44 protein-coding genes and 7 pseudogenes (2 of these 51 running past the window's edge) are annotated in these 57,302 nt (G+C 67.8%); 26 read left to right on the top strand and 25 right to left on the bottom strand.

Annotated features, from left to right (window positions below; genetic code table 11):
* Positions 1-50 (top strand): annotated as a pseudogene (locus ACZ4WS_RS31895) (ISAzo13 family transposase); its annotated part reaches 784 nt to the left of the window's first position; the annotation flags it as partial.
* Here ACZ4WS_RS31895 and ACZ4WS_RS31900 read toward each other — a convergent pair.
* Positions 32-187 (bottom strand): hypothetical protein, encoded by a 156-nt coding sequence (locus ACZ4WS_RS31900; protein ID WP_467986309.1) that lies wholly within the window; start codon positions 185-187, stop codon positions 32-34. The pseudogene ACZ4WS_RS31895 and the gene ACZ4WS_RS31900 sit on opposite strands and share 19 nt — an antisense overlap.
* Positions 188-370: 183 nt before the next feature.
* On the opposite strand from ACZ4WS_RS31900, the gene ACZ4WS_RS31905 reads away from it, so the two are divergent.
* From ACZ4WS_RS31905 to hemC, 3 genes are all read left to right on the top strand, one after another.
* Entirely contained in the window at positions 371-1,165 is a 795-nt protein-coding gene (locus tag ACZ4WS_RS31905) for a DUF899 domain-containing protein (protein WP_467985981.1), read from the top strand.
* Between the two features lie 258 nt (positions 1,166-1,423).
* Positions 1,424-1,699 carry a hypothetical protein gene (locus tag ACZ4WS_RS31910; RefSeq protein ID WP_467985982.1) on the top strand — a complete coding sequence of 92 codons (276 nt, stop codon included), beginning with the start codon at positions 1,424-1,426 and terminating at the stop codon, positions 1,697-1,699.
* Between the two features lie 536 nt (positions 1,700-2,235).
* Positions 2,236-3,171 carry a hydroxymethylbilane synthase gene (gene hemC / locus ACZ4WS_RS31915; protein ID WP_467985984.1) on the top strand — a complete coding sequence of 312 codons (936 nt, stop codon included), beginning with the start codon at positions 2,236-2,238 and terminating at the stop codon, positions 3,169-3,171.
* Between the two features lie 695 nt (positions 3,172-3,866).
* On the opposite strand, the gene ACZ4WS_RS31920 is transcribed toward hemC, so the two are convergent.
* A complete protein-coding gene (locus tag ACZ4WS_RS31920; protein ID WP_467985986.1) occupies positions 3,867-4,463 on the bottom strand; it encodes a lamin tail domain-containing protein in 597 nt (198 codons plus the stop codon).
* 992 nt (positions 4,464-5,455) lie between these two features.
* Here ACZ4WS_RS31920 and ACZ4WS_RS31925 point away from each other — a divergent pair.
* The 4 genes and pseudogenes from ACZ4WS_RS31925 to ACZ4WS_RS31940 form a co-directional block, all read left to right on the top strand.
* Positions 5,456-5,761, top strand: a pseudogene (locus ACZ4WS_RS31925) (zinc ribbon domain-containing protein); the annotation flags it as partial.
* Positions 5,762-5,891: 130 nt separating this feature from the next.
* Positions 5,892-6,587, top strand: coding sequence for a hypothetical protein (locus ACZ4WS_RS31930; protein WP_467985988.1), 696 nt, complete (start codon positions 5,892-5,894; stop codon positions 6,585-6,587).
* A 934-nt stretch (positions 6,588-7,521) separates the two neighbouring features.
* Positions 7,522-8,109 carry an RNA polymerase sigma factor gene (locus tag ACZ4WS_RS31935; RefSeq protein WP_467986295.1) on the top strand — a complete coding sequence of 196 codons (588 nt, stop codon included), beginning with the start codon at positions 7,522-7,524 and terminating at the stop codon, positions 8,107-8,109.
* Positions 8,099-8,854, top strand: coding sequence for a hypothetical protein (locus ACZ4WS_RS31940; protein WP_467985990.1), 756 nt, complete (start codon positions 8,099-8,101; stop codon positions 8,852-8,854). The genes ACZ4WS_RS31935 and ACZ4WS_RS31940 overlap by 11 nt, the downstream gene beginning before the upstream one ends.
* A 52-nt stretch (positions 8,855-8,906) precedes the next feature.
* Here ACZ4WS_RS31940 and ACZ4WS_RS31945 read toward each other — a convergent pair whose 3' ends face one another.
* From ACZ4WS_RS31945 to ACZ4WS_RS31965, 5 genes are all read right to left on the bottom strand, one after another.
* The gene (locus ACZ4WS_RS31945; protein WP_467985991.1) at positions 8,907-9,827 is read right to left on the bottom strand and encodes a serine/threonine-protein kinase; all 921 of its coding nucleotides are present in this window, start codon (positions 9,825-9,827) and stop codon (positions 8,907-8,909) included.
* The gene (locus ACZ4WS_RS31950; protein ID WP_467985993.1) at positions 9,824-11,686 is read right to left on the bottom strand and encodes an ABC transporter ATP-binding protein; all 1,863 of its coding nucleotides are present in this window, start codon (positions 11,684-11,686) and stop codon (positions 9,824-9,826) included. The genes ACZ4WS_RS31945 and ACZ4WS_RS31950 overlap by 4 nt, the downstream gene beginning before the upstream one ends.
* Positions 11,687-12,822: 1,136 nt before the next feature.
* Positions 12,823-13,638 (bottom strand): SAM-dependent methyltransferase, encoded by an 816-nt coding sequence (locus ACZ4WS_RS31955; RefSeq protein ID WP_467985995.1) that lies wholly within the window; start codon positions 13,636-13,638, stop codon positions 12,823-12,825.
* Positions 13,639-14,001: 363 nt separating this feature from the next.
* Entirely contained in the window at positions 14,002-14,283 is a 282-nt protein-coding gene (locus tag ACZ4WS_RS31960) for a hypothetical protein (protein ID WP_467985997.1), read from the bottom strand.
* A gap of 663 nt (positions 14,284-14,946) precedes the next feature.
* Entirely contained in the window at positions 14,947-16,308 is a 1,362-nt protein-coding gene (locus ACZ4WS_RS31965; RefSeq protein WP_467985999.1) for a DUF7933 domain-containing protein, read from the bottom strand.
* 1,528 nt (positions 16,309-17,836) lie between these two features.
* Between ACZ4WS_RS31965 and ACZ4WS_RS31970 the strand changes: the two are divergent.
* Positions 17,837-18,131 (top strand): annotated as a pseudogene (locus tag ACZ4WS_RS31970) (transposase); the annotation flags it as partial.
* A gap of 22 nt (positions 18,132-18,153) precedes the next feature.
* On the opposite strand, the gene ACZ4WS_RS31975 reads toward ACZ4WS_RS31970, so the two are convergent.
* Entirely contained in the window at positions 18,154-18,378 is a 225-nt protein-coding gene (locus ACZ4WS_RS31975) for a hypothetical protein (protein ID WP_467986000.1), read from the bottom strand.
* A 567-nt stretch (positions 18,379-18,945) separates the two neighbouring features.
* On the opposite strand from ACZ4WS_RS31975, the gene ACZ4WS_RS31980 reads away from it, so the two are divergent.
* Positions 18,946-19,614, top strand: coding sequence for a haloacid dehalogenase type II (locus tag ACZ4WS_RS31980; RefSeq protein ID WP_467986002.1), 669 nt, complete (start codon positions 18,946-18,948; stop codon positions 19,612-19,614).
* A 189-nt stretch (positions 19,615-19,803) separates the two neighbouring features.
* On the opposite strand, the pseudogene ACZ4WS_RS31985 reads toward ACZ4WS_RS31980, so the two are convergent.
* Both ACZ4WS_RS31985 and ACZ4WS_RS31990 read right to left on the bottom strand, forming a co-directional pair.
* Positions 19,804-20,048: pseudogene (locus tag ACZ4WS_RS31985) on the bottom strand (hypothetical protein); the annotation flags it as partial.
* A 21-nt stretch (positions 20,049-20,069) separates the two neighbouring features.
* Positions 20,070-20,594 carry a GNAT family N-acetyltransferase gene (locus ACZ4WS_RS31990; RefSeq protein ID WP_467986004.1) on the bottom strand — a complete coding sequence of 175 codons (525 nt, stop codon included), beginning with the start codon at positions 20,592-20,594 and terminating at the stop codon, positions 20,070-20,072.
* A 326-nt stretch (positions 20,595-20,920) separates the two neighbouring features.
* On the opposite strand from ACZ4WS_RS31990, the gene ACZ4WS_RS31995 reads away from it, so the two are divergent.
* Entirely contained in the window at positions 20,921-22,228 is a 1,308-nt protein-coding gene (locus ACZ4WS_RS31995; protein WP_467986005.1) for an MFS transporter, read from the top strand.
* A gap of 7 nt (positions 22,229-22,235) precedes the next feature.
* Here ACZ4WS_RS31995 and ACZ4WS_RS32000 read toward each other — a convergent pair whose 3' ends face one another.
* The 3 genes from ACZ4WS_RS32000 to ligA all read right to left on the bottom strand — a co-directional run bounded on the left by ACZ4WS_RS32000 (position 22,236) and on the right by ligA (position 25,773).
* Positions 22,236-22,646: a DUF6262 family protein gene (locus ACZ4WS_RS32000; protein WP_467986007.1), complete on the bottom strand. Its 411-nt coding sequence runs from the start codon at positions 22,644-22,646 to the stop codon at positions 22,236-22,238.
* On the bottom strand, positions 22,643-23,596 hold the full coding sequence (locus ACZ4WS_RS32005; protein ID WP_467986009.1) for a tyrosine-type recombinase/integrase: 954 nt from the start codon (positions 23,594-23,596) through the stop codon (positions 22,643-22,645). The genes ACZ4WS_RS32000 and ACZ4WS_RS32005 overlap by 4 nt, the downstream gene beginning before the upstream one ends.
* 89 nt (positions 23,597-23,685) lie before the next feature.
* Positions 23,686-25,773: an NAD-dependent DNA ligase LigA gene (gene ligA / locus ACZ4WS_RS32010; RefSeq protein WP_467986011.1), complete on the bottom strand. Its 2,088-nt coding sequence runs from the start codon at positions 25,771-25,773 to the stop codon at positions 23,686-23,688.
* A gap of 159 nt (positions 25,774-25,932) precedes the next feature.
* On the opposite strand from ligA, the gene ACZ4WS_RS32015 reads away from it, so the two are divergent.
* On the top strand, positions 25,933-26,088 hold the full coding sequence (locus tag ACZ4WS_RS32015; RefSeq protein ID WP_467986012.1) for a hypothetical protein: 156 nt from the start codon (positions 25,933-25,935) through the stop codon (positions 26,086-26,088).
* 594 nt (positions 26,089-26,682) lie between these two features.
* Here the strand turns inward: ACZ4WS_RS32015 and ACZ4WS_RS32020 are convergent.
* A complete protein-coding gene (locus ACZ4WS_RS32020) occupies positions 26,683-27,582 on the bottom strand; it encodes a LysR substrate-binding domain-containing protein (protein WP_467986014.1) in 900 nt (299 codons plus the stop codon).
* A 140-nt stretch (positions 27,583-27,722) separates the two neighbouring features.
* Here ACZ4WS_RS32020 and ACZ4WS_RS32025 point away from each other — a divergent pair, with 140 nt between their 5' ends.
* From ACZ4WS_RS32025 to ACZ4WS_RS32040, 4 genes are all read left to right on the top strand, one after another.
* On the top strand, positions 27,723-28,733 hold the full coding sequence (locus tag ACZ4WS_RS32025) for an aldo/keto reductase (protein WP_467986016.1): 1,011 nt from the start codon (positions 27,723-27,725) through the stop codon (positions 28,731-28,733).
* 33 nt (positions 28,734-28,766) lie between these two features.
* The gene (locus ACZ4WS_RS32030) at positions 28,767-29,198 is read left to right on the top strand and encodes an SRPBCC family protein (RefSeq protein WP_467986018.1); all 432 of its coding nucleotides are present in this window, start codon (positions 28,767-28,769) and stop codon (positions 29,196-29,198) included.
* Between the two features lie 373 nt (positions 29,199-29,571).
* Positions 29,572-30,072, top strand: a complete 501-nt coding sequence (locus tag ACZ4WS_RS32035; RefSeq protein ID WP_467986019.1) for a hypothetical protein — start codon at positions 29,572-29,574, stop codon at positions 30,070-30,072.
* A gap of 284 nt (positions 30,073-30,356) precedes the next feature.
* A complete protein-coding gene (locus ACZ4WS_RS32040) occupies positions 30,357-30,791 on the top strand; it encodes a transposase (RefSeq protein ID WP_467986021.1) in 435 nt (144 codons plus the stop codon).
* 15 nt (positions 30,792-30,806) lie between these two features.
* Here ACZ4WS_RS32040 and ACZ4WS_RS32045 read toward each other — a convergent pair whose 3' ends face one another.
* Positions 30,807-31,751, bottom strand: coding sequence for an AraC family transcriptional regulator (locus ACZ4WS_RS32045; protein WP_467986024.1), 945 nt, complete (start codon positions 31,749-31,751; stop codon positions 30,807-30,809).
* Positions 31,752-31,863: 112 nt separating this feature from the next.
* Between ACZ4WS_RS32045 and ACZ4WS_RS32050 the strand changes: the two genes are divergently transcribed.
* On the top strand, positions 31,864-32,718 hold the full coding sequence (locus ACZ4WS_RS32050; RefSeq protein WP_467986026.1) for an NmrA family NAD(P)-binding protein: 855 nt from the start codon (positions 31,864-31,866) through the stop codon (positions 32,716-32,718).
* Positions 32,715-33,164, top strand: a complete 450-nt coding sequence (locus ACZ4WS_RS32055) for a nuclear transport factor 2 family protein (protein WP_467986028.1) — start codon at positions 32,715-32,717, stop codon at positions 33,162-33,164. Before ACZ4WS_RS32050 ends, ACZ4WS_RS32055 begins: the two co-directional genes overlap by 4 nt.
* A gap of 293 nt (positions 33,165-33,457) precedes the next feature.
* Here the strand turns inward: ACZ4WS_RS32055 and ACZ4WS_RS32060 are convergent, their stop codons facing one another.
* Together ACZ4WS_RS32060 and ACZ4WS_RS32065 are read right to left on the bottom strand one after the other, a co-directional pair.
* Positions 33,458-34,099 (bottom strand): class I SAM-dependent methyltransferase, encoded by a 642-nt coding sequence (locus tag ACZ4WS_RS32060; protein WP_467986030.1) that lies wholly within the window; start codon positions 34,097-34,099, stop codon positions 33,458-33,460.
* Positions 34,100-34,193: 94 nt separating this feature from the next.
* Positions 34,194-34,868: pseudogene (locus tag ACZ4WS_RS32065) on the bottom strand (cation efflux transmembrane domain-containing protein).
* A 169-nt stretch (positions 34,869-35,037) separates the two neighbouring features.
* Here ACZ4WS_RS32065 and ACZ4WS_RS32070 point away from each other — a divergent pair.
* On the top strand, positions 35,038-36,303 hold the full coding sequence (locus ACZ4WS_RS32070) for a glycosyltransferase family 4 protein (protein ID WP_467986032.1): 1,266 nt from the start codon (positions 35,038-35,040) through the stop codon (positions 36,301-36,303).
* Positions 36,304-36,359: 56 nt separating this feature from the next.
* Positions 36,360-37,118, top strand: coding sequence for a hypothetical protein (locus tag ACZ4WS_RS32075; RefSeq protein WP_467986034.1), 759 nt, complete (start codon positions 36,360-36,362; stop codon positions 37,116-37,118).
* A gap of 995 nt (positions 37,119-38,113) precedes the next feature.
* Here the strand turns inward: ACZ4WS_RS32075 and ACZ4WS_RS32080 are convergent.
* From ACZ4WS_RS32080 to ACZ4WS_RS32090, 3 genes are all read right to left on the bottom strand, one after another.
* A complete protein-coding gene (locus tag ACZ4WS_RS32080) occupies positions 38,114-38,362 on the bottom strand; it encodes a type A2 lantipeptide (RefSeq protein WP_467986036.1) in 249 nt (82 codons plus the stop codon).
* Positions 38,363-38,849: 487 nt separating this feature from the next.
* Positions 38,850-39,209: a hypothetical protein gene (locus ACZ4WS_RS32085; RefSeq protein ID WP_467986038.1), complete on the bottom strand. Its 360-nt coding sequence runs from the start codon at positions 39,207-39,209 to the stop codon at positions 38,850-38,852.
* Between the two features lie 348 nt (positions 39,210-39,557).
* Entirely contained in the window at positions 39,558-40,928 is a 1,371-nt protein-coding gene (locus ACZ4WS_RS32090; protein ID WP_467986297.1) for a glycoside hydrolase family 125 protein, read from the bottom strand.
* Between the two features lie 149 nt (positions 40,929-41,077).
* On the opposite strand from ACZ4WS_RS32090, the gene ACZ4WS_RS32095 reads away from it, so the two are divergent.
* From ACZ4WS_RS32095 to ACZ4WS_RS32110, 4 genes are all read left to right on the top strand, one after another.
* On the top strand, positions 41,078-42,007 hold the full coding sequence (locus tag ACZ4WS_RS32095) for a carbohydrate ABC transporter permease (RefSeq protein WP_467986039.1): 930 nt from the start codon (positions 41,078-41,080) through the stop codon (positions 42,005-42,007).
* 4 nt (positions 42,008-42,011) lie between these two features.
* A complete protein-coding gene (locus ACZ4WS_RS32100; RefSeq protein WP_467986041.1) occupies positions 42,012-42,917 on the top strand; it encodes a carbohydrate ABC transporter permease in 906 nt (301 codons plus the stop codon).
* A gap of 46 nt (positions 42,918-42,963) precedes the next feature.
* On the top strand, positions 42,964-44,259 hold the full coding sequence (locus ACZ4WS_RS32105; protein WP_467986042.1) for an extracellular solute-binding protein: 1,296 nt from the start codon (positions 42,964-42,966) through the stop codon (positions 44,257-44,259).
* A 167-nt stretch (positions 44,260-44,426) separates the two neighbouring features.
* Entirely contained in the window at positions 44,427-45,458 is a 1,032-nt protein-coding gene (locus tag ACZ4WS_RS32110) for a LacI family DNA-binding transcriptional regulator (RefSeq protein WP_467986044.1), read from the top strand.
* Between the two features lie 4 nt (positions 45,459-45,462).
* On the opposite strand, the gene ACZ4WS_RS32115 is transcribed toward ACZ4WS_RS32110, so the two are convergent.
* Entirely contained in the window at positions 45,463-46,653 is a 1,191-nt protein-coding gene (locus ACZ4WS_RS32115; protein ID WP_467986045.1) for a glycoside hydrolase family 76 protein, read from the bottom strand.
* Between the two features lie 257 nt (positions 46,654-46,910).
* On the opposite strand from ACZ4WS_RS32115, the gene ACZ4WS_RS32120 reads away from it, so the two are divergent.
* Both ACZ4WS_RS32120 and ACZ4WS_RS32125 read left to right on the top strand, forming a co-directional pair.
* Positions 46,911-48,524, top strand: a complete 1,614-nt coding sequence (locus ACZ4WS_RS32120; RefSeq protein ID WP_467986047.1) for a glycoside hydrolase family 27 protein — start codon at positions 46,911-46,913, stop codon at positions 48,522-48,524.
* A 34-nt stretch (positions 48,525-48,558) separates the two neighbouring features.
* Complete coding sequence (locus ACZ4WS_RS32125; RefSeq protein ID WP_467986049.1) at positions 48,559-50,019, top strand: glycoside hydrolase family 76 protein; 1,461 nt, start codon at positions 48,559-48,561, stop codon at positions 50,017-50,019.
* A gap of 200 nt (positions 50,020-50,219) precedes the next feature.
* Here the strand turns inward: ACZ4WS_RS32125 and ACZ4WS_RS32130 are convergent.
* The 4 genes and pseudogenes from ACZ4WS_RS32130 to ACZ4WS_RS32145 form a co-directional block, all read right to left on the bottom strand.
* Positions 50,220-51,086: pseudogene (locus ACZ4WS_RS32130) on the bottom strand (glycoside hydrolase family 16 protein); the annotation flags it as partial.
* A gap of 198 nt (positions 51,087-51,284) precedes the next feature.
* Positions 51,285-52,462, bottom strand: a pseudogene (locus ACZ4WS_RS32135) (S1 family peptidase).
* Positions 52,463-52,561: 99 nt separating this feature from the next.
* A complete protein-coding gene (locus ACZ4WS_RS32140; RefSeq protein ID WP_467986051.1) occupies positions 52,562-55,168 on the bottom strand; it encodes a glutaminase domain-containing protein in 2,607 nt (868 codons plus the stop codon).
* A gap of 260 nt (positions 55,169-55,428) precedes the next feature.
* Positions 55,429-57,302: the 3' portion of an alpha-L-rhamnosidase-related protein gene (locus tag ACZ4WS_RS32145; RefSeq protein WP_467986052.1), read on the bottom strand. 1,024 nt of this gene lie beyond the right edge of the window; only the last 1,874 of its 2,898 coding nucleotides appear in the window; its start codon lies off the right edge, out of view; its stop codon occupies positions 55,429-55,431.

A 57,302-nucleotide genomic window follows, 5' to 3' on the forward strand; every position in this document is an offset into this window, starting at 1 on the left:
TGATCACCGCCGACGCGGGCGGCTCCAACGGCTACCGCACCCGTTGCTGGGGCGGTGCGCTCACCGGGCCGCCGTCCGCGCTCCATCTGGTGCGCACTTTGTTGCGGAAGAGGTAGCGGGCGTTCTCCACGTCGCCGACCTTGATCTTCAGCAGGTCTGCTATCTCATCGTGCGCATAGCAGTACATGGCTCGCCCACACCCGGGCCCGGACCGATGCCGGGCATGGTGCCGCCACCGGCTGAACGAGCCCGCCGCCTAATTGGCTCGAGACAAGCTCGTCGTCGTCACGCCGACGACGGCCAGTCGCGGTGCAAGCCTGCACATAGTCTATAAAAAGGTACAAATTTGAGATTAGCTCTGGAGGTGCACATGTCGATGGGGAACCTGCCCGAGGTGGTGTCGCGCGAGGAGTGGCTCGCCGCGCGAAAGGAGCTGTTGGCCAAGGAGAAGGAGCTCACCCGGGCGCGCGACCGGGTCAACGCCGACCGCCGACGGTTGCCGATGGTTCGGATCGACAAGCCGTACGTGTTCGAAGGGCCGAACGGGAACGTGGGCCTGCTCGACCTGTTCGAGGGGCGGCCGCAGCTGGTGATGCACCACTTCATGTGGGCCTACGACATCGATGCCGACGGTAGCGAGCACCCCCGCGACGCCGGCTGTTCCAGCTGCTCCTCCGCCGCCGACGGCATCGGCAGGCTGAGGCAGCTGCACGTCCGCAACACCACGCTCGTCGCGGTGACACGGGCGCCGTACGCGAAGCTCGCCGCGTTCCGTGAGCGGATGGGCTGGACGTTCCCCTGGTACTCCTCGGCCGGCAGCGACTTCAACTACGACTTCCACGCGACCGTCGACGATCGGCTCGCGCCCGTGCAGATCTTCCACCGCACCGAGGCCGAACTCGCCGAGGCCGGAATGCCGTTCACGGAGAGTATGCGCGGCGACTGGCCGGGCATCAGCACCTTCCTCCGGGTCGGCGACGAGGTCTTCCACACCTACTCCACGTTCGGCCGTGGCATCGAGGAGTTCCACAACGGCTACCACTACCTCGACCTCACCGCGCTCGGCCGCCAGGAGGCATGGGAAGAGCCGAAGGGGCGCGCGGTCCCACTCGGCCTGCACGTCGGCGGCCCCAACATGCGCTTCCCCGACGAATACGACACCTGACGATGCGGCCAGCCACAGCCCACTGACGGGAAGAACATCACTGCCGAGATTCAAAGAGCCCCGTCACGCTCACAGCGTTGCCAGTTCTCATCGATATTTTCGGGCCCCTGTGATCGCTAAGTGCTGCCTAAAACCGTCGACAAACGTTGCCCGCTCCTCGGCTCTGGCTCTCGTTGTATGGAGGGCTAACTGACCGCGATGTCAGCGGCGTGTGGTGGGGTGTCCGAACCGCTCTTCGCTGGCCAATCGAGGGACTCGATGTCCGTGTATCCGTCTCTGACCCATGCCCTGGCTGAGGCTCTGGTTGATGTCCTTTGGTTCATCGAGGGCAGTGAAGACGAGCAGATGGATCCGGACGATGCTGTCAAGGTCCTTGAGAGTGTTGCCCACCTGGTGAGCAAGTTGTCGGGTGCCCAGCGGCGCGAGTTGATGGACCTGCTCGGGACGATGGCTGAAGCCGAGACCGATCTGGCGCGGCGGGAGTTCCTGGAGGGGTTCCCGGAGGGCTTCGGACTCCTTGAGGATCAGACGTGACCTCCACATCATGAGTAGAGCAGGACACGTTTGCGGAGGAGGGCGAAGCCGGCGCGGCCGAACATCTGGAGCTTCCCCCCGCCCCCGCCGCAGCCGCAGCCGCGGCGTCGGCGTCGGCGTCGGCGCATCCTGGCTCCTGCACGGTATGTCCCCGGACGCCCGCCTCCTCAGCGTGGAAGCAGAGCCCGCCATCCAGGCCATCGCCGCCGAACACCACTGCGACGATCCGCGATCACCTTCGCCGCGATGGGCGCGGACCGGAGGTTGGACACCTGCGAAGGCCCACGCCTCGCGCTTGCCCAAGTCGACTGCCGCCCGGGCAAATTCCACCGGCTGCAGGACCTGAGCGGCCTGCTGGAGCCAGGCGGCCTGTACGAAGTCGACGACCTTTCCCACAGGCCACCTGACCGCCCGGCCACCAGCGCCGCGTCGACACCTTCCTCGCGCACCTGCCCGAAGGCTCCAACTCGCCTGCCACGCCGATGAGATGGGCCTTGCTGCTCGGTGCCCGCCCGTGAAGGTCTATCGTGGGCGGCATGTCGGCCCCTGAACTGATCCGCATCGTCTCCCGCGACTCGCCCATGGCGCTCGCCCAGGTGGAGCGCGTGCGCAGCGAACTCGCGGCGCTCCACCCGCACATCCGCACCGAGGTCGTGCCGGTCAAGACGACCGGCGACAAGTGGATGGGAGACCTGGCCCAGGTCGAGGGCAAGGGCGCGTTCACCAAGGAAGTCGACGCTGCCCTCCTCGCCGGCCAGGCGGACCTTGCGGTGCACTGCGTCAAGGACGTCCCCGCCGACCGGCCCCTGCCGGCCGGAACCGTCTTCGCCGCCTTCCTCAAACGCGACGACATCCGCGACGCTCTTGTCCACCCCACCGGGCTTACCCTCGACGAACTACCAGAGGGCACCCGCGTCGGCACCTCCTCCGTACGGCGCATCGCCCAGCTCGCCGCCTCCCACCCCCACCTGAACTGTGTACCGATGCGCGGCAACGCCAACCGCCGCCTGGACAAACTCGCCGCGGGCGACGCCGATGCCCTCCTCCTGGCCGTCTCCGGCCTCCAACGCATCGACCGCACGGACGTGATCACCGAGATCCTCCCGACCGAGGTGATGCTGCCGCCGATCGGCGCCGGGATCCTCGCCCTCCAGTGCCGCGAGAACGACACCGACCTGATCGACACGGCCAGCGGCCTCGGCCATCCCGACACCCACCGCGAAGCCACCGCCGAGCGCATGTTCCTCCACGTCCTCCAAGGCCACTGCAACTCACCCATCGCCGGATACGCCAAAGCCGAACGCAACGGTGAACTGTCCCTGCGCGCCTGCGTGTTCACCCCCGACGGCAAGACCGTCCTCAACGCCCACGAATGGGAGGGCCCTCTCGACCCGGCCACCCTGGGCACCTCGGTCGCTGTCGCGCTGCTCCGTCAGGGTGCACGCACTCTGATCGACTCCATCGCGCACTGACACGACAGGCCGGTCTCGCAAAACGGAGTCGTGGCCGGGCCGTCGTGGTGCTGCGGCCGTGATAAGCGCGGACACCCCGCTCGGATTCACCGGTTGCTGCTGGTGTTGTGGCCGGGTGCGGTGGGAGGGACCAAAATAGGCGCAGGCAAGTTCTCCAGGCTGGCTACGGCTACGCCAGAGCACCCCGTCCACGCCAGCTGCCCAGCACGGCCTGGCGCCCTGCCGACGGCCGTCGCCGATGCCCGGGCGCGAGGGTGTCGGTCGATGGCCAACTCCTTCTGCGTACGGGCAGGGACGCCGTTCGTCACTCGGCGGAGGCCCCGTGGCATCACCCACACCAACCGGCCGTCGGCCGTACGGTCCTGCAGCGGCAGGACTTGGGGCGGTGGACCGGCCGCGGTGATGGCCAGGCCGCCAAGGCGCCCTGCTTGTGGTCAGTGGCTCTCGCCATCACCACGGCCGCCGCAGACCAGCGCACTGAGCGCTGGCTCCCGCATGATGATGCGGAAGTGCTTCGCGGGGGCATACAGCGCCTCTTGGCGCTGTGGGTGCGGCAGGTGAACCAGGTGCGGGCGCCTGTTGTACGCGCTGCGCACGAGCCTCAGCGGGTTCGGCCCTCCCGGCTGGTCAAAAAGAAAAAGGGGGGCGTGCCCCAGGCGGTGACCTGGGGCACGCCCCGTGGACGCGGGCAGTGGCTAGTTCATCGCCTCGGCACGCCTCTGGTGGCCGCCCTCACGCCCTTCGTGACGGCCCTCGCGCCCTTCGTGGCCGCGGCGGTCGTCGCCCCAGGAGGGAGCGTGGCGGTCATTGCCCCAGGAGGGGGCGTGGCGGTCGTTGCCCCAGGAGGCGGTGTCGATGACGCGGGCGTGGTCGTTTCTGAGGGTGGCGGTGTCGGAGTGGTTGTCCCACACGTAGTCGCGGCGGTCCTGGTAGAGGTCGGTGTCGCTGTCGCGACCGATGCCGGTGTGGACGCGGACGGTTGCGTGGCCCTCCAGGCGGTAGTGGTGGAAGGTGTAGGTGTGGCCGTCCTCGGCGGACAGCGTCCAGCCGTCGAGGTTCACGCTGCGGCCGGAGGTGTTGGTGACGTCGACCCACTCCGTGTTCAGGGAGCGGTAGCTGCGGTTGTCGTAGCCCGGGGAGTCGTACTGCACGCTGCTGATCTCCACTTGCGGGCGGTCCAGGCGCACGCCGTTGTCGGCGGCGGCCGACGCGGTGGCCGCACCGACCAGGGCGCCGGCCGCCAGGGCGGCAGCGGCCACGCGACGGGCGGTGACAGACAGGGAAGCGGACAAGATTGCCCCTCGTTTCGTACTGGCGGACCCGTGTTCCGGCACGTGAGTGCCGCGGGTCTGGTGTGCGGGGTCCCGGCCCGGTGGCCGAGTGGCCCGCAATCTGCCGCCCCCGCCTGCAAATGTGGGCGAGACGTGAAGGGTGTTACGAATTGTCCATATTTCTGTAACTGTCGGCTGTAACGTCCATGTATGCAATGAACGCACCACATCGATGCACCGACAACTCCCCCCAACCGCTTCAGCGCTGACCGGGCCTCACCATCCGCCGGCGCGCGCCACCTCACCACCTGCCTCCTGCGCACTCGAAAGTGGGTAACACTCCCACGGCGGCCGCTGGTCAGCAGACTCGACACAACGAGATGGCGGGTCCGAACCGCGCCGGACCCCCGAGCTGTCGCGGATCCGGCCGGCAACCGCCCCCGTGCCCAGGCGAGCCTCGCGCGCCCCATCCCCTCCGACGCGAACGGACTGCCCTCCTCGCCGGAGTCCTTGCCTCCAACACCCACTCCAGCGAAGGAGTGAGGCCCCTGGCCACAGGCCTTCCCACGCAACACGCCCCACCGCGGCGCGACTTCAAGCCCCAGCGCCCGCACGCCGACACCGCCCACGACCTCCCTCACCCTGGAAAACGGCAAGGGGCCGGCACATTGGCCTGCGGACAACCGCAACGGCCTCGAGCCGGCCAACGTGGAGGAGTCGACGCCCCTGAGGAGCGGCCGCCGGAACGCGGTGCCCTCGCCCGGCAGACCAGCCGCTGAAGATTCGTCTGGGCAGTGCGGAACCGACGGAACTCGTCTGCCTGCGGATCGGGCCCGTGCGCAGACCGATCTGTGGCGGCGCCTGCATGCGTGACCTGTCGCCCGCCCACGGCGCCCGCTCTCCTGCGACCCCGGTGCTGCCGGCACGTATCGCGCGCCTGCCGGCTCACAGCGACGGCGCGGGTTGAGGCCGTCAACGTCGGCGGTCACCCGATGAGGCTGCGCAGCACGGGGCTGGAGTACAAGGCACAACGGTACGGGCGCACCTTCATCAAGGTCGGCCGGTTCGAGCCGACCAGCCAGGTGTGCTCAACCTGTGGCATCAAGGACGGGCCCAAACCCCTGCACGTACGCACCGGGACGTGCAGCGCGTGCGGCACCGTCCACGACCGGGACCACAACGCCGCGAAGAACGTCAAAGGGGCCGCCGGACTGGCGGTGACAGCCTGCCGAGCGCGGGTAAGACCAGAACCCCCGGTTCCGGCACAGCGCGAAGAAGCAGGAAGCCACGGAATCCGGCCCGTAGCCCGTGCCGCGTAGCGGCACGGCACCGGACCGGAAGGCCAGAATCTCCCTGCTTCAGCAGGGAGAGCAAGTCAACTCGGTGACCCCAGCCTCTGAATCAACACCTCTCCACGAGCTTCTGCGGGGCAGCACTAGGATCTTCGGCATGGCGAAGCGCAGGGTGCAGCGGCGGGCGCGGAAGATCCTGGGAGAGGAACCCGTGGCCTTGGTCTGGTGTGAGATCCACAAGCCCATCCCCGCACCGCCCAAGGACGTTCACCGTGCCGCGGGCAAAGGACGCCTGAAATCGCGCCACCACTGGTTGTTGTACGCCGGGGCCGTGGTGTTCTTCTTCGTGGTCGTGCCGATGATCTTGATCGACAGACTCGGCCGCAAACTGGACCAACTGCTGCGGTCGGGACGGGGCCAGAGCCATCAGACCGGACGGCCACAGACGACTCCACCCGACGCACAGCGCTCCGGCCGTGGCCGCTCTCGTGAGAGAGAGCGCGGGCAGGATCCGACCAACGGCGTCTTCGACGGGGACTGGAACCTGACCGCGGGCCAGCTGCTGCTGCGCTGGTACGGCCACTCGCCCAGCCCCAAGCGCCTGGTCATGCTGGCCCGCGACCGCATCTGCGTGGCCGCGTCCCCTCGCCGTCGACTGTCGCCGACCAAGGCCGACGACTTCCGGACCGTCACGGAGTTCACCCTCGACCAAGCCCGGATCGAGGGCGAGGCGGGCCAGCCGCGCGGGTACGCCACCTTCCGGCTCTGCTTTGCCGACGGGTCCTGGCTGGAGGTGGGCCGACTGGGCGAGCCGGAAGACGCCGATCACTTTCTGCGCACGGTCAGCGGCTGATCAACCCTTCCGGCCTGCCACGGCCGCTCAGTCCTCTTCTCCCTCGTCACCCTCGAAGACCCCGCCCCCGTCGACGACCGACGGAACCCTGCTCAAGCCCCAATCACGCTGAACACCCCTCCACGAACTTCTGCGGGGCAGCACGAGAGGGGGCGCGCGGCCCGGTAGCACCGACACTGCCGGGCCCCGCCGATCGTGAGGGCTGCGGTGCCTTGTCTCTCGCGGGTATGGCGTTTTCGAGGGGTCGGCACAGTGCGTCGACCGAACGTGCCAGGTCATGCGCCTGCTTGATCTCGCTGGTTCCTCTCCCTTTGCCGGGATCGGCCCGAGATCGGTTACACGGGCTTGCCCCCACTTCAGCCTGAGTCCCGTCGCGCGACTTCAGGGGCACCAACCCGCTGGGGGTGGCGCAGACCAGGGAGAAGGTGCTGTCCCGGGGCCGTCGAGTTGCCTCCGCGCTGTCGGGCGGTGTGCCGGACCAGCAGGAACCGTCCGATGGCCGATGCCGACGCGGTGACTCGCTGCAGTCCCTGTCCGGGATCCTGGCCTGCAACCATTTGCAGGTCGGCGTTGGCTCGCAAGAGAGGCGATTCCGTCAGATCCGTAGCCACCCGACAGCGATTCGGCAAGTGCAGACTGTAGGTGCAGCGGCTGCGATACCACTGACCGCGCTGTCGCGAGCGGTCCCCTGAACCACGCCCCTACGTCGGCCGGCCCGGCGACGTGCTGGGACTACAGCCGACGTGCTGTAACAACATGTGCGTACGCGGCTGAACCTTGTTTCGGTCTTCGGCCGGCGGTCGGTGCGGGGAGCGACACTCCCGTCAGCACCTGGGTCCGGTCGCGCCCTGCACTCCGAACCGAGAAGAATCGGACCATGAACTTCCGCAAAGGCCGGGCAATCTCCTGGCGCGGGCGGACCGTATATACGGGTATGCAGGGGTTCCGGTTCTCAGGGGGTCGCCTTCCGGACGAGGCTCTGCTGTCCGGACTGGCCACCGGTGACCCGGAGCTCGCCGTGACGTTCGTACGGAGGTTCCAGCACACGGTCTTCGGTGTCGCCATCGCCGTCATCGGGGATCCGCAGCTCGCCGAGGACATCACCCAGCAGACGTTCGAGCGTGCATGGCGTCATGCGCAGATGTACGACTCGCGCCGCGGCTCAGTGACGACCTGGCTGACGACCATCGCCCACAACCTCGCCATCGACGCCGTCCGCTCGCGTCGGCCGGAGCCGATGGCGCCCGAAGACCTCGACGCCATCCTGGGCGCCGTCAGCGAGACTCCCGAGCAGCACGCGCTGGCCGACGAGGTGTCGTCCCGGCTGCGGGCCGCCGTGGCCGAGCTGCCGCGCGAACAGGGCCGTGCCCTGGTGATGGCGGGTATCTACGGAATGACGGCCCAGCAGATCGCCGACCGGGAGAAGATCCCGCTGGGCACCGCCAAGACGCGTATCAGGACGGCGATGGGGAAGCTGCGGACCACGCTCGAGTCTCCGAAGCGAGGCAACCATGTCCAGTGACGTGACCTGCGAGAAGCTGCGGGAGGTCGGCGCCGAGCTGGCTCTCGGCGTACTGCCCGGCCGCGAGCGGGCCGCCGCGGTCGCCCATCTGGACCGCTGTGCGGACTGCCGGGAGTACATCGAGCAACTGACCCTCGTGGGCGACGGGCTGATCGGGTTGCTGCCCGGCAGCGAGCCGCCGGTCGGGTTCGAGACCCGGGTGACGCAGGCGCTGACGCAGGCGGCGTCGGCGCGCGAGGGGCGTCTGCAGGCCCGCCGGTCCGGCATCCCTCGCATGGGCCTCGGCGGCCGGGTACGACTGCGGGTCGCCTCCGCCGTGGCCGCGCTCGTACTCGCCGTCGGGTTCGGCGGCTGGGCGGTCGGCACCGTGATCGAGGAGGCCACGGCCGGCGCTTCCCAGTCCGCCGAGAGCGAGGCCGGCCTGTTGGAGGGAGGACTGACCTCGGCGCGGGCCCCCGGAAGGCCGACCGGTGAGATGTACGCCCACCCCGGGTCTCCGGGCTGGATCTACATGAAAGTCAACCTTGCCGCAGCCGGTACTCCGTACAGTGGCAAGGCCTCCTGCATGCTGGAGCACAGCGACGGCACCATGGTTCGCGTCGGCACCTTCACCTTGCATGAGGGCTATGGATTCTGGGGTGGCCCGGCCCCCGTCGACCCCTCGACGCTCTCCGGCGCACGGTTGACGTCGCCCGACGGCACCGTGCTTGCCATAGGTCACTTCAACACGGCCGACATGGCGTAACCCGGCAGGCTCGGAAACAGATGGCGCGTCCTGCGAGCCGCCGTGGTGGATCTCAGGTGTGCGCGACGCGGAGCCCCTGGCCCGGAAGCATCGCGCCGAAGGCTGCGGTCAGCTCGGGGACCGTGGGCCGGGCCGACGGGTCGTCCCGCAGGCAGCCGTCGATGGCCGCGGCGAGAGCCCGTGGCAGACGCCGCCGCGACGCGATCGGCGGGGCGCTTTCCTCCAGCTGCGGATACCAGTCGTCCTGGCCCCCTGCGGCGTTGTCGTCCTCCGCCTCCGCCTCCGCGGTCCTCGGGTTGTAGGGCTCATCAGCGATCTCGCCGCAGTCGAACGGCACGTCACCACTGGCCACCTCGTACAACGTGATGCCGATGCCCCACACGTCGGCCGCGGCCGACAGCCCTCCGCCGCGCGCCTGCTCCGGTGAGAGGTAGCAGAACGTGCCCACCCCGGGAGGAGCGAACCCGGGCGGCCGCGCCACGCTGAGGTCGAGCACCTTCGCGTGGCCGCAGTCGACCACGACGTTGGACGGCTTGAGATCCAGATGCAGCACGCCCTGACCATGCAGGTAGTGGATCGCGGAACACAGCTGCACTCCGAGCAGTGCCACGTCGGTGGCGGCCGGCCGGCGCCCCAACCGATCGATGAGGTGGGACAGCGTCTCCCCGGTCAGCGTCTCCAGGACGACGAGCGGCTCGGGCGACTCGAAGATCTCGTACGCGCGGACCAGGTGCGGGTGGGCGAAGGTCCGCAGCCACCGGCCCTCCCGCAGCAGTCGATCGCGCAGCCGCGTGTCGTCGCGGTGGTCCGGACGCAGCACCTTGATGACGCAGCGGCAGGCCCGTTCCTCGCTCCAGGAGTCGTACAGGTCCAGCCATCCCGTGCGCGCCAGGTGCCCCACGATCTCGTAGCCCGGAACCGGACGGGTGCCTGGTGCCAGGGGCGGGGCCGGTTCTGCCTGAGCATCGGTCATGACAGCACCGTTCCCTGTGACGAGGAGTCCGCCTGCGCGGGACCGGTCACGGCGTGCAGCCGGTGGAGCCGGGCGTACGTCCCTCCGTGTACGAGCAAGTCGTCGTGGGGCCCGGACTCGACGACCCGGCCGCGGTCGAGCACCACGATCCGAGTGGCGTCACGGACGGTGAGCAGGTTGTGCGAGATGACGATGGTCGTCCGCCCGGCCATGAGGCGACGCAGCGGGTCCATGATCCTGCGGCCCGACTGTACGTCGAGGCCGGTGGTCGGTTCGTCCAGGAGCAGTACGGGCGCGTCCCTGATCATCGCGCGCGCGATCGCCAGGCGCTGGCGTTGTCCGCCGGACAGCGTCCGACCGCTCTGGCCGACCATCGTGTCGTAACCCGCCGGAAGCAGCTGGATGAAGTCGTGGGCGTCCGCGGCGCGCGCCGCCGCGACGATCTCCGCCTCCGTCGCCTCGGGTCGGCCGTAGGCGATGTTCTCCCGCACCGTGCCGTGGAAGACGAGCGTCTCCTGCAGCACCACCGCGACGCTCTCCCGCACGTCGGACAGGAACAGGTCCCGCAGATCGCGCCCGTCGAGACGGACTGTGCCCTGATCGGGGTCGTAGAAACGGAGCTGCAGCTTCGCGACCGTGGATTTGCCGGCCCCGCTGGCCCCGACCAGCGCCAGGGTCTCGCCCGGGGCGACGTGGAACGACACACCGGACAGCGCCCAGCGCGCCGTGCCGGGATAGCGGAAGGACACGCCGTCGAACTCGACGTCGCCCCGCGCTCGGCCGGTCCGCCGGGCGCCGGCGGCCTCGACGACCTGGGGGCGCTGGTCCAGCAACTCGATGATCCGTTCCGCGGAGGCCGACGCGGCATAGAAGGTGTTGCCGAGGCGGGAGAGGTCGCGGATCGGGCTGTAGAGCTTGCCGATCAGCGCCAGGAAGACCAGAAGCCCGCCCAGTGTGAGCTGGCCCTGCGCCAGTTTCCAGGTGCCCAGACCCATGACGGCGAGGGCGCCGGACACCTCGATGATCTCGACGAGCGGTCGGTAGACGGCACGGATCCGCGCCGACGCCATCGCGGCGCGGAACTTGCCGACGTTCTCGCGCTCGAAGCGGCGCTCCTCCCAGCTCTGCCGGTTGTACGCCTGGACCAGGGCCACGTTGCTCAACGACTCCTCGGCGACCGCGCTGAGCGAACCGCTGCGGCGTCTGCGCTCCCGTGACGCCTCCTTGATCAGCCGGGAGAAGTGCCGGGCGGCGCGCCAGAACAGCGGCACGATGACGAGCGCGAGGAGCGTCAGGTCCCATTGGAGGTAGAGAAGGAGACCGAGGAAGACACCCAGACGGATCACCTGGTAGAGCGCGTCCGCGACACCGGAGAGCAGGAAAGTTTCGACGGCGTCCACGTCACCCGTGACACGCGACAGCACGTCTCCGAGCCGCCGCCGTTCGAAGAACCCGAGTGACAGTCCCTGGACGTGCTGGAACACGTCGGAGCGCAACGCCAGCAGGAACCGCTCGCTGACCCACGTGGACGTCATGTCGTCGGCGAACCCCAGAATGCCGGAGCCGACGATGAGCCCCAGGTAGGTCGGCGCGATCCAGAGGAAGGGTCTCAGATCTCGTGGGACGAGCACCTCGTCCACCACGATCTTGAAGAGCCACAGTTCGGCAGCGTCGACGAGGGGTCCGATCAGGCTGAAGAGGACGAGAGGGACGAGCCAGCGCCGGCGACCGCGAGTGTAGGGCCAGAAGCGCCGGAACACCTCGCGCGGGGGCAACGGTGGCGCGGCCGCCACCACGGCATCTGAATCCTCGCCCACTGACAGCAGACGCCGCAGAACGTGCCGCGGGATACGCACCATGGCATGGGTCCGTCGTGGCTCGACGACGGAGCGGACCGGGTCCTCCAGTCCCCGGTCCGCTCAGCCTTCAGTTGTCGTGACCAGACTTGTGATCGTCGGAGCTGGAACGACGATGGCGGCGATGATGCCGCCTCATCGAGGTGTCGTCGCGCCTCGAGGTCGAATCGTTCCGGCGGTCACGGTGTTTGGCAGGAAAGAGATCACTGAAGATCGCCATTGCATTCCTCCTGCTGGAACTTGCCTCGTAGTAGATACGCTTCAAGGCGGGAATTGGATGGCGTCTCCTGGAAAAAAGGCAGATTTCTTCTCAAGGCCGCGGGGCTCGGGGGTGGCGACGGCGGACGCGGCTCCGGCGGACGGCGCGGGCGCCGCTGAACAGATAAGGCTCGTTGATGATCAAGCAGAGGCTATGGCATCGCACTCAACCTGACGGTCCGGACGCCGTACCCAGTCGTCCAGAAGCTCGACGTCGCCTGGCGCCGTGGTCGACAGGCGAGCCGCAAAGAGACCGGCAAGCCGTCACGGCCGGCACCAAATATCGGCTGGGCCGGTCCTACTGTGCCCCAAGCGGATCGCGGCGTCGCGGCGCAGCGGGCGGATCGGGGCGGCGAGGGCTCGCAAGAGTTCCACCCAGGCGTCGGGAAGGCGTTGGGGGAGCGGGGCGGCGTTGAATTTGCCCTGGTGGGTAGCGGCTTGCGGGAAAAAGGCCAGGAAGTCCGCACCGACGCGGCGGAGGGGATCGAGCCGGGGCCTGAGCGCGGTGCGGAAACCCGCCGAGCAATGTTCTTCCAGCCGAAGGAGCTTGCCCCGTCCCGGCCACTGCTTGGTGCAGCGGGCAAGGAGGGCGTCGATGCGCTCAGCCTGGTCCCGCCGGCGAGGACGTGCCTGGCCGGCAGCATCAGGGCCGCGCAGGCGCCGGAGTCCGCGGGAAGGGTGTCGAGCGCACGAGCAACGTGGGTGACCTTCTTCTTTCGCGCGGTGAGTTGCCGCAGCCGCTGGTCGATGTCGGTGTCGAGGGCTGCGCCGGAGGAGATTCGCGTGACGGGCTGTTTGAATCCCTCTACGAGATCCCTCTACGAGATCCCTCTACGAGATCCCTCTACGAGATCCCTCTGCGGCGCTGCACCGCTTGACCTTTACGGCTTGCTTCCGACCCCGCACCACATGGGCAGCGCGCCAGGAGTGGCCGCGTTTTCGCGATCGGGCCGCCACTGCGGCAGCTGTACGACTCCGGGTTCCAGCAGTTCCGTGCCGTCGAAGAACCGGGTGACTTCGGTGTGCGAGCGAGGGGTTGCGGCCGCGTGCTCGGCGGCGCGCTCGTTGTACACGCGCATTGACTCGGCGACCTGATCGGCTCCGATGTCCGACGCCGGGTGCGAGAGTACGAGGTGGCTGCCAGGCGCGAGCGCGTCGAGGAGGCGCTGCGTGAGGACGTATGGATTGTCGTCGTTCGGGATGTACTGCAGGACCGCCACGAGCATGAGTGCCACAGGTTTCGACAGGTCCAGTGTGTCCTGCGCCGCGGTGAGAATACGGTCCGCGTCGCGCAGGTCCGCATCCAGGTAGTCCGTCGCCCCGGCCCGGGTGCTGACCAGCAGCGCCCGAGCGTGGGCCAGCACGATCGGGTCGTTGTCGACGTACACCACCCGGGCACCCGGATCGACCCGCTGAGCCACCTCGTGAGTGTTGTCCGCCGCGGGGATGCCGGTCCCGATGTCGAGGAACTGCCGAATTCCCGACCTTCCGGCCAGCTCTCGAACCGCCCGCCCCAAAAAGGCCCTGTTGGCCCTGACGGCGGGGACGATCTCCGGATTGGCCGCGGCCGCCAGCTCGGCGGCCTCCTGGTCGGCAGGGTAGTTGTCCTTGCCGCCCAGCCAGGCGTTGTAGACACGCGCGGGATGTGCCACAGATGAGTTGATCGGCACTATCCCGCCGCCCGGCCGCTCGTTCATCGTGCTCAGCTCCCCGCTCACCATCACCCGCCTGATGCAGGCACACACTAGCCGACGCCGGATGCACAACTCACATGCGAGCTCGGCCAGTTGCCCGTCGAGGGACCCAACTCGCATGGCGGAATCGGATGACGTCGACGCCTGCCAGGTTCGGGCGGGGCATCACTGCGCGGCAGTCCTGGTGGGAACTCCATGCGCCTCGTCCGGGCGGCCCAACAGCTCAACCACACCGAAACTCGGTTCACCCGGCGCGACTTCTCCTGAGCGCCTGCCCAGCTGCCGTGACGCAGCAACGTCAGCTGGGTAGGCAATGAGACGGAAACTGAGACGGGCCGTGCGAACCTGGCATCGCTGCCTCCGGGGCTACAGACCACGATGCGCCTCATAGAGATCGCCATAGGCGCTCCAGCAGTTGATACTGCCGTCGTCGTTCAGACTGCCCATGTACCAGTCGTCGTTGACGGGTTTCACCAGACACAGCCCATGAAACCCCAAGACGATCTCGGGGTAGAGCCGTTCATACTCTGCCGACAAGTCCAGCCACGTCACGACGCGATCGGTGTCGAGAGCTGTGGCCTCACGGTCGCCGGAGACGTTGCGGATCTCTTCCAGAGACCACCCTGTCGGTAGCTGCTTGCCTGCCATCCAATGATGATGACAGCCACCGCACCGGCGGAGTTGTGTCGCACACGCCCTCTCACAGCACCGCTTTAGGAGAGAGGCTGGGCATGCTCAGCCCGGTGGAGTACGAACTTCGCACCCCGCCAGTAGCCTGAAACCAAGCAACTCGACTCCACCCAACTCGGGACAGTCCGGAGCCCCCACCAGACCCGGAGCGCTTCACTTCAGGTTCTACGTTCTCCGGCGCACCGGCAACACCCTGGAGTCGACTGCTGGGGCCGGCACACAGAGTTGATGACGCCGGATGGGCCGTAGCAGCTCGCGGGCCGCGCTGATCCATCAGCGGGAGACCCCTCGGACAGCAACGACAAGGACGTCACTCGGACGTAGTGGCACCTGAGCGGCACACCGGAAACGGCCAAGGGCCAGCCCGGGAGGAAACCCTCCTGAGCCGGCCCTTGGCCATGTGCCCCCGGCAGGATTCGAACCTGCGACACCCGCTTTAGGAGTTCGATCGCTGTGTGGCGCGACCTCTCGGAACGGGCCCTTATGACTGTCTGCCACTGCGGGCAGAGTTGCCGTTGTCTGCCCTCGTTCAGCGGCGTTGGTGTCAACTGGTGATGTCAGCCGGACGATCTGTGCCCGCCGGGACCCGCCCGGTCCCGGCGCGGCGAGTGACCTGGTCGGCTAGCCGTTGACGCAGACGTTGCCCGTCGCCGGGTTGAGCAGTCCGATGACGTTCACGGAGTTGCCGCAAGCATTGACCGGGATGTCCACCGGTACCTGCACCACATTGCCGGAGAGCAGACCACCCGAGCCCGTCGCGGTGCCCACCGCTGCTCCCTTTTTCTTGACGGTCAGGGTCGCGGGGTCCGGGGGATTCAGGCCAACCGTGGTGATCGCTTCGGGGCGGTTGACGTAGGTGCCCGGCTTGCCGGCGGTGACGTTCACCGTGACCGTGCAGGACTTCTCGCCGGCGGCCAGGTCGCCGCCGTTCAGAGCAACGGACGCGCCCCCCGCCGTCGCGGACACCGTGCCGTTGCCGCAGGTCGTCGATGCGTTCGCGTTCGAGGCCACCTTCACTCCGGCGGGCAGGTTGTCGGCGAAGCTGAAGTCGTTCTTCGCCGCCAATTCACTGGTGTTGGTCACCGTCATAGCGAGTGTCGAGGTGCCACCCTGATCGATCGTGGCAGGATTGAACGCCTTGTCCAGCTGCGGAGTCGCATCTAGGATTCGGATGTTGTCGAATGCATGGTCATTACCGAACCAGTCGCCTTGCCCATTGACCATCTTGATGCCCAACTGGCTATCGTTGAACAGCACAGCTCTGTTGCTGGCGAACGCCCCGGCCCTCAACCCGCTTCCTCCGGGGTAGGGCTTGGAGTTGGGATCGGCGCAGGGATTGATGGGGGTGGTGAAGGTAGGGATGTCTGACCCGTTGCCGGTCAGATAGAACTTCAGCAGCGGAGGCACCGCTTGGCCGCAATTCACGGCGGCTACGTCCACTGCGAAGGTGATGTAGCGGTTCGGCTTCGCGATCGGGATCGGCTGCTCGGTCCGGAACTCCACCCGGTCGGCGCCAGGTGGCACCCAGTTGGTGTAGGCCGCGACCACGTGGTTGGTCGGCGGATTCGTTCCGCCTACCTGTCCCAGCGCATTGGCCATGTTCTTCAATACTGCCGGGCAGTTAGGCTGATCAGCACCGTTCTGATTGAGGATGATGCCGTTGCACTGTCCGTGGTCAAGCCACGGGGGGTCGGCTGTGTATGTCTCGTTGAGCGGTGGAGCGCCGACGTAGTTCTCCAGGAAGATCGGAGTCTCGCCTGCGTTTTCGAAGTCTTCGACGAACACCGTAACCGGGTCCTGCGGGGCCCCCGGAGTGCCAGGTGCATGCCGGGCGTTCACACCCGGTGACATAACCAGGGCCTGGGCTTGAGAGGCCAGCGGAGCACTCGCGATCGCAAGTGCTACCAGGGACACCGATGCAGTGCGCGTGCGCCAGGAAAGCTTAACTGCGGAAATTTCCACCATCTCTTTTCCGATCGCCACGGCGTACAAGCAACAGCGGACATGGGCAGAAATGGCGCAGCCCAGACCATTAGCTATGCACCCCTATAGGTAGGTCGCCTTAATTCCAGCACACGCCCTCAAAAAAGACGACCAGCGACCTCGACGACTGTATCTTTCACCGCGTTGGCCGAACTGGGAACGGACACCGTGGGCTTATATCGGAATTTCATCCAGCAATGTGCACGAGTGGCCCCCTGATCTTGCTCGACGCGGGACCCGGACCGGGCTCGACGCGGGACCCGGACCGGGGAGGTGGCTAAAGCCGTCTTTACACCGCCTACAACGTCGCGGCCACGCTGTCTTCGTCCCTGCCGGCCGATTCTCCGACCGACTCGGACGCCCGGTTCTTGCCGTCGGGAGCGCCGCCTTCGCTCTTGCCTACGGCCTGCTCGCCGTAAGCGGCGGCGTCGTTGCTGTACTCGCAATCCCGCTCGTTCTTGCGGGCGTCGGCATTGGCGCTGTGGAGACAGCCCAGGCCGTAGCGGCCTTGGCGCCCACGGACCTGCGCGGCTCTGCCTCGGCCTTCTCGCCACCGTCCAGCCTCTGGGCAACCTCGCAGCTTCCGCCGTCGCCGGTGTTCTCTGGTCAACGATCTCGCCAACGGCCGCGTTCGCCTACCTGGCAACCTGGATGGTCCTCGCCCTGATCGGGCTCCTGGCCTTGTCCCGTCATCGTGGACTGCCTACGCCGCGAGGACTGTTGCCTTGGACTGCCGCCTTGTAAGGGCAGCTGTGCGGGGCGGCGAAGGTACGCAGGTCATGCCGGGTTCGGAGAGTCCCCAGCTCGGCGGCGCTTCTCGACTGCGGCGAACCGTCGTTGACCGCGGTTGACCGCCTGGCGTGGCACGAAACTGGCACGCATCGGCCGGTTGCATCCTTGGAAGCTGTCGGGGTCGTACCAAGGCTGCTCTGTGCGGGACCAGACGCTGGGGCTGGACAGTCTTTGCGATGTACTGGCATCACGGCTGTTGACCCTGCGTTCCGCACGGCGTTGGATCTTCCCTGCCCGTGCGGGTGTCCGGGCAGGGAGAGAGCTACGACGATGGCTGGTGACGCCCGAGACGGGCTCATACGGGTGGTGTACCTCGAGCGCATGTCCGTGCTGATGATGGCTGCGGGCGCGGTGCTGTCCGAAGGGGTGCTGCTGGCGCTGATCGGTACGGCTTACCGGCGCGAGATGCTGATGGTGGGAATGCTCGCGGTAGCTCTCGTGTCCCTGGTGCTGCTTCCGCTCTGTTTCCGTCTCCCGGCCCGGCTACGCCGCAGGTACGAGCATGCCGCGTGGATGGAGAGCGTCGACGAGCTGCTTGAGGGGCAGGATACGGCGCGGCGGCTTTCGCTGCGGCGCTTGCTGGGATTCGTGGGTGCGTTGGCCTGCTGGCTGCTGCTCATCGGCCTGGCGTCCCATCAGGTGATGCCGCCGGTCATGCTGGTCCCGCTGGCCGTGGCCCAGTGGGCCCGGTCCCGGGCGACCGCGAACAACGGCATACATGGCCCCGTTTCAGTCCGTTCGCTCCCGCCGTGGACCGCGTCGGCGCCACCCCGCCAAGCTGCATGCCGACAAGGGCCTATGACTACGACCACCTGCGCAGATGGCTCCGCAGCCGCGGAATCCCCCACCGCATCGCCCGCAAGGGCATCGAGTCCCCCGAGCGGTTTGGCCGTCACCGCTGAGTCGTGGAGCGAACAGTGTCGTGGCTGGCCGGCTGCCGACGCCTGCACCGCCGCTACGAACGTAAACCCGAACACCTCCTGGCCTTCGTCGACATCGCCGCAGCCTTCATCGGCTACCAGCAGCTATGACGCGCGATGCGCACCTACAGATTCACACGCTGCGGGCGGGCGTCTTCCGCCCGAATGCCAGCACCTGGCCGAGTACCCTCCGCATCCGCTCGATCTCCTCGTTCGGCACCTTGAGTTCTGCCTCTATCGCGGCGTCTTCCAGGCCCAGTTTCTCCAGAGAAGCGGGGTCCAACGACACGGTGAGCAACCCGTCCGACAAAGAGACCTCCCGGACACAGCCGTAGGCCGTTCCCTGGTCCTGCGTCACTATGCAATGAGTGTCAAACCGTCATCACGTCGTCGTCGGGGTCAACCTCTGCCGCTATCGCATGAGCGGTGAATCTGTATGCCATGACGGGGTTCTGGCAGATCGTCTGGGCCTGCTGGCATGCAGGTCAACCACCAACAGAAACACCCTCTGACCGAGGCGTCACAGCCCGGAGCGGGGCCTCAACTGCGCCCTGACCGGCGGTCTTTGGTGTAGCGCGTACGACGACCGGTACTTCGACAGCGCCCGTCAGCTGGATGTCGACCACCTATCATCTGCACCCGGGACGGACGAACGTAGATGAAGGTGCTGTTCAGGAGGTCAACGGCATACCGCTGACACCTTCAACTGCGGGTACGTAGGTGTTTTTGAACCTCGGCTGTGAGGCGGCGCAGGTCAGCGAGCTGCGATGAGCCCGCGCTCTCTGCCCGCCAGGAGCTTTGGGCGTATCTGCCCGCGGGTGGGACGGGGAATGACCAGTCAGCCAGGTCGGTTGGCACATGAGCAACGCTGATTCGGCACGCCGTAGCGGCTGCTGAAAGAGCCACCTTCTACAAGGAGAGTCAGTTGAGCGGCCTTGATCCTAAGTTCATCACATTCGACATGTACGGAACTCTGACGGACTTCGCCATCGGACCCGCTGCCAGAGAGGTGATCAAGGACGTAGCCCCGCCTGAGAGGCTGGACACCTTTCTCCACCGGTTCAGCTGCTACCAGCTCGATGAAGCGATGGGCAATTGGCGACCTTATGATGAGGTAATTTCTCGATCTTTCGAGCGAGCTTGCAATAGCACCGGAGTCGAGTTCCGGCCGAGCGATCCCGCCAAGATTTTCGCGGCGATCCCAGAATGGGGGCCCCACCCCGATGTCCCAGAGTCTCTCGCGAAGCTCGCTGCGCATTTCCCTCTCGCAATCATCTCCAACGCCGCAGACGGACACGCTCATCAGAACGTTGCGAAGCTCGGCGCATCGTTCCACGCGGTGTATACAGCGGAGATGTCGCAGGCCTACAAGCCAAGACTGCGCGCATTTGAGTTCATGTACGAACAGTTGGGCTGCCGGCCGGAGGAGACGATGCACGTGTCGTCCAGCCCACGTTACGACCTGCAGTCAGCAACCGACCTTGGCGTGAGAGATACGGTCTATCTCAACAGAGGAAACGAGCCGTCAGCGCCGTTCTATCACGCTTACGAGGTCACGTCCCTCGCCGGGGTGGTAGAAATTCTGGGAATCTGAAATCGCCGTTGACGATGAACCGCTCCAAGGCGAGTTGAAACTCTCAAGGCCAAAGCCGACCTGCCTGCGGCGAGGCCACCGCGTGAGGGGTAACGGCGCGACGACGGCTTTGACGTGAAGGACGACCTGGGGTAGATGAGTGGGACGCCTCACTGAGCTTTGGTCCGTTGATTCGTGTTTGGTCCCGGGTTACGTCCCGTGCCAGTTCAGGGTGGCTTCGCCGGTGAGTCTGCGGGCCATGAGGTCGATCGTCGCAAGGTAGATCATGGCGTCGGAGCGGTGCGAGTGAGTGTCACGCGGGGGTGGGCGGCGGCGATCCGGGACAGCAGGTGGACGCCGGCCGCGGTGTCGGACACGCTGGCGGCGGTGACCAGGACGGTCAGCAGCAGGCCGAGGATGTCACAGCCCAGGTGGCGCTTGCGGCCGATGATCCGTGGGTGCTCAGCAGGCGCCTGTCACCCCGGCGCCGAACAGGGGCGGCCGACATCGCCACGCGGAGCGGAGAAATCCTCGAGGCTGCGAAGATACGTCAGGCCGGGGCGACCAGAGAGCCGCGTCTCGCCGGTGACGGTGAACCCTGCACGGGCCAGCACGGCTCGGGACGCCGCGTTGTCGAGGGTGGTGGCGGCCCGCAGGGCGGTCAACCCGTACCTGTCGGCGGCAAGGCCGCACACCTCCCGCACGGCCGAGGTGGCGAGCCCCCGACCTGCGGCCCGCTCTGCGATCCGATATCCGAGCTCGGCACCGCCATCCGCCACGTTGACCCGCCCCAACACCTCGCCCGCAGCGCCGACCAGCACGTGGAAATAGCAGACCCCGGCCTCCTGCTCGGCCAGCAGGTCACGGTGCCGCTCGTCGAACCGGGCGAAGTAGTCCTCGCCTCGATCAGGCACGGACGCTGCGAAGTAGGACCGATTCTCCCGCTCGAAGGCGAGGAGCGCGAGGGCATGGTCCGGACGAAGCAGCTGCAGCTCAGACACAGGGAGGACTGTATGCAACTTAGCCGTCCACCCGCCGCAGGATTACGACTAGAGACAGGCCCTCGGGCCTTGGCCGTCTGCCCCAGGCCAATCGCCTTTCGCACCAGGCCGCCGAGGGCTACTGTTCAGGCGCAGCGAGTGACCCACGAGGAGTTAAGACATGCCCGGTCGTCCGAGCGCGCGTTGACGTCGTAGGCCGTGATTGGCCTGTCATCGCGTGCTGCCCTTGATGTTGCGGCACAGCGAGCCTTCCCCCGCCTGAACCGTCGGTGCACCTTTCGTGCGCCGGGTCGCGGGCCTCGTTTTCGGCAACCCAAAGGGTCCCTGTGCCGTCCGCTTCCTCCGCTGTATCCGATTCCGGTCGACCCGTTCCGACAAGCCTGTGGCGGGACGGCGACTTCCGCAGACTCTGGGTGGGTCAGACGGCCTCCCAACTCGGCGAACATGCAAGTCTGGTGGTTCTGCCGCTCTTCGCTGTCCTGACGCTCAACGCCGGTGCCGGCCAGTTGGGCGTCCTCCGGGCGGTGGGGCAGGTGCCGATCCTGTTGCTCTCGCTCTTCGTCGGCGCATGGGTGGACAGGTGGCGGACCCGCACGGTGATGGTGCTGACAGACGTCGGCCGAACCCTGGCACTGGGCGCCGCCGCCGTGGCCGGCCTCCTCGGTTGGCTCGGCCTGCCCGCGCTGCTCGTGGTCGCCTTCGCCGTCGGGGCCTTGTCCGTGTTCTTCGACGTGGCCTACCAGGCGTCTCTCGTACGGCTGGTGAAACGCGATCAGTTGCTGCTGGGCAACAGCGCGCTCGAGGGCAGCCGGTCGGCGGCGCAGATCGGCGGTCCCGCCCTCGGTGGTGCGTTGGTGTCACTGCTGTCGGCGCCGATCGCTGCGGCCTCCAGCGCGCTGTATTTCGCGCTGTCGTTCCTGTCGATCCGACGGATCCGCCGGATCGAATCGATCCCGGAGCGCTCGGAACGTCCCCCTCGGGTATGGCGGCGGATCCATGAGGGCCTCCGTTTTGTCGTCAGCGAGAGTTTGCTGCGGACCGTGTGCCTCGCCTCGGCCGCCTTCCAGTTCTCCTTCGCGGCCATGATGACCGTCTATCTGCTCTTCCTGCCGCGGGAACTGCACCTGTCGGGCACCGCCGTCGGGCTGGCGCTTGCGGCGATGGGGCCGGGCGCGTTCCTGGGCTCGATGCTGGCCGCCCGCCTGCCGAGCCGGTTCGGTCATGGTGCGGTGCTCGTGTCCGCGGCGGCACTCGGCGACGGCGTGTTCCTGTGTGTGCCCGCGCTGCACGGCTCCTCTGCGGTGACGGTTTCCGCGCTCCTTGCGGTCAATTTCGTGTTCGGGACCGGCGGCCAGTTGGTGAATGTCACGGTCATGGCCGTCCGGCAGGCCGTCACTCCTGACCGGATGCAAGGTCGCGCGGCGGCGACGATCACGTTTGTCGGCATGGGGCTGACGCCGCTCGGCTCTCTGCTCGGTGGATTTCTTGCGGAGGATTGGGGGTTGCGCACCAGCCTCCTGGTGACGGCCGCAGGCATGATGCTGTCCCCGGTGCTGATGGCTTTGTCCCCGCTCGCTCGTTTAGGACGGGAGCTTCCTGCCCCCAGAGGTCCTCGTCGTCGCGTAGAAGGCTGAGCAGCATTCAGTCCGGTTCGTACGGAGCCAGACGGCGTCGAAGTTCCGGGTTCTCGCCATGAGCGACCTCCAGGACGTTCCGGAGCCGGGTGATCTCCTCACGGTGGGCCTGATGCTGTTGTGAAAGGCGTGCGCTCAGCGCGCGCACGGCCGCTGAGGTCGACGACGCCGCCTCAGCGTCGGCCCTGCGCGCCCCTGGAACCTGGCCGCGCTTCGCGCGGTGGCGTTCGATCACACTTCGGAGCTCGCGATGCCTGTAGAGGAAGTCGGTGCTCACGCCTGCCACATGGGCAACGGCAGTGAAGCTGACAGCCTGGCCGGCCTTGGCCATCTGGGCGAGGGCGGTTCGGGCTCGCTTGTCGGCGTCCGTGGTGCGCGCTTTCGCCGCCTGGTGCAGATGCTCTGGCAGAGGGCTCACCGCTTGAGGTCCTCACTTTGGGCAGTGGATGGTTCCGCCCGATCCGGTGTGTCGGCTCCGCGCACCGCGCGAAGTATCCCGCCCTCCTGAACGCCGACGCGATCGAGCGCAACGAGGACCTTGGACAGGGCGTTCGTTTCGGCGAGTCGTCCGGAGAGCCAGATGATGTCCTCGCCCATGGGCTGTCCGTAGCGCGAGGCGAATTGAGCCTGCCGTCGGGCGATCAGGGCTTCGGTCTGGTCGAGCTGGTGCCTGAGCTCGTCCTGGTGGCTGGCGTCCGTGACGAACTTGTCGCAGGTCAGGCAGGCGTGTCCCTTGGAACAGACCTGCTTGGGCGGCAGCATGCACCACCCGTTCGGCAGTACCCGGTCAGCTCGCTGGTCCAGGTGCAGGAGGTCGTAGAGGTCGCTCGGGTCGAGGCCTGCGGTCCGACTGTCGGCGGTCACCTCCTTGGAGCGCAGGAACTCGAGCTCGGCGGTGACCGCAAGGGTCTTGGCGTAGTGCATGGTCATGGCCGGTGTCAGGTGACCGAGGTAGCGCATCACGACGTGGATCGGTACGCCGGCGTTGATCAGGTCGGTCGCGCGCGTGTGCCGGAAGGTGTGGGTCTTGGAGATCTGCACCGGGCGGCCGACGCTGTCGGTGATGGCCAGTGTCCGGGTCAGGTTGCCGAGCCGGTGGTGAAAGGTGGCGGCCGCGTACGGTCTCAGGCCGAGCCGGTTGTTGCGGGTCTGCAGGAAGAGGTAACAGCTGGAAACCGAACGTGCCCGGCGTGCGGCGCGCGAACAACGAGAAACCCCGGCTGGACGGGGGAGACCAGCCGGGGCGTGCACTGTGACGTGCGGAGGGCGGTCGCCTCTCGGCGGAAAGCTCCATGGGGCTTCAGCCGGACGATCGTCCCCATGGGCTGTACGTGAGGCCCGGGGACACTGTCCCCTCCGCAGCCACATACAGATGAACGGTCAACCACTCCTGCTTGTTCCGCCCTTGGCATCGCGCGCCCTGTGAACTGCGGCACCCCCGCCCTCGTGAATCGGGGTCAGTTGAGGTAGTCGGCGATGAGGGTGGCGAATTCGTCGGGGGTGGCCAGGCGGATGCCGAGGTCTTCGGCCTTGGCGCGCTTGGATCCGGCATTCTCTCCGGCGACGACCAGGGTGGTCTTCTTGGAGACGCTGGAGGAGGAGCGGCCGCCGGCGCGTTCGATGAGTTCGTTCATCTGATTGCGGCTGAGCTTCTCCAGCGCTCCGGCCATCGCGCCGGTGACCACCACCGTCATCCCGGCCAGCGGCCCACCCTCCGGCTCCACGCTCTCCGAGCCGCTGTCGGCGTCGCCAGCAGCAGGGGCGGGCGGGGTGGCGCCGGGCTCGGTCATGTTGACCCCGGCGTCGGCGAGTTTGTTGATGAGCGGGGCGAGTTCGGCGAGTTCGGCGACGATGGACGGCGCCTTCTCGGTGCCGATGCCCTCGACCTGCTGCATCGTTTCTGCGTCGGCGACGCGGATGTGGTCCATGGTGGCGAAGTACCGGGCGATGCGGCGGGACATGGAGCGGCCGGTGCCACGGACACCGAGCGCGCACAGCACCCGTGACAGTGGCTGCCCCTTGGCGGCGGCGATCGCGGCGAGGAGGTTGTCGGTACTGGTCTCGCCCATGCGTTCCAGGCTCAGGAGCTGGTCGCGGGTGAGGGTAAACAGGTCCGCGAGGTCGGCGACCAGGCCCGCTTCGACGAGCTGGACGACGCGGGTGGCACCGAGGCCTTCGATGTCGAGCTGGTCGCGGCCGGCGGCGTAGGAGAGGGAGGCGACGAGGTGGCAGTTGCGGCCCATCTCGCAGCGCCAGCGCTGCTCGCTGGTGTCGATGCCGGAGCCGCACCGCGGGCATACCTCGGGGAAGACGATGGGCTGTTCGTCGCCGGTGCGCAGGTGGGCGACGGGGGCTTCGATGCGGGGGATGACGTCGCCGGCGCGGTGGACCATGACGTGGTCGCCCAGGCGCAGGTCGCGGCGGGTGATGTCGGCCGGGTTGTGCAGGGTGGCATAGGTGATGGTGGAGCCGTCGATCTCGACGGGTTCCAGCACGCCGCGGGGGGCGATGATGCCGGTGCGGCCCACGTTCCACTCCACCTCCAGCAGCCTGGTGATCTTCTCCACCGCGGGCAGCTTGTAGGCGATCGCCCAGCGCGGGGCACGCGAACCGGACCCGGCCGTCTGCTGGTCGGCAGCCAGATCGGCCTTGATGACGATTCCGTCGATCCCGAACGGCAACTGGGCGCGCAGTGCGGCAATCTCCTTCACCCGGGCCAGGACCTCCTCGGCCGTGTCGGCGGTGATGCCGGGCACGGCGGTGGTGGCGGTGGTGTTCACCCCATACGCGGCGGCCTGGGCCATGAGGTCGCTGTGCGCGGCCTCTCCCAGCCGCCCGGCGAGCCCGGCCTCGGTGTCGGCCAGCGGGAGCAGGCCGTAGCCGAAGAACGTCATCGGCACGGTGTAGGCACGGTCCTTGGCGCGCAGCGTGCCCGCCGCGGCGTTGCGCGGATTTGCGAACGGCTGCCCGCCGTGCGCGGTGCGCACCTCGTTGGCGTGCTCGAACTGGGCGGTGGTCATCAGGACTTCGCCGCGCACCTCCACCGTGACCGATTCGGACAGCTCATCCGGCAGGCCCTCGATGGTGCCTATCGCGTGCGAGACGTCCTCCCCGGCCGTCCCGTCGCCGCGTGTGATCAGATGAGTCAGGCGGCCGTCGGTGTAGCGGGCGGCGATCGCGAGGCCGTCCAGCTTCGGCTCGACACTGAACCGCTCCACGTCGTGGCCGATCCGCCGGGCCAGCGATGCACTCCACGCGGTGAACTCCTCAGGTGAGAACGCGTTGTCCAGGCTCAGCATCGCCACGGTGTGCGGGACATCTCCCTCCACGGCGCCGCCGGCGACTTTCCCGGTCGGCGAGTCGGGCAGCACCTGCTCGGGATGATCGGCCTCCCACGCGGCGATCCCGCGCACCAGCCGGTCGTAGGCATCGTCATCCAGCACCGAGGTGCCGCCCGCGTAGTAGGCGGCCGACGCCTTCACCGCGTCCTCGACCGCCTGCGCGTAGGCGGCGGCATCCACGATCACTGCTGCAGGTGTTGTCATGCCCGCCATCCTGCCTGCCACCACTGACAACGCCTCGGCGCGAGCGTCTCAATGCGTGAGGCCCACCGGTACGTCCCAGTCGACTCATTAGGGCCTGTCGCGTGGATCAGGCCAGGTCGGGCATGCTGATGCCTGCGCACGTCTCTGAGGGAGCGGACATTGATCCTGGACGTCTACCTACACGGCCGACGACATCAGCCCGCTTCGTGGCAGGAGACGGAACGGCTGATCACTGCGGTGGTTCAGAACCTGCCGGACCCCGAACCGCGCCAGGCGGCAGAGTTTGTGCCGCAGCACGTGCCGAAGGACTCCTGAAAGTACTTGAGAGCCTGCCGAAACCCACCTGGCCGTACGGCGGCGAGACCGCCGAGTTCACCTTCGCGGCCCGCGGCAGAACGCTGAGGACGAAGCGCCCCACTTCGACAGCTACCTGCATGTCGCGGTGAACGCGAGAACCGGACACGGCGCCCTCAACTGCTCGACCAACTCTCCTGACAGCTGCCGCAGCGCGCGCCCGACGCGGCGTCGGCGTGGCCCCCTGTTTCCGCGCGGCGAGGCGTTCGGGGGTGAAGTCGGGCGTCTGATGGCTCCGGTCGTCCGCTCTGCGGCATCTGTTTGGCGACAGGAGGTGACTGTGGTGATCACCAGGACGAGTCCCCACGCAGTAGGACCTCGGCGCCGCCTTCGACGTACACCACCTGTCCGCTCAGGTGGGTGTTCTCCTCGCTGCCGAGCCATCAGCCAGCCGGTACGCCATGGCGCGCACGTCTTGGCCGTGCGCGGAGGTAGAGGGGAATGAAGCCGCCCCCAGCAGGCCGTGGGCTCCTGCAGTGCCGAGGCCCGACGACGTCAGCGTGGACTGCTGGTCCGGCGCCGGAGAAACGGGCGGCCCCTCTTGTACGCCCTCGCTCAGGCGGCACCCCGGCCCGCGAGGACCGTTTCGCGGAATGAGGCCACCACGGGCCGGAGATCGACCCGGTGCCAGGCCGCCCACAGCTGAACAGACCCTCCGTACCAGGGCAGTTCGCGTACCGCGACGCCGTCGGTCGTGCCGCGCATCATGCTCTTCTGGATGAGCGCGAGGCCGAGACCTGAGGCGACCAGGCCCAGTGCGGTGAGTGGATCGGCTGCATCAAGACGGATGTCCGGTGTGAAGCCGGAGGCCACGCACGACGCAACGAACGTGTCGCGCCAGGCCGGGTCCTGGGAGTCGCCCACCGCGATCCACGGCTGCCCGTCAAGGGCGTCGGGGGTCAACTCCTCCTGCCCCGCGAGGGAATGCTCCGCGGGCAGCGCGAGCAGCAATGGATCCCGCAGCAAAGGGGCCGTGTTCAGGTCCGGGTCGTCCTCGGGCGGCGGCGTACGCACCAGCGCGATGTCCAGGCTGCGCTGGCGCAGTCCCTCGAACTGCTCGGCCGACTCCTGGTCGTACAGCGCAACGTGAATGCCCGGGCGTTGATCGCGCAGTGTGCGCAGGGCAGTGGGCAGGATGCCCGTGTGCATGGCGTCGGCCACGTAGCCGATGCACAGGCCGCCCTCCTCGCCACGGCCGAGCCGCCGGCCGAGGTTCTCCAGCCGGTCCGCGTGGCGCAGCAGGGCATGCGCCTCGGTCAGAAAGACACGGCCGTCGGAGGTCAGCCGGATGCGCTGCTGGGTGCGTTCGAAAAGGGTCAGGCCCAGGTTCTTCTCGAGCTGGGCAATCTGCCGGCTGAGAGGCGACTGGGAGATGTGCAGCCGCTCAGCGGCACGGCCGACGTGTTCGGCCTCGGCGACGGCAACGAAGTAGCGGAGGTGGCGCAGGTCAAGCATGTAGGACCTCGAAGGACTCAAGTATGTCCAAGCAAGTCTTGGACAGTCTCATGTACGGATCCTAACCTCGAACACGCAAGGCCGGCGGATCGCACATTCGCTGACGAATCCGCCGCAATCACCATCGCAAGGATCCCTCCATGAGCATCAAGCCCCTCCTGCCCGGCGCCCTCGGCTTCGGCACCGCACCGCTCGGCAACATGTTCCGGGCCATCCCCGACGAGGAGGCAGCAGCCACCGTCGAAGCCGCCTGGGACCAGGGCATCCGCTACTTCGACACTGCGCCCTTCTACGGCGCCGGCCTCTCCGAGATCCGGCTCGGCGACGTACTGGCGCAGCACCCCCGCGACGAGTTCGTCCTCAGCACGAAGGTCGGCCGCGTCATCCTCGACGAGATCGAGGACCCGGCCGCACGCGACCTCGGCGAGAAGGGCGGTCTCTTCGAACACGGTCGCCCGAACAAGATGGTCAACGACTACACCGCCGACGCCACCCTCCGCTCCATCGAGGACAGCCTCAAGCGCCTCCGGACGGACCGCCTCGACATCGTGTGGGTGCATGACGTCGCCCAGGACTTCTACGGAGACGAGTGGCTGGCCGCCTATGAGACAGCCCGCACCGGCGCATTCCGCGTCCTGCAGAAGCTGCGCGAGGAGGGCGTCATCAAGGCCTGGGGCCTGGGCGTCAACCGCGTGGAACCCCTGGAGCTCACCCTCGACCTGGACGAGCCGAAGCCCGACGCCTTCCTCCTCGCGGGCCGCTACACCCTCCTCGACCATGACCGGGCCCTGCAGCGCCTGCTGCCTGCCGCTGCCGCCCAGGACGTCGACGTCGTGGTCGGCGGCCCCTACAGCTCGGGCATCCTCGCCGGAGGAACGCACTTCGAGTACCAGAAGGCGCCCGCGCACATCATCGACAAGGTGGAGCAGATCAAGGCACTCGCCGAGCGGCACGGGGTCGGCATCAAGTCCGCCGCGCTGCAGTTCTCCCTCGCCCATCCGGCGACGGCAGCCGTGATCCCCGGCGCCACCAAGCCCAGTCGCATCGCTGAGGACCTGGCCGCTCTCGGCGAGACGATCCCGGCCGCGTTCTGGACGGATCTGCGCGAGGAGCGACTGATCGCGCAGGACGCTCCCGTACCCGCCGTCTGACCCCGACACCCCGCACGCCCTCAGGAGAATCCCGTGGCCACGACCACCGCATCCCTCGACATCCCCGCCTCGCCCGACCGCGTCTGGCAGCTCATCGGCGGCTTCGACTCACTGCCTGACTGGCTCCCCTACATCCCCACCAGCGAACTCAGCGACGGCGGACGCGTCCGCAGCCTCAGGAACGAGGACGGCGGCGTGATCGTCGAGCGCCTCGAAGCCTTCGACAACAAGGCCCGCACCTACAGCTACTCCATCCTCCAGGCTCCCTTCCCCGTCACCGGCTACCTCTCCACCCTCACGGTGCACGAGATGCCCGGGCAGGACACGGCCCGCGTGGAGTGGTCCGGCACCTTCACACCAGACGGCATCGGCGACGACGAAGCCATCGCTCTGTTCCACAGCATTTACGCGGACGGCCTCGCCGCACTGAACCAAACGCTCACCGTTCCCAACCAGTGTGCATAGTGAGTCTTGGGCTCACTGCTGCGAACGGGACGCATCCCGAACGGTTTTGGATGCGCTGGGTCTCCGCTTTCTCGTCCCGTCGGGCGACGCAGCTCCAGGGGCACGGTCCGTGGCGGGTGGGCGGTATCCATCACACCTTCGGGCCTGTGGCCGGGCCTGGACGGTCCGATGCCCCGCGGCATCGCTCCGGTGTTGCGGGGGCGGTGCCGTCCGTCGCCTGATCGAATCCAACGATCAACCCACCGATCAGGCACGCGGATCAGAAACGCGTACTCACACCAGGACGTCATCAGCGTCACCGGGACCACGCGCAGCGACCGGGAGGGCGGCGCGGTGACAGCGTAAGCCGCGGGCAGCGCGGCATGCTGAGCAGATGAGACGTCGCGGCCCCGACCAGGCAGAAGCAACGGCGCGGAACTATGCCGGAGCGGTCTACGGCTCGCTCCTCGCGGCCTCGGTCATCGCGACAGCGGGAGCGCTGGGCTCCTTCCCCCGGCTCCAGCTCGTGGTCATGCTGCTCACCACGGGCCTGGTCTTCTGGATCACGCACGTCTACGCCCACCTCGTCGGCGACCGACTGGTAAATCAGGCGCCGTCGTGGGAGCTGGTCCGCCATGAGGCACGCACGCAATGGCCGATCGCTCAGGCGGCACTCCCACCGGCCGCCGCCGTGGCGCTGAGCCCTTTTCTGGGGCTCAGCGCTGGCGACACCGCGTGGCTGGGGCTCGCCGTCGCCGTCGCCGAACAGGTTGCTTGGGCCACCGCAGCCGTCGTCAGAGCCGGCGCCCCTCGCCGCCTGGTCGCGATCAACGGTGCCGTCAACCTCCTTCTGGGACTGGCCATCGTGAGCGCAAAGGCCGCAGTCCAGCACTGATCCTGCGATGAGGCGACTCCTCCGGCAGCTCGCGGGCACAGGTGGCCGCAAGAGCCGCCGGTGACATCGACTGGGACGTCTCGGTCGACTCGACGTCGGTCCGTGCGCACCAGCACGCGCCCGGCGCCCGCCGTGTAGCGCCAAGCGTCCCCAAAGGGGGGCGCAACGCCGCGGTCGGAACCGATCGGGTGTGGGCGCATCTGGTCAACTGCCTGGTGGGGGTGGCGCGGCAGGTGAGGCTCTCGGCCGTTCCCGGGGCGGCTTCACCAGCAAGATCCATGTGAGTGCCGACGGTCGCTGCCGCGCTACTGTCGCTGATCCTGACGACTGGACAGCGCGCGGACTGCACCCAGTGCGAGGCCGTCATGAACCGGATCCGCGTTCCGCGGCTCGGGACAGGGCGGCCTCGCGTCACCCCCGACAGCGTCAGCGCCGATAGGGCGTACAGCAACCGTCGGACTCGCCGCTACCCGCGAGGACGTGACATCCGCCCTGCCATCCCCGAGAAGACGGACCAAGCGAGGAATCGTCGCAAGCGCGGCAAGGCCGGCGGCCGACCACCGGGACTCGACAAAGAGCGGTACAAGAAGCGCAACGTCGTCGAGCGGGCGATCAACAAGCTGAAGAACTTCCCTGCCGCGACGACACGGTACGACTGGGCCTACGTCTACCTCGGAACGGTCAGGTCCGCCGCACTGGTCATCTGGCTCCGCTCATGATCGCCAGGACGCTGCCTACCGGAGGTGGATGCGGTCGCCGACTACCGGACTGCTGGTGCGGGTCAACTCCCGTTGCCGCCATGCTCCGGGCGGGTCTCCGTGATGGCGCCGGAAGGCTGCGGCGAACGCGTAGGGCGAGCCGTAGCCGATCACGTTGGCGATTTTCGCCAGGCCCAGCTCGCCGTTGCGTAGGTAGTCGCGGGCCAGGGTCATTCGCCAGTCCGTCAGGTATTGCATCGGGGTCTGGCCGAGCGCGTCTCGGAAGGTTCGTGCGAAGGCCGCCCGGGACAGTCCGCTGATCTCGGCGAGCTCGGGGACCGACCACGGGTGCCCGGCATCCTGGTGTATGGCTTGCAACGCTGCGTTCAGCCGGGGATCCGCCGACGCCCGGTACCAGCGAGGTGCGGTGGTGCTCTGACGGAAACTGGTACGGATGGCAAGAACCAGAAGTATGTCGAGGAGCCGGTCCAGCACAGTGGGCTGACCTGGCTCAGGGGAAGCCAGCTCGCGGGACAGCAGGCCGATCACGTCGCGCAGGGGATCGCCGACGGCCGCCGAGAGTGGCAGCACCTGGGGCAGCGCATCGAGCAGGCCGCTGCCGATATCCCCCGAAAGCCGGTAGGCGCCACACAGGAACACCGTGGCCTGCGGGTCGTCCGAGCGTCCGTCCCGCCCGTGATGCGCCCGGAACTCCTCCGGTTCGAGGCAGTCGGCGCCGGGTTCATGGCCGATGTAGTGATCGGGGCCCCCGCGGACAAGCGTCACGTCGCCCGGCGAGAGCTCCATCGGGCTCTGAGAGCCGTCGTCGAACCACAGCCACCCCCGCCCCCGTACGACAGCATGCACCGCGAGCTGGATAGAGCCCCCCAGCCGCAACCCCCAGGGGGGCGTGGCCACCGTTCGCGCGAAAACAGCGCCCGAGGCGCGCGCTCTCGCGAGGTGGTCGTACAGCAGATCCATGCACCAAGCATTGAGCAGGACAATCACAGCAGTCAATTCTGTGAGCGTTTAAAACAAAGAACCGAGAGGATCACGCATTGATTCGCTCGACAGGTGGTCTCACCATCGAGTCATGACCGATTCACGACAGGCGACACTTGTGCTCGGCGGTACCGGACGAACCGGATCGCTGGTGGCGCAGAAACTCATCGAGCGGGGTCTGAATGCGCGTACGGCCTCGCGCCACGGCGCCGACGTGCTGTTCGACTGGGACGACCCGACCACGCATGCCGGTGCCCTGGACGGCGTCGACCGCGTCTACCTCGTCACGCCCGTCATGCGAGTCAAGTACGCCGGCCTGGTGGCCGACTTCCTCGATCTTGCCGCAGGAGCTGGGGTGCGGCACGTTACGTACCTCAGCACCTACGGCAGCGACCAGGCACCGCCGGAGGTCGACATCCGGGCCGTCGAGCTCGACCTCGCGTGCCGAGGAGCCTTCACACACTCCATCCTGCGTCCCGCATGGGTCATGCAGAACTTCAGTGACGAACACGTGCCGGTCATCGAAGGCGCCATCACCGTACCGACCCGCGGGGGCGCGGAAGCCTTCGTCGATGCCGCGGACATCGCGGCGGTCGCGGTCGAAACGCTGGTCGACCCTGACGCCCATGCCGGCGCGCAGTACGCGCCGACCGGCCCTCAACAGCTCACGGTCAGCGAAGTCGCCGACATCATCGCCGACGTGATCGGCCGACCCGTCACCCACAACGACATCGACCCTGACGCATGGATCGGCGGTGCGATCGCAGCCGGCTTCGTACCCGCCGACTACGCCGTGATGCTCCGCTGGCTGACGGGGACCATCATCTCCGGCAACGGTTCCCGGCCGAATGACGACATCGAGAAGGTCACGGGCAGGCCGCCCATCACCTTCCAGGACTTCGCCCAGCGGAATGCACCCGCATGGATTCTCCAGGCGGCCAAGTGACCACGCCCATCGACGAATTCGGCGACTTCGGCGACTACGCGGCGCTGGACCCCTTCTTCCGAATCATCGAGGAAGGACTGGCAGGCTTCGTCGACGGACGGCACTTCTTCGATCTCCTGGCCGAAGACGTCATCTTCGAGTACGTGATTTCCGTTCCCGGATACCCGCGACGGGTTGAGGGACGCCGGGCCGTGGTCGAGCTCTACCGCGGCTACGGCAGCACCATGGTCCTGCGGAGCGCGGACGAACTGGCTGTTCACCGGGATCATGAGGCGTCGGTGATCGTGCTTGAATACGCGGTGCACGGGCAGGCAGTCCAAACCGGGCGGGCCTACGACAACCACTTCGTCTCTGTGATCACCATCAACGACCGCAAAGTCACGCACTGGCGGGACTACCTTGACCCCGTCGCGGTCTTCAACGCGATCGGATGGCCTGCACAGTAACGGTCGACTCGCGGCGGCTCCGAGCTCGACGCCCTCGCCGAGGAACCCTGGTGGCCGAGCGCGAGAGCCCCGGCGGGATCCGCGACCTCGTGGAGGACATGGGCCGCCTACCGGCCCGAGAAGAGACGGTGGCCCATGGTCCGCACGGTGGCCCTGGCCGCGCCACCATGGGATCCCCTTTTCTCGGTGCACAGGCGGGCAACGACTTCGGCTGCATGCCTTGTCCCGCTGCTCGTGTCCGCCCCACCGCGCGGTGGGTTCCTGCGGCCGATCCTTCCACGGCGGGGCACTGTTCAGCTCCCGGGAGCCGCGTTCTTGACCGCGGCGAGGCGCTCGATCATGCCGAGGCTGTAGCGGTCGCGGGCGGTCACGGTGAATCCGGCTTCGCGTAAGAGGTGCAGCGGGCGCCGCAGCTGGTGATCGCCGGCGCATTTGACCAGGACCGGGTCGAGGAGGCGCTGACCCATCCGGATGGCGAAATAGTTGCTGATGACGTGGTCCAGGAGCAGCAGGGTGCCGCCGGGCTTGAGGACCCGGTGCATCTCGGCGACGGCGCCGCGGTCATCGGGGATGCAGCACAGGGCCAGGGCGCAGACCACCGTGTCGAAGGAGGCGTCGGGGAAAGGCAGTTCGGTGGCGGACGCTTCGGTGAGGGTGACCTCGACTCCTGTATCGGAGGCCCGCCGGCGGGCGCATTCCAGCATCGCGGGGGAGAGGTCCACTCCGGTCAGGTCGGTGCCCTTGGGGTAGGCGGGGAGGTTCAGGCCCGTGCCGACAGCGACCTCCAGGACGCGTCCTTGGACCTGGGAGCCGACCCAGCGGCGGCCGTCACAGATCATGTAGCGGTCGTAGTAGCGCATCCAGCCGTCGTAGTGCGGCGCAGCGCGCTCCCATACCTGGCGGGTGCGCTCGTCCTGGTCGCTGGTGTGTCCCATGGAGGCCCCCGGATGTCGTGGTGTCGGCGATCTCAGCATCGCGTCCCGGGCGGCCGGCGGCGACCGCTGCGTCTGGAAACGGCGTCGGCCTCGTTCAGCAGCAGTCGCAGCCGGGTCGGCAGCCGGAGGCATCGGCGGCGGGGGCGGCCGATGAGCCGGCCGAGGTGGTGGGCACTGGCCCGCAGCAGGCGTCCCCGCAGCAGGCGTCCCCGCGCCAGGCGTCGCGGCCTTCCTTGACGGCGACGGCCGCGATGACGAGAGCGGCGATCGGGTCGGCCCAGGACCAGCCGAACAGGCTGCTGACCAGCAGCCCGACCAGCAGCACCGCGGAAAGGCAGGTGCACAGCAGGGTCTGCTTGGAGTCGGCGACCGCGCCGACGGAGCCGAGTTCGCGGCCCGCCGTGCGCTGGGCTGCGGACAGGAACGGCAGCACGGCCAGCGACAGGGCTACGTGCACGATGCCGGGCAACGAGTGTTCGGCCTCGCCGGATCCGGCAGGGCGCGGATGGAGTCGACGGTGACGTACGCGGCGAGCGCGAAGAAGAGACGGCGATGATCCGCAGTGTGCGTCGCTCGCGGCCTACGCGGGTGGCGTGGTCAGGGCGGAGAACTGCCGGGCGACCGCCACGGCGCAGGAGACCTCGATGACGGAGTCGAGTCCGAAGCCGGTCAGTGCCGTAGAGAAGGCGAGGGTGCCCGCAGTGAGCGCGACGATGGCCTCGACGACGTTGTAGGTGATCGTCGCGGCGACGAGCACGGCTGTTTCCACAACTGCTGCCTGGCGCCGTCGGGAACGAAAGACAGTGACGCTCCGGGCGAGAGTTCCCGCAACCCGGCAGCCATCACCTCGAATGCCTCTGCCTCCCTGCGCATCGAGCGGTCCCTACGAAACGGTAACGGGGCACAACTGTAGGGGAGTTGCCTTGGTCTAAGCCGCCATGAAGATCTCTTTCCTGCTCCATAACGCCTACGGAATCGGAGGCACGATCACCACCACTTTCAACCTGGCCCACGCCCTGGCCGAGCGCCACGAGGTGGAGATCGTCTCTGTGCTGCGGCACCGGGAGCACCCGAACTTAACCCTGGACCCGAGGGTGTCGCTGCGGCCGCTGGTGGACCTCAGGCAGGAGAAGGAGCATCCGCTGCATCTGAGACCTGCGAGGGTGTTCCCCCGCGCCGAGTACCGGTACTTGCAGTACAGCGAGTTGACCGACCAGCGGATCGGCGGATGTCTCGCCACAATCGACGCCGACGTGGTGATCGGTACCCGGCCGGGGCTCAATGTGCATCTCGCGCTCCAGGCTCCGCGACACGTCGTACGCATCGGGCAGGAGCACCTCACCCTGGACAACCACCGGCCACGGCTGCGCAACACGCTGCGCTGGGCCTACCGCCGGCTCGATGCGCTCACCACGGTGACCGAGGCGGACGCCGCCTCCTACCGGCGCAAAATGCGGCTGCCTGGTGTACGGGTGGAGGCACTCCCGAACAGCGTGCCGGATCCGGCGCTGCCAGCCGCGGACGGCGCCGCGAAGGTGATCGTCGCAGCCGGCCGACTGGTCCCGGTGAAACGTTACGACCTGCTCATCGAGGCCTTCGCGGTGGTGGCTGCCGAACACCCGGACTGGCAACTGCGCATCTACGGCAAGGGTGAGCAGCACGATCGGCTGCGGCAGCTCATCGGGGATCTCGGCCTGTGGAACAACGTTTTCCTGATGGGGGCGGCGGCCCCCATGGAGGCAGAGTGGGTCAAGGGCTCAATCGGCGCGGCTGCCTCCAACTTCGAGCCGTTCGGCATGACGATCGTCGAGGCGATGCGTTGCGGCCTGCCGGTGGTGAGTACCGACTGCCCCTATGGACCCGGTGAAATCATCGAAGACGGCGTCGACGGCCGGCTGGTGCCGGTCGGGGACCGTGACGCGCTGGGCGCTGCCCTGCTGGAACTGGTCCGTGATGACGAGCGGCGCCGTCGTACGGGCCGTGCGGCCTTGGAGAACGCGCGGCGTTTCGCGCCCGGCCCTGTGGTCGAGCAGGCCGAGCGGCTGTTCGCCGAGGCGGTCTCGGCGAGAAGGGCGGGGCGACCGGCCGCGCAAGAATGTACCCGCGCTCACAGATTACTGGCCAGCCAGGGGTTCGCCGCCCGCGATGCCGCGTTCACCGTGGCCGGCAGCGCGCTGCGCATGGTTCGGAGGGGACAGCGGTGAGCACGGAACACGGTGCGCAACCACGCGTTGGCTGCGCGGTCGATGTGAACGGCCGGATGACCTTCGACCTACCGCCGGGGACGGCGGACGGACAGCAGTTGCTGCTGCGTTGGCGCCCGAAGAAGGGACAGCTCGAAAAGGCCTTCCACGCCCTCGACCTGGAGCCCGCCAGCGACGGCCGCCGACGCGCCGTCCTGGGTCCGCAACCCGTTCTCCCGGAGGGCCGATGGGACGTGTACCTGCTCACGGAACCGGGATCCGAGCGGCAGCGTCTGCGCCCAGGCCTTCGCGACCTGCGGGCACTCGTTGACGGACACCTCCGCGATTGGCCGTCACCGCTGGCCGTCCGGATCCCGTACGTCACCAAGGACGGATACCTCGCGGTGCGAGCCTGGCTGCGCCCCACCCACGCGGAGGTCGACGGCATCAATGTCACGGACCGGTCGATGACGGTCGGCGCACGCCTGCACGGTGCCTCGCTCCTGGAGGGAGCTGTCGTACGCCTGCACCTGCGGGGCGCCAGCGGCACCGTACGCGCACTGGAGCCACGGGCCGGAAACGACGACCGAAGCTTCTCCTTCACGGTCAACTACGAGGAGTTGGCCGCCGAGGTGAGCGCCGGGAGCGGCGTCTGGGACGTCTTCATCCAGCCAGCGTCGGAAGCACCTCTCATCCGGGTCGCCCGTCTTCTTGACGACGTGGCGGACCGCAAGGAGGTGTTCGTCTACCCTCCGGTCACAGTCGGCGGTGCCATCCTGAGCCCCTACTACACAGTCGACAACGACCTCGCCGTAGAGGTGGGGAGGGCTGGTTGAGGCAGCGGGCGGGGCGGAGTGGTGTTGCCGTGGATCGTGCCGGATGCGCTGTGTGAGCGGATCGAGCCGCTGCTTGCGTCCAAGCAGCGGCGGGGAGCTGTCGGCCATGTGGTCGCGCAACGCATGGATGTCTTCGCCAGCCCGAAGACATCGCCGACACCGGCACCTACATCGTCACCCGCCCACGCCACATGGCCGTCAACGAACTCCTCGTCCGCCCGACCGAACAAGCCTGAGCCTTCACGCGTGGCGACTGCGCGTCCACACAGACCCAGTTGTCCCATCCCGGGACCATCCCCGCGTGTGCGGGGAGCAGCAGGGCCGCGTCGCCCGTCAAGGCCCTTTGCTCGGCGGACGGAGTCGTGTGCCTGCATCGCGCTCGCCACGGACAGTCAGGCACAGGAGTGCGAGGACTTGGTCCGAGCCTGCGCTCTCGACGCGAGGGCGTTTCCGGAAGAGCTGTATTGCGACCTCTCTGCCGCTCTGGACTGCAGCGAAGCGGTGCTCACCTGCTCACTGACCGGCGCAACGGCGTCGGGCAGTTCGGCTCGGTGAGGACAGCCAGTGTCCTGTGCCAGTGAGCCAGTTTCATCTTGAAGTTGCTGGTCACGGGAGCCGGCGTGGGCGGCGGTTGAGGTCTCGGCGCTGGTGAATTTCTTGCCCGTTTCAGGGTGGCCGTCTGTCAGCGGGAGATTTCGCTGTTCGTCATGCTGTCCCGGGGAAAGGCAGCCTTCGCGACCGCGCCGTCTCCGCTGGGATCTCTCCAGGCCCTTCCGGACACAGCGACATCGACACCCTCCCCATGCGACAAGGTCGGTCTCCAGGACTGCAACCAGATCCTGGAGACCGACGTCACGCCCGGTCCGGATCAGCCAACAGCATCCCCAGTGGCCCGGACCATGCAAGCTGGCCTGTCGGCGCAGCAGGTTCAACGACAGGCCGTGGACACCGCTCGTGCTGATGCCGCGCAGCGGCGCACGATCGATTCCATTCGCTCAGAAGGAGAGGGTAGAGGCGAGACCCGTGATGCCCGAGATGTCGACGCCGCCAGCGCCTTGGGCGGACAGGCCCTGGGATGACAGGTTGAACCCAGCCGGGACGAGACCGTCGACGCCGCCCGAGGCCCAAGCGCCCGCCCCGTCGATGCCGCCGGTGGCGAAGGCACCGCCGCCGAGGCCACCAGACACGTTGTCCAGGTCGGTGTCGGACATTTCCTGGGTCGCAATCTTGGGGATGGAGCTCATAATGTGAAGTTCCCTTCGGGTGGCTTTGAGGAAAGGCTGCGACCCGTCCGGCCGACGGGCAGTACAGGCCGCAGGCACGGTAGCCGGTGCAGCACCGAGAGCCCAGTAACGGGATCCTGCGACTGCCGTGCCGCGGAGAGTAAAGCACGTGCGCGACCCGCAAAGCAGAAGAGCCAGCCTCCCCTTGTGAAGGGTTTTCGCCTCCGGAGTGTTCTGTCCGCGCAGATGTCCATGACTTGGTGGCAAATTCTCCACACGCTCGAAAGCTGCAGGTTCCCTTGAATTGAAAATTGCCTGCAGCGAATAAGACATAACCGCACCAAGGGAATGGCGCGACAGTCGGCAGGGTGAGGATTCTCGAAGACGACGTGCGCTCCGCGTAACCGGTGTGCAGATTCACTGGCGGATGCTGAACTCCGTCAGGGGCCTCAGCCACCGGTCGAGTGACGCGCCTTGCGGGGACTCGGTGAGGACAGCCCCCGGTGTCCTATGCCATCGATGCTTGATCGCGTGCCATCGAAGTTTGAGCGGGCTGCTTGCCATTCGTCGGCGTGTACCGGCAGGAGCGCGTCACGCCGGTGGCGGGCTGCGCGTCGTCGGGATGGTGCGTGATGACGAACACCGGCCCCTGCCACGCGCCGCCGTAGATGCCGCTGACATCGGGGTAGGCATCAAAGCCATCCCGGCGTCCCAGCACGGCGCCGGTCGCCAAGAGGGACTGTTTGGAGGCCGGCATCTTCGTTGACGCGGGATCGCTGTTCAGGAACTGCGCGAACGCCGCCGCGGCGGCCCGGTGCTTGCTGCTGCGGACGACCGCGCTCGTGGAGCTGCTCGTGTTCCCCGACACCGACTCTCCCGCGCTCCACTGGGAAAGCGGCGCGACGCGCCACTTGCCCGCCGTTGCCTTTGCAGTCCCGTGGAGGAACGTTGGGCACCAGGCGGCGGTGAGTCAGTTGACGTGCGACTCGCCGATCGACTGGGCGTGCGTCTGAGTGACGAGGATGGGCTGGCGGCGTATCCCGTACGACAGGTCGGACTTGAGGTACAGCGCCCAGACACCGGACCAGGGCAGCCACCACGGGCGGCCCCCCGCCGGCGACTCCGCGGGGGCCGGGTGCTGTTGCGCCGGACATGAATGTCAACAAGACGGCCGTTTCAAGACCCGTGCACGGGAATTCGTGCCTGCCGCGCGCCCTCAGGCAACGCCCGGCGCGGCAGGCGGGACTCGCGGGCTCACGGGGAAAAGGTGGCGCACGCCGTCCCCGCACAGGTCGAGAGCGAGTTCGCAGAACATGGCATTGGCCCAGCCGAACCAGTCCCGTGTGAAGAGGCGGGGGTCGTCGACATGGAAGCTCTCGTGCATCAGACCGGTACCGGCGGTGGTGGTCGCCAGGGTGTCCAAGGCCTGAGCGGCGTCGTTCGCGTCGCCGGTCAGCCCGGCGGTGGCGATCGCCAGGGGCCAGACATGCTCGTCCGGCGTGTGCGTACTGCCCACCCCGGATGCGTAACTCCCGTGGAAGTACGAGGAGTTCGAGTAGGACAGTACGTGGCGCCGGGTGGACCGGTAGAGCGGATCGTCCTGGGCGCACCAGCCACTGAGGGGGAGGCTCAGCAGGCTGGGCAGGTTGGCGTCGTCGGCCGGCAGGACACCTCCCTTCCCGTCCACCTCGTACGCCAGCACGGACGCGCCCTCCACCTCGACCACCGCGTGCGCCAGGATTCCCGCATCGATCTCGTCCGCGAGCGACAAGGACACCTGGGCCAGTTCCGCGTCATGGAGGACGGACCCGGCCAGGTCGGCCAGGCCGTACAGACACGTGGACGCCAACGCGTTGGCCGGCACAAGGTATCCGTATGCACACCGGTCGTCGCTCGGCCGGAAGCCCGACCAGGTCATGCCGGTCCATGCCACCGGCGCGCCGCGCCCGACACGCGGCAGGGTGTCCGACGCGAACGGGCCGGAGGGCCGGACGAACCGATACGGCGACCGCTCGTGCGCCTGCTCAGCCCGCCACGTCCGTACGATCGTCCACGCGGCCCGGCGGAAGTCGTCGTCGAGGTGGTCCACGCGGCCGGTCGCCCGCCGGATCGCGTACGCCAGCTGCAACGGCGCGCACAGCGAGTCGAGCTCGTACTTGCGCTCCCAGACCCAGCGACCCGGCGCGGGCCGGTCGACGGGCTCGCCGTGCGCGTCGGTGGGGCCGTCGTTGAAAGCATTCGCGTACGGGTCGAGGAGGACGCAGCGGATCTGCCGCCGTGACACACCGACCAGGACATCCCCGATCTCCGGATCCTCGGCCACGGCCAGATAGGGACGCATCTGAGCGGTGCTGTCACGCAACCACATCGCCGGAATGTCGCCGGTCCTGACGAACACCTCGTCTCCGGAGTCTCCAGAGGTGGCGCTCCAACTCATCGACGTGGTCCACGTGTTGGCCAGACAGCTCTCGACGATGTCCGCGGCCGGACTGCCTCGCAGTTCCCTGGCGAGCTTCCGTCCGAGCGTCCTCAGGGACTCCGGAACACCCCACGGCTGAGGAGGTTCGGGAAGGGGAAACGTTACCATCACGCCTCTTGACTCCTCCTGTGACCTACGCCACGGTGTGATCAACGGGGAATGGAAACGTTACCTTGAGAGAGCTGGCGACCACCAGACCGGCGAGTGCGCCATGGCTGACCCGTCGTCAACTCCCCGGAGGGAGAAGGTGATCGCGTGTGACAGCCACTCCGCACCGGCGGCGCGGAAAGCTCGGATCGGACGCCCGTGCCGCGTATGTGTTCCTGGCGCCGGCTCTCGTGGGCTTCACGGTCTTCGTCGTCTACCCGATGATCCGCTCGGCGTACTTCGCGCTGACGCAGTACAACGGCCTGTCGGACCCGACGTTCGTCGGGCTCGACAACTTCCGCCGGATGTTCACCACCGACCCCACGTTCTGGCCCTCGGTGCGCGCCACCCTGCTGCTGGTCGCGCTGTATGTGCCGACCTCGCTGGTCGTCGGACTGGCCCTGGCGGTCTTCTGCAACCAGCGGATGCGCGGGGTCAGCCTGCTGCGCACGCTGTGCTATCTGCCCGTCGTACTGCCGGTGGTCGCCACGATCACACTGTGGAAGTTCGTCTTCAATCCCCAAGTCGGCCTGGCCAATCAGATTCTGACGTGGCTTCACCTCCCGACGAGCGAGTGGCTGTCCGGTTCGGACACGGCGATGCCGTCGATCGTGATCGTCATGCTGTGGAGCGTCGGCTCGACGATGGTCATCTTTCTCGCCGCGCTCCAGGCGGTCCCGACCGAGCTGTACGAGGCGGCCAGGCTTGACGGCGCCGGATCCAGGACGGTGTTCTTCCGGATCACCCTGCCGCTGATCAGCCCGATCATGGTGCTGCAGGTCGTGCTGCAGATGGTGACCGCCCTCCAGGCCTTCAACCAGCCGAAGATCCTCTCCCCGGACGGGCTGGGCGGCCCCGGGTTCAGCACCAGGGTGCTGATGCTGTCGATCTACGGCAACGGTTTCCCGAAACTCGGTCAGGTCGCGCAGCTCGGCTACGCCTCGGCCCAGGTGTGGGTGCTCTTCCTCGTCATCGTCGTCCTGATCGCCGCCACCGCTCGCTTCTCCTCGATTTGGACCTACAGTGACCACGTCTCCTGACGTCATGAAGACCTCGCCGCCGGCCGCTGCCCCGAAGCCGCTCACCGCCGGCAACGCCGGCCGCCCGCGCGGCAGGGCCGCACGCACCGCGTCCTGGTATGCGGTCGCGCTGCTGATCTGCTCGGTGATGATCCTGCCCATCCTGTGGATGCTCGCCGTCGCGCTCAAAGGCCCATCGGCGGTCTTCGAGGTACCGCCCAAGCTGCTGCCCCACGAGTTCCACTTCAAGAACTTCATCGACGGGCCGAAGGCGATCCACTTTCCGCGGCTGTTGCTCAACTCCGTTGTCATCACCGGTCTTTCGGTGATCGGAGGGGTGCTGACGTCGATGATGGCCGGCTACGCCCTGGCCCGGCTCCGCTTCCGCGGCCGGAAAGTCCTCTTCTACGTTTTCGTCGGAAGCATGCTGCTGCCGCCGGTGGTCGGCATCATCCCGCTGTTCCAACTGTTCAAGGACATCGGCTGGTACGACACCTGGCTGCCGCTGATCGTGCCGGCCTGGCTGGGCGGCAATCCACTGTTCATCTTCCTCGCCCGCCAGTACTTCCTGTCGATTCCCTACTCCATCGACGAAGCCGCCAAGGTCGACGGCGCGGGACACTTCCGGATCTTCGTGAGCGTCATGCTGCCCATCACCCGCCCTGCCTGGATCACCATGTCCATTCTGGCCTTCCAGATGTCCTGGAACGACTACCTCAACCCGCTCATCTACCTGTACTCGTCGGAGAAGTGGCCGCTGAGCGTCGGCATGGCCTCCTTCGTCTCCCAGTTCGCAGGCCAGACCCCGGACTGGAACCTCTACATGGCGACCAACCTGCTCTACATGCTGCCCCCACTGGCCGTGTTCTTCGTGGCCCAGCGCTATTTCATCCAAGGTCTGAGCGCTCTGGGCACCGTCAACCAGCGCTGACCCGCACCACATCAGCCGACCCCACCCCACGCACCAGGAGGCCACGTTGAAACGAACACTCCATGCCGCCGGAGCGCTGTTGGCGGCAGGCGCACTGCTGGCCACGTCGGCCTGCGGCGGCTCCTCGGGACAGGAGTCGGGCGGGAAGACCACGGTCACCGTGATGACCTGGGAGTCGAACGCGACCAACAAGCTCATCGACAAGGCCCTGGCCGGTTTCCAGGACCCCGACATCACGGTCAAGCGCATAGACACACCGAACGGGAACTACAGCGACAAGCTCTCGGCGCTGACCCAGGCCAAGAAGCTCCCCGACCTGTTCTGGTGCGGCAACGACACCGAGCAGCAGTACACCGGTCAGGGGCTGCTCACCGACTGGTCCTCGAAGCTCTCCGGTTCCGGCGACTTCAGTACCGGCAGTTTCGACTCCACGGCCATGAAGAACTGGAAGACCGCCGACGGCAAGATCGGCGGCGTCCCCTCCCTGATGAACACCTACGGCATCTGGTACGACATCGATGCCTTCAAGGCAGCCGGCATACCGGTGCCGACTGCAGGCTGGACCTGGGACCAGATGTACGAGGCCGCCGCCAAGCTGCACGCGAAGGGCGCCAAGTACGGCCTGGTCGCCGACGCCATGACCGCCCTGGACGCCCCCTTCAGTCTCAGCCTCTATTCCCAGTCCGCCGGAGGCGCGCCCTTCACCGACGACGTCCACCACCCCACCAAGGTCACCGTCGACGCCACGTACACCGAAGGCGTCGGCAAGCTCGTGGCAGGGATCAAGAGCGGCGCCGTAGCGCCTCCCGGTTACGACATCTCCAACCAGCAGTCGCTGTTCTCCGCCGGGGAGATCCCCATGCTCTGGAGCGGCCAGTGGCTGGCCGCCGGCTTCCTCACGGACAAACCGAAGATCAAGTACGGGTTCGCGCCCCTGCCCCAGGCCGACAAGCCGGCCACGCTGTACGACGCCGTGGGCATCTGCACCCCCTCGTACACCAAGTACGCGGACGCCACCTTCAAGGTCCTGAAGTACCTCGACTCCACCGTGTGGACCAAGGTGCTCCCCGACTCGCCCGTGGCGGTGCCGGCCTACACCGGTGCTCAGGACTCCTACTTCAACGCCCTCGACAAGGCCGGGCAGACGACTGTCGCCTCCACCGTCAAGACGGATCTGAAGGCCTCGTCCACCATCGGTGTGCGCTTCACCACCCAGTGGGCCAGCCAGGCCAACGACCTGGTAACGGCGTACTGGCCCGACATCCTTCAGGGCAAGAAGCCGCTGTCCGACCTGCAGACCATGGCCGACAAGATCAACGAAGTGATCAAGAGCAACAGTTAGGTGTCCCGCTCCAGTTCGCCCCTGCTCGCGGTCGGCGGGCAAGCTGCCCGCCGGCCGGGGCGTACGACGAGACCGGAAACGTATCCTGAGGGCGTTCGCCCGGTCAGGCCCGCGCGGCACCCTCTCAGGTGGCCGCGACACGTGAAGAAAGGTGGTCTCCGCCCCACGTGAGCAGTCGTCCCCCGCAGCGCCAGAACACCAGGCCGACGATGCGCGATGTCGCAGAGCGGGCCGGAGTCGCCCTCGTCACCGTGTCCCGCGTCGTCAACGGCATCGGGACGGTCCGCGAGGAGACGGCCGACCGTGTGAACGCCGCGATCAGCGAGATCGGGTACCAGCGCAACGAGATCGCGCGGTCCCTGCGCCCCGGGCAGAACTCGATGACCATCGGGCTGCTGCTCGGCGACCTGACCAACCCCTTCTACGCGTCCCTGGCGAAGGCGGCCGTCGAGGTGGCGAGCGTGGCCGGATACGCCGTGCTCCTCAGCACCGCCGACGAGGATCCGAAGGTCGAACGCCGCGCCGTGGGCGAGCTGATCGGGCGGCGGGTCGCCGGGCTCATCATCGTGCCCGACCAGGGCGACCACGCCTTTCTGCACGAGGTCAACAGCCACGACCAGGTGCCCATCGTCTTCGTGGACCGGCCCGCCACCGGAGCCGAGGCCGACGTCGTCCTCGTCGACAACGAGGGCGGGGGACGCACGGCGACCCAGCACCTCATCGACCACGGCCACCGCCGGATCGCGATCCTCGTCGCCCCCTCGTACTACACCACCGGCCGCAGACTGCGCGGATACCGCAAGGCCCTGCGGCAGAGCGGCATCGACGCCGACGAAGCCCTGGTGGTCACCCTGCGGCGCGGCACCACGGAAGAGGCCTCCGCCGCCACCCACGCGCTGCTCACCTCACCGAACCCGCCGACAGCGATCTTCTCGACCACGAGCTTCCTCACCGAAGGCGTCCTGCGGGCGAGCCAGCAGCTCCAGGCCCGGATCGCCGTCGTGGGGTTCGACGACTTCAAGCTGGCCGACATGCTGCCCACCCCGGTCACGGTGGTGACCTCGGACATCGAGGAACTCGGCCGCCGCGCCGCCCATCTGCTGATCGACCGCATCAACGGCGAGGGCGCCCCCTTCCACCGGACCGTGCTGCCGTCGCGGTTGATCGCCCGTGGCACGGGGGAGATGGCTCCCCGGTAGAGGCCTAGTAGAGCGTCGGCCACAGCTCGCGCGGCCACGCGAGCACGGCGTAGAGCTGGGCGAAGGCCGCCTGCTGGATCGCCTCGGTGCCGCCGGAGGAGTTGAAGTGCACAAGACCGGTGTCGGGATCGCGCATCGTGGACCAGATCTCGTCCGCGTAATCAGCCATCGCCTGGTGGTACTTGCCGTCCCCGGTCACCGACTCCAAGAGCAGCAGGTTCTTGAAGAAGATCGAGTTGAAGTACACCGGCTGGGTGAACAGCCGTCCCTGCGTGACGTAGTAGGCGTAGGCCGCCTCGGCGATCCGCTCGGCCCGGCGCAGATACGTGCGGTCGCGGGTCGCCTTGTAGAGGAGGACGTTGACGCCGACCGGCACACCCTGGTTGTACGACCAGACAGTCTTCTCGACCGTCCCCTTCAGGTCGAGATGGTCCCAGTACAGACCGCCGGGACTCTGCAGATACGTGTTCGTCCAGTCGTACAACCGTCTCGCCCAGTCCAGGTAGCCGTCTTCACCGGTGATCTGGTGCAGGCGGAGGGCGAGCTGGGCGCCCGGCATGTTCGAGACGGTGTTGCGGTCCTGACTCCAGTTCGCCTGGGTCCAGAAGACGCCGCCGGGAGCGGCGTGCGCGGATTCGGTGTCCCAGCCCGACTTGACGAGTTCGAAGATCTCCTCGGCCCGGACCAGTGCCGCCGAGTCCCCTGTCTGTAGGTGGAGTTGGACTATCGCCAGGCCCACCCATTCGTTGTCGTCGTAGAACATGTCGCCGCCCGAGCCGTAGGGGGCGCGAGGGTAGGAGTCGTACCCGGGCAGCTCGGTCGTGCCGCCGCCGGCGTTCCAGTAGTGCTCCTGCGCTTTCGCCCGCTCGGCCAACTCCGCCGCGTACCGGGCGTCGACGGCCGCGAGGTCGAGCGCGGCGATGTGCACCTGGGAGTAGGGCCATTCGTAGGAGTACGCATGGTCTGCGGAGGCGGCCGGATACTGCTCGCGGACCAGACCGGAGCCGTCCTTGCTCGCCAGGTGTCTCTCCAGCGCGGCGTAGGCGGCGGTCCCGCGTGACAACGCCCGGGAGCGGTCAGGGTGTTGAGACCCATCTGAGTCCGCCGCGGTGGACGTTCCAGTGGTCGCGCTCATCGTGATCATGGCAGCGACGCCGCCGCCGACCAGCGCCCGGCGAGAGGGATTCAAGCGCATCGGAACGCCTCCATTCAGAGCGCCATGCCTGCACGGGCCGCGCAGGAGTGCAGCGGATGGAAACGTTGCCACTGTCGCGCGGAGTCGTCAACGGTCAGCGCAGCCACAGCAGTTCCCCGCGGCATTCCTCAACGGCCGTTTTTGGTACGGACCATTGACGTCCGATCGGGGTGGTGGGACCTTCACGATGGTTACGTTTCCATAGCTCCGGACACCTGAGTCCGTCCGGCCCCCACGGCGAAACAGGAGACGCAGACATGACCGCCCCGTCAAGACCATGGAGACCCCTGAGAGCAGTGCTCACGCTGGTGCTGCTTGTGGTGCTCGCCCCGCCCCTGCTCCTGCTGAGCTCGGCCCCGCGCGCCCACGCTCTCGACAACGGCCTGGCCCGGACGCCCCCGATGGGCTGGAACGACTGGAACGCCTTCGGCTGCAACGTCAGCGAGACGCTGGTCAAGCAGACCGCCGACTATCTCGTCTCCTCCGGTCTGAAGGACGCGGGGTACCAGTACGTCAACATCGACGACTGCTGGATGGCCTCCGCCCGGAACTCCGCCGGTCAACTGGTGCCCGACCCCGCCAAGTTCCCCGACGGCATCAGCGGCACCGCCGCCTACGTCCACTCCAAGGGTCTCAAGCTCGGCATTTACGAGAGCGCCGGCAGTGCCACCTGCCAGGGCTTCCCCGGCAGCCTCGGCCATGAGCAGACGGACGCCGACAGCTTCGCCTCCTGGGGCGTGGACTACCTGAAGTACGACAACTGCAACCACCAGAACGTGCCCGACCAGCAGCGTTACACGGCCATGCGCGACGCCCTGGCGAACACCGGCCGCCCGATTGTCTACAGCCTCTGCAACTGGGGCCTGGCCAGTGTCTGGACCTGGGGTGCGGCGGTCGGCAACAGCTGGCGCACCACCGACGACATCAACGTCAGCTTCTCGTCGATGTTGTCGATCTACAAGGCCAACGTGCAGCTGGCCCCGTACGCAAAGCCCGGTGCGTGGAACGACCCGGACATGCTGGAAGTCGGCAACGGTATGTCGTTCGCCGAGGACCGCTCCCACTTCAGCCTGTGGGCCGAGATGGCCGCGCCGCTGATCGCCGGTACCGATCTGCGCAACGCCTCGGCGGCCACCCTCTCGCTCTACGGCAACAAGGACGTCATCGCCGTCGACCAGGACTCCCTGGGCAAGCAGGGCACCGAGATCTCCTCAGCGGGCGGTCTGCACGTGCTGGCCAAGCCCCTCGCGAACGGTGACGTGTCGGTGGTCCTGTTCAACGAGAACTCGAGCGCGGCCACGATCACCACCTCGGCCTCCGCGGTGGGCCTCCCGGCGGCGTCCTCGTACCGGGTGAACAACCTCTGGTCGCACGTGATCAGCAGTACCGGCGGCAGCATCGCGGCCAACGTTCCGGGGCACGGCTCGGTCATGTACCGGGTGTCCGTCGGCAGCGGCACCAGTATCGGGACCACGCATCCGCTGATCGGCGCCTCCTCCAACCGCTGCCTCGACGCGTACGACAACCAGACCACCCCCGGCACCAAGATCGAGATCTGGGACTGCGGCGGCGGCGCCAACCAGACCGTGACCCTCACTGCCGCCGGTGAACTGCGGCTCTACGGCGGCACACAGTGCCTGGACGCCAACGGCAACGGCACGTCGTCCGGCACGAAAGTCCAGCTCTGGACCTGCAACGGCGGCGCCAACCAGCAGTGGCGCACCAACGCGGACGGCACCGTCACCGGCGTCCAGTCGGGGCTCTGCCTCGATGTCACCGGCGGCGACAAGCCCACCGGGAACGTCAACGGCACCCAGCTGGAGCTCTGGACCTGCAATGGCGGCGCCAACCAGCAGTGGCGTCTGGGCTGACCGCCTTCACCCCCCTCACGTCCATGGAGCCGACATGAACTCAACGGCAAGACGGATCCGGAGAATCGGGACCGGTCTGATCGCGACGCTCGCCCTCGTGATCACGGTCACCGGCGGCGTCGCGACCGCCGCCCCCGAGGCGACGATCTGCAACAAGTACTGCGACGGCCGCGATCCGGCCCTGTCCCCACAGGACAGGCAGCCCGTCACCGCCACCATCTACTCCCGCACCCTCACCCTGCACTTCGACGACACCGACGCGATGGGCTGGGCCTCGATCACCAACGGGAGCCCGACCGACGAGGTCTGGCTCGACCGCTCCTTCGACGGCGGCCGCACCTGGAGCTCGGGCAGCAAGCTCGGCGACACCACCATCCCGACCGGCCAGACCGGCTGGCGCACCCTGATGTACAACGTCGACGACTGGAACAACAACGGTGTCGGCGCCCTGCGCGCCTGCGGCAAGGCGGGCGACCGGACCGAGATCGCCTGCACCGCATGGGCCCGTACGACCTGGAACGCGTACAGCCGCCCCACCGCGGCGGCCACCGCGCTGATGCAGTCGTACAACAACTCCACCGGCCTGTTCGACACCACCGGCTGGTGGAACTCCGCCAACGCCCTGACCGCGATCATCAACAACGTCAGTGTCACCGGTATGCCCAGCTACAAGTACGCCATCGCCAACACCTACGACCGTCAACTGAGCGCGCAGGGCGGCCAGTTCCGCAACGACTACATCGACGACACCGGCTGGTGGGGGCTCGCCTGGGTCGCCGCCTACGACCTGACCGGCGACAGCCGCTACCTGAGTACCGCCCGCGCCGACGCGGACTACATGGCCACGTACTGGGACTCGACGTGCGGCGGCGGGGTGTGGTGGAGCACGGCGAAGACGTACAAGAACGCGATCGCCAACTCCCTCTACCTGGAGCTCAATGCCGCACTGCACAACCGCATCGGCGGCGACACGACCTATCTCGGCCGGGCGAACGCCGAGTGGTCCTGGTTCAAGGGCACCGGCATGATCAACGGCTCGCATCTGGTCAACGACGGCATCAACCTGTCGACCTGCACCAACAACGGGTCCACCGCATGGTCGTACAACCAGGGTGTACTGCTGGGCGGACTGGCCGAGTTGTACCGCGCGACGGGGGACTCGGCGCTGCTGACCACCGGCCGGCAGATCGGCGACGCCTCGACGACCTCCGCCTCACTGAACTCCGGCGGCATCCTCCGGGAGCCGTGCGAGACGGACGGCTGCGGGGGCGACGGCCCCTCCTTCAAGGGCGCTTACGTCCGAGGACTGAGCGCCTTCAACGCCCGGCTGTCCGACCGCCCCTACACCGCCTATCTCGGGCGGCAGGCCGACTCCGCATACGCCCATGACCGCAATGCGCTCGATGCGTACGGCCTTCACTGGGCCGGGCCGATCGATTCGACCGACGCCGCCCGCCAGCAGAGCGCGCTCGACCTGATGAACGCGGCGTCCTGACGGGTTCCTTCAGCGGGACGGGTTCCTGCGGCGGGCCTCGATCGGCCCGCTGCAGGATCAATCGGAGGTCCACCTCCGTTTTGGGAGTCGAACGATCGAGATGGCGTCGAGCTCCGGCACCGACCGGCCCCCGCAACGGCGGGACGCCGAGGCCAACCGCCGTCGTGTCCTCGCCGCGGCTCGCGAGGTGCCTACTCCCAGGCCGAGACGCGTACGTAGTCGACCGTCATGGTCTGCGGGAAGGAGGTGGACGAGTCGGGATCGCCCGGCCAGTTGCCGCCGACGGCGAGGTTGAGGATCAGGAAGAACGGGTGGTCGAAGACCCACTTGTTGGAGCCCGCGTCGGCCGGCGTACGGGTCTCGTACGTCGTGCCGTCCACGGACCACGTGATGGCGTCCGGTGACCACTCGACGGCGAACGTGTGGAAGTCGTCCGCGAACGCCTGGCCGTTCGGCAGGGTGTAGGGGGCGCCGAGGCCGCCGGAGCCGGAGTAGCCGGGGCCGTGGATCGTGCCGTGGACGGTGCCGGGCTCGCTGCCGACGTTCTCCATGGCGTCGATCTCGCCGCTGTTCGGCCAGCCGACGCTGCCGAGGTCGTCGCCGAGCATCCAGAAGGCGGGCCACATGCCCTTGCCGCGGGGGATCTTGATACGGGCCTCGAAGCGACCGTACGCCTGGGTGAAGGCCTGCGCCGTGTTGAGCCGGGCGGAGGTGTATTTGCACGCGCCGTACCAACAGCTCAGGCCGGACGAGGAGTCGGCGGCGCGGGCCGTGATCACCAGGTGGCCGTTGCCGTCGAGCGCGGCGTTGTCGGTGCTGTTGGTGTAGTACTCCAACTCGTTGTTGCCGTTGCCCGAACCGCCGGTCTCGTGCGTCCACTTGGTGGCGTCCGGCGCGGTGCCGGCGGCACCGTCGAACTCGTCCGACCAGGTCTGGGCGCCGACGGCGGCATCGGCCCGGGGAGTGATGGGGCCGGTCAGCGACAGGCCGACGGCCGTGACGAGGGAGGCGGCCACCAAGGTGGCCAGTCCTCCTAAGGGCAGGGAACGTGAGCGGTGTGCGGCCATACCGAACCTCTTTGTGGGGGGAGGGTGATACGGGGTGGCGGGTGTGGGGGGTGAGTCGAACGGGCTTGATGTTACGCAGAACGATTACTTTGGCCAATGGATCGCCGGGCTACGGAAAACCCTTCGGCCTGCGGGTATTTCCGCAGTCCGGCTCCATAAAGGTCCCTTAGGGTCTGCTTAAGCAAAGCCCGAGAGGTGTCAGGCGGTTACGAGTGTCAGACCGTAGGTGCTCAGGATCTCGTTGACCGGCTGGAACCAGGTCTGGCCGCCGTCGGTGCAGTTGCCCCAGCCGCCCGAGGTCACGCCCTGGGCCTGGTCGCCGGTGATGAACGAGCCGCCGGAGTCGCCGGGTTCGGCGCAGACGCTGGTGCCGGTCAGCTCGTAGACCGATCCCTGGCTGTAGTTGACGGTCTCGTTCTGGGTCAGCACGGTGCCGCAGTGCCAGTGCGTCGTCGAACCGGAGCGACAGATGGATGAACCGATGGGGGCCACCGCCGAGCCGCGGACCAGCACATCGCTGACGGTACCCCAGCCGAGCACGACGGGGACGGTCCACCACCCGTTGCCGATCTGGATGTACGAGTAGTCGTTGCCGGGGAAGGACGAGCCGGCGAAGGTGCCCATGGCCGAACCGTCCCAGCCGACCACGGAGCTGCCGGCGGTGCCGCAGTGCCCGGCGCTGACGAAGCCGCCCACCACCGAAAACCCTATGGAACAGCGGGTGTTGCCGTTGATGTAGTACGGATCCCCGCCGACGGTGCCCGCGGCGAAGGTCTGCGGTGCCTGCTCCGCGGCGGAGCTGCGGACGGTGAGCAGCCCAGCCCAGCCTTGCGCGCCGGCGCCAGGAAGTCCCTTACGGCGGCGCTGTGTTCGGTGCCCTCGCGGACCTCCGCCACCACGCTGCTGGTGCGGGGGTCGACCCGCCAGCTCCGGACGGCCGTGGGGGCGCCGTCCGCCTTGGCAACGTTGTCGAGAGCTGTTTTCGTGGCGTCGAGAGTACGGGCGCTGTGCGCGACCCGCACGACCGTGGCACCGGTGGACCGTACGGAATCGGCCACCGTGCTACCGATGTTGGTGAGCCCGACGACGAGGGTGCCGCGCGCCGAGTCGTACCAGGAGCCGCCGAAAGCCTGTCCCGCCGCTCGCTCGGCCCGGGGTGCGAGCTTCGTCGCGGCGGCTTCCTGCTTCAGCCGCGTCCGGGCCTGCGGCGCGGTGAGTCCGAGGTCCCGCTGGAGGGCGGTGGTCAGGCCGGGGGAGAGGGGGCGGGCGGACGTCGGCTGCGACGGCGCCGCGGTGACGGGGGACAGGCCCAGGGTTCCGGTGCCCAGGGCCAACAGGACGGACAGACCTAAGCGAAGTCTGGTCAGGCGTCGCATGGGAACGCTCCTTCATTTCCGTGTGGGGCGGGAATGGTATGGACCTGTGAGGCGACAGTTTCCGAGAAATGCTGTGTGCATGTCAATGCCATGAGCGGATCAGACGAGTCGCCAGAGGTGGTCGGGAGTGCCGTTGTCGTTCCACTGGGTCACCTGGGCGCCGTTGGCCTGGGACGCGCCGTCGACGGCCATGAGCTTGCCGCTGTGCACGTTGACGATCTTCATCCAGCCGTCGCCGCTGTCGACGAATCGCCAGAGGTGGTCCTCGGTGCCGTTGTCGTTGTACTGCTGGACGTGCGCGCCGTCGTCGGTGCTCTGGTCGTGAACGGCCAGCAGCTTGCCGGAGTTGCGGTTGTAGATCTTGACGGTGCCGTCGCCGTTCTCGACCACGGTCCACAGATGGTCGGCGGTGCCGTTGTCCTCGTACTGGGTGACCTCGGCACTGTCGGCCAGGGACATGCCGCTTACGGCCAGCAGCTTGCCGGAGTTCTTGTTCTGGATGCGCGACCAGGTGACGGCGGAGGCCGCCGGGGTGTTCATCAGGGCGAGGGCGCCGCCGATGACAGGGCGGTCGGCGAAGCCCCGCTGGGCGCCGGTGGCGACGACGTACCAGTCGGTGAAGGGCACCCGCGACGGCGTGCTGTTCGCGAAGCCGTAGACGCCGTTGACCAGCATGGCGCGGGCGTCGGCGTGGTCGGCCAGCCAGGCCGCGGTCCACAACTCCCAGTCCGTCTTGGTGTAGTCGTTGCGCGGATCGAGCAGCACGCCGTACGTCCCCGCCTGGGACAGGTACCAGGAAGCCTCCTGCGCGGCGACCCCGGTGGGCACCAGGTCCAGGCCCAGCAGACGGTCGGCGAAGCCGTTGTACTTCAGGCTCCAGGTGCCGTCCTGGTCGTACGCGAGCTTGAGGTGTGTACCGGAGGAGTCCTGGGCCAGCGTGACCCACTGGCCGGCGTAGCCGCGGGCGACGGCCAAGTAGTGCGACGCGTCGGAGGTGTTGGACGCCGCATCGGCCACCACGCTCATGGCGCCGATGCCGATGATGCCCTTGAGCGCGAGGTTGGCGCTGTGCGCGATGAAACCGGTGAAGTCATCGGTCTGGTTCTGGTAGCCGGGGTCGAGGGCGCCTGCCACCAGATACTCGGCCCACTGGTGGAGGATCGCGTAGTGGGTGGTGGCGAAGGAGGCCGCCTCGGCCGCCGGAAGGCGCTGGATCACGGCCGCCGCCATGATCAGCAGGTTCGCGGACTCCTCGACCGGCATGGCCTCCTCGTTGCCGTCGAGGTGCCCGGACGCGTTCGGGTAGACACCGAGGTCGTGCTGGGCGTACTGCATGGGCCAGCCGGCCTTCTCCGCGTAGTACAGATGGGGTTCGAGCAGCAGTCGCATATACGCGGGCGAGAGGTAGAGATAGGCGGGGCACGCCGGGTAGACGACGTCGACGGTGGAGAAGTCGCCGTTGGAGGAGATCTCCTTGAGCATCGCCCACGGCGAGCCGTTCCGGTCCACGAGTTCCGTACCGGCAACGGCCTGACGCAGCGCCAGGGCGCAGACGGCCGCGTAGTGCTCGCCGGTGTCCGAGCCGCCTGCCGCGCTCGCGGCCTCGTCGTGGATCTTCTGGTCCAGGGCGCCGGCGGCGGTCAGGGCGGCGGAGCGGTCGCTGTCGAACCAGTCGAGCATGTCGGTCCACGAGCTCCAGTAGTGCGTCCACCACGGATTGAGATTCGCCCCGAGATAGCTCACCGCGGGGGTGCGCACATGCCCGATGACGACCTGGAACACCGTCGACGGGCTGCCGGAGGCGACGGTGCCCAGATCGCGGTGGAGACCCAGCACCGGCCAACGGTCGTTGATGGCACGGGGGCTGGCGGTGTCGGAGGTGCCCGCGAGTACCCCGTTCGTGGCGGACGCCGCCCGTACGACGGTGTCCTGGCCGATCTGCCAGGACAGTCCCCGCGTGGTGGGCGAGGCCAGCACCAGCGAGCCCCACGACGCCTGGTCGCCGGACTCCGCCAGCGTCCCCGGGCTCGACGGCCGGCAGGTCAGGGCGGTCATGGCGGCGGTCTGCTGCTGGGACCAGGTGACCTGCGTGGAGTTGTCGCCGTGCACCCACTCGGCGGAGGCATCGATGTGTACGTCGACGGTGTGGCTCGCTCCCTCGCCGCTGGCGGCCTGGATGCTGATGTAGCTCATCGGCACGCACTGGCGCTGAAGGTTGCCGGGGTCCACGGGCGAGAAGAAGGTGACCGTCAGGGTGACGCCGCCACCGGTGAGGGTGAAGACCGAACGGGTGGCGGTGAGTTGCAGCGAGGTCTGCGTCATCGTGCTGAGCGTCGGGCCCTCGGGCAGGGCCGGGCTCCCGAGGAAGACGTACGGTGTCCCGTCGATCCGGGCGATGCCGCACAGGGCGGTGACGCGCCCGTTCCAGAAGGTGGGCCAGGTGCCGGCCAGGCTGTCCCCGGCCAGCCAGGTGGTCAGATACGGCGAGCGTACGGCGAGCGGCGTGGCGGGTGGGCGCAGTGGACTGAACGTCGAAGCCGCGGCCCTGGCCGCCGGGGCGGCGGCATGGGCGGGCGGCCCACTCATGCCGAGGCCACCCATGACGCCTGCGGCGGCCACGCCACCCCAGCGCAGCAGGCCACGTCTGGACAGCGGTGGCAGACCAGTGGCGAGGGGAGGGCCTTCGTTGTCTTCGGGGTGGGGCATGGGGGGCTCCTTCCGTGGGGGCGACGGCAGTCCGACATCGTTGTCAACACGGGTTGCTGACGGGGTGTCACGGCGGAACGTGCTGCGTGCCAACGGAACCAATGGCGGCGGACGGGCCGGTCCCCGGGTCGGGACCGCCGCGTGGGCGGGTGCTGCGCCAGTCCTCTTTCCAACGAGGGAAAGGGCAGCACCCGCGGATGACAGCACGCCGTGTGACGGGTGTCCAGCCCTTGCGCAGCACTCGCCCTCAGCGGCGCTGTTCAGGTCGTGAGATAGCAGGACTTCGTGACACCCGGCAGCGGATCGCTGCCGAAAGCCGCCGTCGTACAGGGAGTTCCACTCGTGAACGACTTGTAGAGGAAGCGACCCCGTGCGCCGTACGCGACGGTCTGCGTTCCGCTGAAGCTGCAGGTGCTGTCTTCGGCGGCGCAGGACGTGCCGTATCCGGGCGGACCTCCCGTGGCGGTGTAACAGGCCTTCGACTCCCCGGGAATGGGGTCACCGAAGACCGCGTCGGTGCATGCGGTGTCGCCGGTGGCCGTGACCTTGCTGAACGCTCCGTAGGCGCCGTACATCACCGGCTGTCCTGCGGCGGCGGAGCAAGTGCCGTTCTGGGCAGCGCACTTGGTCCAGTTGCCTGACGGGCCGCCCACGGGCGGCAGATAGCAGGACTTGGCGACACCGTCGACGGGATCGCCGAAGTGGGCGTTGGTGCAGGCGACGGAACCGTTGGTGACCTGGTAGGCGAAGGACCCGTTGGCCCCGTACGCCACCTTGCGGTTGTAGCCGGGAACCGAACAGCTGCTTCCCTCGCCGGCGCAAGTGGTGTATCCGGGCGGGCCACCCGAATCCGCCACGTAGCAGGACTTGACGAGATTCTTGGCAGGATCGCCGCCGAAGGAGGCGTTGGTGCAGGCAGTGCTGTCGGCCACCGTCTTGTACGTGTACGACCCGGCCCCGTAGGCCACGACCCGCGTACCGCTGAAGGAGCACGTGCCGCCCTCGCCGGCGCACCGGGTGAAACCGGCCCGCAGCTCACTGGTGCCCGGATCGGCGGGCGCCGTGGGATTGCCCAGGCCGGTGGCACTCACGCTGTAGCTGCCCGGGGCGACACCGGTGAGATAGACGTAGGTGTCGTCCTGGCTCGCGCCGGTGATGCCCGAAGTGGGCGTGAACGAGCCGTTGTTCCACACCACGGCTCCGTTCACCGACACCGAGATGTTGCTGCCGCCGAACTTGGGAACGCCGATCCGGCCGGTGGTGCCGGAGGGGCTGGTGAGCTGCGCCGAGTAGGTGCCGGCGCTCGCATTGCGGGACCAGGACGCGTTCACGCGGCCCTGGGGCATCGTGATGCGGCCCTCGGCGCTGGTCAGATCGCCGGGGTGCGGGACGAACCGGTAGTCGCCGGCCGCCGACTCCGGTGCGGTGCCCAGCACGTCGAAGGTCAGCGTGGAGGTCGGCGCGGTCGACCAGCCGTGGGCCATGCTCATGAACGAACCGCCGTAGGCCGGGCCGCCGTCGGCCTTGACCCCCTCCCAGAACGTGCTGTTGGTGCCAACGGGACTGTCCAGCATGTGACCCCAGGTGCGGCGGATCTGCGCCAGGGCGCCGTAGTCGTCGTTCGCGGTGAAGCGGGCGTTCAGCTCCATCCCGCCCGCGAAGGGGGACACGTTGCCGCCCCACTCGGGGGTGGTCGGCCCGTACGCACCCCAGCGGGTGCCGAGTCCGGCGACGATGCTCTTCGACTTCGCCGCGGAGTCGGTCAACCCGTACCAGACCGCAAGGGAGTTGCCGTCCTGCGGGTGCAAGGCGCTGGTGGGGTTGTCCCGGTACATCCCCGCCGACGCGTCCCACAGCAAGGAGTTCGCGGCGGACTTGAGCGCGGCGGCCTTACTGGTCCAGCTCGCGGCGAGCGAGCTGTCGCCCTCCACGGTGGCCAGGGCCGCACCGGACTTGAGCGTGGCGTACAGCAGCGCGTTGGCCGAGATGTTCTCGCCACCCTGGCCGACGCGCGCCCAGTCCTGCGTACGGGTCACATTGAGCAGGTTGTTACTGTCGATCTTGTTCGTGATGAAGGTCATCCCGCGCTTGTAGTTGGCCCATTCGGAGTCGAGCCAGCTGCGGTCGGCGGAGT

Source organism: Streptomyces sp. NPDC029292, assembly GCF_055569295.1.

What these genes read in the sequence shown, in the direction of transcription:
- ACZ4WS_RS31955 (WP_467985995.1), bottom strand. Translation starts at nt 13,638, where the DNA reads ATGAACGAGCGGCCGGGCGGCGGGATAGTGCCGATCAACTCATCTGTG.
- ACZ4WS_RS32075 (WP_467986034.1), top strand. Translation starts at nt 36,360, where the DNA reads ATGACCTTCGACCTACCGCCGGGGACGGCGGACGGACAGCAGTTGCTG.
- ACZ4WS_RS32020 (WP_467986014.1), bottom strand. Translation starts at nt 27,582, where the DNA reads ATGCTTGACCTGCGCCACCTCCGCTACTTCGTTGCCGTCGCCGAGGCC.
- ACZ4WS_RS31935 (WP_467986295.1), top strand. Translation starts at nt 7,522, where the DNA reads ATGCAGGGGTTCCGGTTCTCAGGGGGTCGCCTTCCGGACGAGGCTCTG.
- ACZ4WS_RS31960 (WP_467985997.1), bottom strand. Translation starts at nt 14,283, where the DNA reads ATGGCAGGCAAGCAGCTACCGACAGGGTGGTCTCTGGAAGAGATCCGC.
- ACZ4WS_RS32120 (WP_467986047.1), top strand. Translation starts at nt 46,911, where the DNA reads ATGACCGCCCCGTCAAGACCATGGAGACCCCTGAGAGCAGTGCTCACG.
- ACZ4WS_RS32045 (WP_467986024.1), bottom strand. Translation starts at nt 31,751, where the DNA reads ATGGATCTGCTGTACGACCACCTCGCGAGAGCGCGCGCCTCGGGCGCT.
- ACZ4WS_RS32005 (WP_467986009.1), bottom strand. Translation starts at nt 23,596, where the DNA reads ATGTGGCTGCGGAGGGGACAGTGTCCCCGGGCCTCACGTACAGCCCAT.
- ACZ4WS_RS31940 (WP_467985990.1), top strand. Translation starts at nt 8,099, where the DNA reads ATGTCCAGTGACGTGACCTGCGAGAAGCTGCGGGAGGTCGGCGCCGAG.
- ACZ4WS_RS32125 (WP_467986049.1), top strand. Translation starts at nt 48,559, where the DNA reads ATGAACTCAACGGCAAGACGGATCCGGAGAATCGGGACCGGTCTGATC.
- ACZ4WS_RS32070 (WP_467986032.1), top strand. Translation starts at nt 35,038, where the DNA reads ATGAAGATCTCTTTCCTGCTCCATAACGCCTACGGAATCGGAGGCACG.
- ACZ4WS_RS32090 (WP_467986297.1), bottom strand. Translation starts at nt 40,928, where the DNA reads ATGGTAACGTTTCCCCTTCCCGAACCTCCTCAGCCGTGGGGTGTTCCG.
- ACZ4WS_RS31930 (WP_467985988.1), top strand. Translation starts at nt 5,892, where the DNA reads ATGGCGAAGCGCAGGGTGCAGCGGCGGGCGCGGAAGATCCTGGGAGAG.
- ACZ4WS_RS32035 (WP_467986019.1), top strand. Translation starts at nt 29,572, where the DNA reads ATGAGACGTCGCGGCCCCGACCAGGCAGAAGCAACGGCGCGGAACTAT.
- ACZ4WS_RS32100 (WP_467986041.1), top strand. Translation starts at nt 42,012, where the DNA reads ATGAAGACCTCGCCGCCGGCCGCTGCCCCGAAGCCGCTCACCGCCGGC.
- ACZ4WS_RS32080 (WP_467986036.1), bottom strand. Translation starts at nt 38,362, where the DNA reads ATGAGCTCCATCCCCAAGATTGCGACCCAGGAAATGTCCGACACCGAC.
- ACZ4WS_RS31950 (WP_467985993.1), bottom strand. Translation starts at nt 11,686, where the DNA reads ATGGTGCGTATCCCGCGGCACGTTCTGCGGCGTCTGCTGTCAGTGGGC.
- hemC (WP_467985984.1), top strand. Translation starts at nt 2,236, where the DNA reads ATGTCGGCCCCTGAACTGATCCGCATCGTCTCCCGCGACTCGCCCATG.
- ACZ4WS_RS31945 (WP_467985991.1), bottom strand. Translation starts at nt 9,827, where the DNA reads ATGACCGATGCTCAGGCAGAACCGGCCCCGCCCCTGGCACCAGGCACC.
- ACZ4WS_RS31900 (WP_467986309.1), bottom strand. Translation starts at nt 187, where the DNA reads ATGTACTGCTATGCGCACGATGAGATAGCAGACCTGCTGAAGATCAAG.
- ACZ4WS_RS32140 (WP_467986051.1), bottom strand. Translation starts at nt 55,168, where the DNA reads ATGCCCCACCCCGAAGACAACGAAGGCCCTCCCCTCGCCACTGGTCTG.
- ACZ4WS_RS31905 (WP_467985981.1), top strand. Translation starts at nt 371, where the DNA reads ATGTCGATGGGGAACCTGCCCGAGGTGGTGTCGCGCGAGGAGTGGCTC.
- ACZ4WS_RS31910 (WP_467985982.1), top strand. Translation starts at nt 1,424, where the DNA reads ATGTCCGTGTATCCGTCTCTGACCCATGCCCTGGCTGAGGCTCTGGTT.
- ACZ4WS_RS32050 (WP_467986026.1), top strand. Translation starts at nt 31,864, where the DNA reads ATGACCGATTCACGACAGGCGACACTTGTGCTCGGCGGTACCGGACGA.
- ACZ4WS_RS32115 (WP_467986045.1), bottom strand. Translation starts at nt 46,653, where the DNA reads ATGCGCTTGAATCCCTCTCGCCGGGCGCTGGTCGGCGGCGGCGTCGCT.
- ACZ4WS_RS32060 (WP_467986030.1), bottom strand. Translation starts at nt 34,099, where the DNA reads ATGGGACACACCAGCGACCAGGACGAGCGCACCCGCCAGGTATGGGAG.
- ligA (WP_467986011.1), bottom strand. Translation starts at nt 25,773, where the DNA reads ATGACAACACCTGCAGCAGTGATCGTGGATGCCGCCGCCTACGCGCAG.
- ACZ4WS_RS32025 (WP_467986016.1), top strand. Translation starts at nt 27,723, where the DNA reads ATGAGCATCAAGCCCCTCCTGCCCGGCGCCCTCGGCTTCGGCACCGCA.